General features: G+C 69.7%; 43 protein-coding genes and 2 pseudogenes (1 of these 45 running past the window's edge). 29 read left to right on the top strand and 16 right to left on the bottom strand.

Annotated features, from left to right (window positions below):
* Both D7X99_RS21195 and D7X99_RS21190 read right to left on the bottom strand, forming a co-directional pair.
* On the bottom strand, positions 1–5,226 hold part of the coding region annotated (locus D7X99_RS21195; protein WP_121779358.1) for a non-ribosomal peptide synthetase/type I polyketide synthase (this coding region is incomplete at its 3' end). 12,515 nt of the annotated region lie to the left of the window's left edge; 5,226 of 17,741 annotated nt are visible.
* Positions 5,219–8,542 (bottom strand): non-ribosomal peptide synthetase, encoded by a 3,324-nt coding sequence (locus tag D7X99_RS21190; RefSeq protein ID WP_121779357.1) that lies wholly within the window; start codon positions 8,540–8,542, stop codon positions 5,219–5,221. The genes D7X99_RS21195 and D7X99_RS21190, both read right to left, overlap by 8 nt.
* 293 nt (positions 8,543–8,835) lie before the next feature.
* Between D7X99_RS21190 and selA the strand changes: the two genes are divergently transcribed.
* The 6 genes from selA (at position 8,836) to D7X99_RS21160 (ending at position 15,142) form a co-directional block, all read left to right on the top strand.
* Entirely contained in the window at positions 8,836–10,230 is a 1,395-nt protein-coding gene (gene selA, locus D7X99_RS21185; protein WP_121779356.1) for an L-seryl-tRNA(Sec) selenium transferase, read from the top strand.
* Positions 10,227–10,820, top strand: a complete 594-nt coding sequence (locus D7X99_RS21180) for an HNH endonuclease (protein WP_120568177.1) — start codon at positions 10,227–10,229, stop codon at positions 10,818–10,820. Before selA ends, D7X99_RS21180 begins: the two co-directional genes overlap by 4 nt.
* A 122-nt stretch (positions 10,821–10,942) precedes the next feature.
* Entirely contained in the window at positions 10,943–11,989 is a 1,047-nt protein-coding gene (locus D7X99_RS21175; protein ID WP_368667779.1) for a MinD/ParA family protein, read from the top strand.
* Positions 11,986–13,764 (top strand): helix-turn-helix domain-containing protein, encoded by a 1,779-nt coding sequence (locus tag D7X99_RS21170; RefSeq protein WP_121779355.1) that lies wholly within the window; start codon positions 11,986–11,988, stop codon positions 13,762–13,764. Before D7X99_RS21175 ends, D7X99_RS21170 begins: the two co-directional genes overlap by 4 nt.
* Positions 13,765–13,841: 77 nt before the next feature.
* On the top strand, positions 13,842–14,105 hold the full coding sequence (locus tag D7X99_RS21165) for a hypothetical protein (protein WP_120580122.1): 264 nt from the start codon (positions 13,842–13,844) through the stop codon (positions 14,103–14,105).
* A gap of 11 nt (positions 14,106–14,116) precedes the next feature.
* Positions 14,117–15,142 carry an RluA family pseudouridine synthase gene (locus D7X99_RS21160; protein ID WP_121779354.1) on the top strand — a complete coding sequence of 342 codons (1,026 nt, stop codon included), beginning with the start codon at positions 14,117–14,119 and terminating at the stop codon, positions 15,140–15,142.
* Here D7X99_RS21160 and D7X99_RS21155 read toward each other — a convergent pair.
* Entirely contained in the window at positions 15,123–16,433 is a 1,311-nt protein-coding gene (locus D7X99_RS21155) for an HD-GYP domain-containing protein (RefSeq protein ID WP_121779353.1), read from the bottom strand. The two genes, D7X99_RS21160 and D7X99_RS21155, sit on opposite strands and share 20 nt — an antisense overlap.
* A gap of 4 nt (positions 16,434–16,437) precedes the next feature.
* Positions 16,438–18,204 carry a HEAT repeat domain-containing protein gene (locus D7X99_RS21150; RefSeq protein WP_121779352.1) on the bottom strand — a complete coding sequence of 589 codons (1,767 nt, stop codon included), beginning with the start codon at positions 18,202–18,204 and terminating at the stop codon, positions 16,438–16,440.
* A 201-nt stretch (positions 18,205–18,405) separates the two neighbouring features.
* On the opposite strand from D7X99_RS21150, the gene D7X99_RS21145 reads away from it, so the two are divergent.
* Entirely contained in the window at positions 18,406–18,738 is a 333-nt protein-coding gene (locus D7X99_RS21145) for a hypothetical protein (protein WP_120580126.1), read from the top strand.
* Between the two features lie 45 nt (positions 18,739–18,783).
* Here the strand turns inward: D7X99_RS21145 and D7X99_RS21140 are convergent, their stop codons facing one another.
* The 7 genes from D7X99_RS21140 to D7X99_RS21110 all read right to left on the bottom strand — a co-directional run bounded on the left by D7X99_RS21140 (position 18,784) and on the right by D7X99_RS21110 (position 28,071).
* Positions 18,784–21,249, bottom strand: a complete 2,466-nt coding sequence (locus tag D7X99_RS21140) for an OPT family oligopeptide transporter (protein WP_121779351.1) — start codon at positions 21,247–21,249, stop codon at positions 18,784–18,786.
* Positions 21,250–21,319: 70 nt separating this feature from the next.
* Complete coding sequence (locus tag D7X99_RS21135) at positions 21,320–22,207, bottom strand: RNA polymerase factor sigma-32 (RefSeq protein ID WP_120557449.1); 888 nt, start codon at positions 22,205–22,207, stop codon at positions 21,320–21,322.
* A 418-nt stretch (positions 22,208–22,625) separates the two neighbouring features.
* Complete coding sequence (locus tag D7X99_RS21130) at positions 22,626–24,695, bottom strand: DUF3488 and transglutaminase-like domain-containing protein (protein ID WP_121779350.1); 2,070 nt, start codon at positions 24,693–24,695, stop codon at positions 22,626–22,628.
* On the bottom strand, positions 24,692–25,672 hold the full coding sequence (locus D7X99_RS21125) for a DUF58 domain-containing protein (protein ID WP_121779349.1): 981 nt from the start codon (positions 25,670–25,672) through the stop codon (positions 24,692–24,694). Before D7X99_RS21125 ends, D7X99_RS21130 begins: the two co-directional genes overlap by 4 nt.
* On the bottom strand, positions 25,669–26,649 hold the full coding sequence (locus tag D7X99_RS21120) for a MoxR family ATPase (protein ID WP_120579620.1): 981 nt from the start codon (positions 26,647–26,649) through the stop codon (positions 25,669–25,671). Before D7X99_RS21120 ends, D7X99_RS21125 begins: the two co-directional genes overlap by 4 nt.
* Before the next feature lie 136 nt (positions 26,650–26,785).
* On the bottom strand, positions 26,786–27,112 hold the full coding sequence (locus D7X99_RS21115) for an STAS domain-containing protein (RefSeq protein WP_121779348.1): 327 nt from the start codon (positions 27,110–27,112) through the stop codon (positions 26,786–26,788).
* Positions 27,113–27,333: 221 nt separating this feature from the next.
* On the bottom strand, positions 27,334–28,071 hold the full coding sequence (locus tag D7X99_RS21110; protein WP_120579618.1) for a lytic transglycosylase domain-containing protein: 738 nt from the start codon (positions 28,069–28,071) through the stop codon (positions 27,334–27,336).
* A 292-nt stretch (positions 28,072–28,363) separates the two neighbouring features.
* Between D7X99_RS21110 and D7X99_RS21105 the strand changes: the two genes are divergently transcribed.
* The 15 genes and pseudogenes from D7X99_RS21105 to D7X99_RS44685 all read left to right on the top strand — a co-directional run.
* Positions 28,364–28,522 (top strand): lmo0937 family membrane protein, encoded by a 159-nt coding sequence (locus D7X99_RS21105; protein WP_120525751.1) that lies wholly within the window; start codon positions 28,364–28,366, stop codon positions 28,520–28,522.
* A complete protein-coding gene (locus tag D7X99_RS21100; RefSeq protein ID WP_121779347.1) occupies positions 28,519–29,088 on the top strand; it encodes a hypothetical protein in 570 nt (189 codons plus the stop codon). The genes D7X99_RS21105 and D7X99_RS21100 overlap by 4 nt, the downstream gene beginning before the upstream one ends.
* 40 nt (positions 29,089–29,128) lie before the next feature.
* Positions 29,129–29,782, top strand: a complete 654-nt coding sequence (locus tag D7X99_RS21095) for a HupE/UreJ family protein (RefSeq protein WP_121779346.1) — start codon at positions 29,129–29,131, stop codon at positions 29,780–29,782.
* Positions 29,783–29,897: 115 nt separating this feature from the next.
* Positions 29,898–30,311 (top strand): hypothetical protein, encoded by a 414-nt coding sequence (locus D7X99_RS21090; RefSeq protein WP_223743187.1) that lies wholly within the window; start codon positions 29,898–29,900, stop codon positions 30,309–30,311.
* 79 nt (positions 30,312–30,390) lie between these two features.
* On the top strand, positions 30,391–31,161 hold the full coding sequence (locus tag D7X99_RS21085) for a hypothetical protein (protein WP_121779345.1): 771 nt from the start codon (positions 30,391–30,393) through the stop codon (positions 31,159–31,161).
* 143 nt (positions 31,162–31,304) lie between these two features.
* Positions 31,305–31,973 (top strand): 50S ribosomal protein L3, encoded by a 669-nt coding sequence (gene rplC / locus D7X99_RS21080; RefSeq protein ID WP_120599973.1) that lies wholly within the window; start codon positions 31,305–31,307, stop codon positions 31,971–31,973.
* Between the two features lie 329 nt (positions 31,974–32,302).
* Positions 32,303–33,121 (top strand): outer membrane beta-barrel domain-containing protein, encoded by an 819-nt coding sequence (locus D7X99_RS21075; RefSeq protein WP_121779344.1) that lies wholly within the window; start codon positions 32,303–32,305, stop codon positions 33,119–33,121.
* A gap of 9 nt (positions 33,122–33,130) precedes the next feature.
* Positions 33,131–34,342: an outer membrane beta-barrel domain-containing protein gene (locus D7X99_RS21070; RefSeq protein WP_121779343.1), complete on the top strand. Its 1,212-nt coding sequence runs from the start codon at positions 33,131–33,133 to the stop codon at positions 34,340–34,342.
* A gap of 2 nt (positions 34,343–34,344) precedes the next feature.
* Positions 34,345–35,883 (top strand): tetratricopeptide repeat protein, encoded by a 1,539-nt coding sequence (locus D7X99_RS21065; RefSeq protein ID WP_121779342.1) that lies wholly within the window; start codon positions 34,345–34,347, stop codon positions 35,881–35,883.
* A 260-nt stretch (positions 35,884–36,143) separates the two neighbouring features.
* Positions 36,144–39,812, top strand: a complete 3,669-nt coding sequence (locus D7X99_RS21060) for a tetratricopeptide repeat protein (protein WP_121779341.1) — start codon at positions 36,144–36,146, stop codon at positions 39,810–39,812.
* A complete protein-coding gene (locus tag D7X99_RS21055) occupies positions 39,809–41,248 on the top strand; it encodes a tetratricopeptide repeat protein (RefSeq protein ID WP_121779340.1) in 1,440 nt (479 codons plus the stop codon). The genes D7X99_RS21060 and D7X99_RS21055 overlap by 4 nt, the downstream gene beginning before the upstream one ends.
* Before the next feature lie 158 nt (positions 41,249–41,406).
* Positions 41,407–41,691: a hypothetical protein gene (locus tag D7X99_RS21050; protein WP_120547342.1), complete on the top strand. Its 285-nt coding sequence runs from the start codon at positions 41,407–41,409 to the stop codon at positions 41,689–41,691.
* Between the two features lie 56 nt (positions 41,692–41,747).
* Positions 41,748–43,811 (top strand): TonB family protein, encoded by a 2,064-nt coding sequence (locus tag D7X99_RS21045; RefSeq protein ID WP_121779339.1) that lies wholly within the window; start codon positions 41,748–41,750, stop codon positions 43,809–43,811.
* A 164-nt stretch (positions 43,812–43,975) separates the two neighbouring features.
* Positions 43,976–44,575: an adventurous gliding motility protein CglE gene (gene cglE, locus D7X99_RS21040; protein ID WP_120580183.1), complete on the top strand. Its 600-nt coding sequence runs from the start codon at positions 43,976–43,978 to the stop codon at positions 44,573–44,575.
* Positions 44,576–44,709: 134 nt separating this feature from the next.
* Positions 44,710–45,431 (top strand): annotated as a pseudogene (locus D7X99_RS44685) (IS5 family transposase); the annotation flags it as partial.
* A gap of 9 nt (positions 45,432–45,440) precedes the next feature.
* Here D7X99_RS44685 and D7X99_RS21025 read toward each other — a convergent pair.
* Positions 45,441–46,376 (bottom strand): DUF6597 domain-containing transcriptional factor, encoded by a 936-nt coding sequence (locus D7X99_RS21025; protein ID WP_147476207.1) that lies wholly within the window; start codon positions 46,374–46,376, stop codon positions 45,441–45,443.
* Positions 46,377–46,414: 38 nt separating this feature from the next.
* Between D7X99_RS21025 and D7X99_RS21020 the strand changes: the two genes are divergently transcribed.
* Positions 46,415–47,221 (top strand): hypothetical protein, encoded by an 807-nt coding sequence (locus tag D7X99_RS21020; protein WP_121779337.1) that lies wholly within the window; start codon positions 46,415–46,417, stop codon positions 47,219–47,221.
* Between the two features lie 80 nt (positions 47,222–47,301).
* Here the strand turns inward: D7X99_RS21020 and typA are convergent, their stop codons facing one another.
* The 3 genes from typA to D7X99_RS21005 all read right to left on the bottom strand — a co-directional run bounded on the left by typA (position 47,302) and on the right by D7X99_RS21005 (position 51,828).
* Positions 47,302–49,152, bottom strand: coding sequence for a translational GTPase TypA (gene typA / locus D7X99_RS21015; RefSeq protein WP_121779336.1), 1,851 nt, complete (start codon positions 49,150–49,152; stop codon positions 47,302–47,304).
* Between the two features lie 166 nt (positions 49,153–49,318).
* Positions 49,319–50,242, bottom strand: a complete 924-nt coding sequence (locus D7X99_RS21010; RefSeq protein WP_121779335.1) for an alpha/beta fold hydrolase — start codon at positions 50,240–50,242, stop codon at positions 49,319–49,321.
* Complete coding sequence (locus tag D7X99_RS21005) at positions 50,239–51,828, bottom strand: sigma 54-interacting transcriptional regulator (RefSeq protein WP_120580176.1); 1,590 nt, start codon at positions 51,826–51,828, stop codon at positions 50,239–50,241. Before D7X99_RS21005 ends, D7X99_RS21010 begins: the two co-directional genes overlap by 4 nt.
* Positions 51,829–51,941: 113 nt before the next feature.
* On the opposite strand from D7X99_RS21005, the gene D7X99_RS21000 reads away from it, so the two are divergent.
* The 6 genes from D7X99_RS21000 to D7X99_RS20975 all read left to right on the top strand — a co-directional run bounded on the left by D7X99_RS21000 (position 51,942) and on the right by D7X99_RS20975 (position 57,150).
* Positions 51,942–52,937 carry a cation diffusion facilitator family transporter gene (locus D7X99_RS21000; protein ID WP_121779334.1) on the top strand — a complete coding sequence of 332 codons (996 nt, stop codon included), beginning with the start codon at positions 51,942–51,944 and terminating at the stop codon, positions 52,935–52,937.
* A 47-nt stretch (positions 52,938–52,984) separates the two neighbouring features.
* On the top strand, positions 52,985–54,028 hold the full coding sequence (locus D7X99_RS20995) for a hypothetical protein (RefSeq protein ID WP_121779333.1): 1,044 nt from the start codon (positions 52,985–52,987) through the stop codon (positions 54,026–54,028).
* A gap of 10 nt (positions 54,029–54,038) precedes the next feature.
* Complete coding sequence (gene rsmD, locus D7X99_RS20990; RefSeq protein ID WP_121779332.1) at positions 54,039–54,596, top strand: 16S rRNA (guanine(966)-N(2))-methyltransferase RsmD; 558 nt, start codon at positions 54,039–54,041, stop codon at positions 54,594–54,596.
* Between the two features lie 47 nt (positions 54,597–54,643).
* Positions 54,644–55,126 (top strand): pantetheine-phosphate adenylyltransferase, encoded by a 483-nt coding sequence (gene coaD / locus D7X99_RS20985; protein WP_014396068.1) that lies wholly within the window; start codon positions 54,644–54,646, stop codon positions 55,124–55,126.
* A gap of 69 nt (positions 55,127–55,195) precedes the next feature.
* Positions 55,196–56,389: a pyridoxal phosphate-dependent aminotransferase gene (locus D7X99_RS20980; RefSeq protein WP_120580181.1), complete on the top strand. Its 1,194-nt coding sequence runs from the start codon at positions 55,196–55,198 to the stop codon at positions 56,387–56,389.
* Between the two features lie 143 nt (positions 56,390–56,532).
* A complete protein-coding gene (locus D7X99_RS20975; RefSeq protein ID WP_121779331.1) occupies positions 56,533–57,150 on the top strand; it encodes a carboxypeptidase-like regulatory domain-containing protein in 618 nt (205 codons plus the stop codon).
* Between the two features lie 49 nt (positions 57,151–57,199).
* Here D7X99_RS20975 and D7X99_RS20970 read toward each other — a convergent pair.
* Positions 57,200–57,671, bottom strand: a pseudogene (locus D7X99_RS20970) (hypothetical protein); the annotation flags it as partial.

The following is a 57,671-nucleotide window of genomic DNA, read 5'->3' as shown; positions in this document are numbered from 1 at the left end:
ACGGCGGCCGGCCATCGCGCTGCCGACGCTCACGTCGTCCTGGCCCGAGTAGCGACTGAGCAGGGCCTGGAATCCGGCCAGCAGGGCCATGAACGGGGTGACGCCCTCGGCCTGGCACAACGCCGCCAGGGACTCGGAGATCGCGCGTGGCAGGGCGACGGGCACCGCGTCGCCTCGGAAGGACGCCACCGGCGGACGCGGGAAGTCGGTGGGCAGCGTCAGGAACGCAGGGGCGCCGTCCAACTGCTGACGCCACCAGCGGATCCGCGACTCCAGGGCCTCCCCCCGAAGCCACGCGCGCTGCCACGCGGCATGGTCGGCGTACTGCACCGGCAGCGGGGCCAGCATGGACGGCTGTCCGGACGCGAAGGCCTGGTAGAGGGCCACCATCTCCCGGACGAGCACGCCCAGCGACCAGCCGTCGGAGACGATGTGGTGCATCGTCACCACCAGCACGTGCCGCGCCTCCGCGAGCCGGATCAGCACCGCGCGCAGCAGCGGCCCCGCGGCGAGGTCGAACGGACGCAGCTGCTCCTCCGCCGCGAGCCTGTGTGCATCCGCTTCGGGAGCGCCGTGGGACGACACGTCCATCACCGCCAGCCGGAAGGCCGCTGGCGGGTGGATGCGCTGCAGGGGCGCGCCGCCGTCCGCGTGGAAGGTGGTGCGCAGCGCTTCGTGCCGGCGGACGAGCTCCGTGAAGGCCTGTTCGAGCGCCGCCGTGTTGACGCGGCCCTCCAGCCGGAGGGCGGACGGCATGTTGTAGGCGCCGCCTCCCGGGTGGAGCTGCTCGAGGAACCAGAGGCTCTGCTGGGAGAAGGACAGCGGCAGGGGCCGGCCGTCGCGGGGCACGGGCGTCAGCGGCGGGAGGATGTTCGCGGGAGCGCCAGCAGCGGTCGCGGCGTCCACGCGCTCCGCGAGCTTCGCGGGCGTGGGCGCTTCGAAGAAGGCGCGCAGGGGCAGCTCCACGGCGAAGGCGGACCTCACGCGCGCGAGCACCTGGGTGGCCAGCAGCGAGTGGCCGCCCAGCTCGAAGAAGTCATCGTCCACGCCGAGCGTGTCGATGCCCAGCATCTCCTGCCACAGCTCCACCACGCGGCGCTCGCTGTCGCCACGGGGCGCCACGTACGGGGTCGCCAGCGGCGGGCGGGGATGCCGTCCGGAGTCCCGCGCTCGGGAACCGCTCGCCGGATCCGGCGCCGTCCCGGACGTCCCACCGGCCTCCGGCTCCTCCGCGCGCGGAGGGCCCCGGGAGATCCACCAGCGTCCTCCCTGTCCCGAGGCGGCGAGCAGGCCCAGCCACACGGGGATGACCTCGTCCCGCCACGCATCCAGGTCCACCACGTACCAGCGCGGGCCCGGGCCCCGGTTCTGTTGCGCCGCGAAGGTGTCCATCGCGGCATGCGCGGCGGCCAGCACGCCACGGCCCACGCCGCCCACCACGGCCGTCAGCGAAGAGGTCACCGTCACGAAGTCCGGAGCACGCCCCTGGAGCGCCCCAGCCAGCGCGCCCAGCACGCCCACGCGGGAGCGGAAGACGGGTGCCCACGCCTCGGCGGTGGCGTCCGCCAGGGATTGTCTGCCCGCGCCCGCCGTGCCCTGCGGGAAGAAGAAGACGCCGTGGAGCGCGCCGAAGCGGGCCTCTGCGGCGAGCAGTCCCTGGAGGAGCGGTTCGGGGGCACCCCCGCCCATCGGCGCGAGGAGCAGGCCCTGGGCCCCCGTGCGCTCGAGACCCCCGAGGCGCTCCAGATGGGACGCTTGAGGCACGGTGTCGGTCAACAGCACCAGCCTCGCCCTCGCGGTGGTGGCGAGCGCTTCGGCCAGGGCGAGGCCTCCGGCCTCCAGGTCTCCCATGATCAGGTACACGCCGCCCTGGCGCAGGGGGGATGCCGCCGTGCGCGACGGGACGACTGGCTCGAACGACTCCGTGAAGCGGTGCGGTCCGCGCAGCGCGACCACGGCTGGTGCGCTCGCGCCCAACTCCGCCACCAGCTGCTCCGCCCAGCGTGGACCTTCCTCCGGCCGTGGCGGGCTCACGTCGATGGCGCGGCAGCGCAGGCCCGGGTACTCCTGGGACAGCACCCGGCACACGCCGGACGCGGTGGCCTGCCATGCGCGCAGGGGCTCCTCGCCCGTCACGTCCTGGGCGCCGCATGTGATCACGGCCAGCGTCACGGGCCTCGCGGCCGTGGCCGGCCCCAACCGCCGCGCGAGCTCCAGCAGCCCGTGAAGCACGCGGTCCACCGCGCCCGGGCCCTCCGCCGGAGCCAAGGGCCACAGGAACGCGACGTGATCCGGCCCTTCGCCAGCCGACAGCCGCTCCTCGAGCGGCGCCCACGTCAAATCCAATCCCAGCGCGAGGACGTCAGCGCCCCTCGCTTCCATCCGCCGCGCGATGCTTCCGTCAGGCGCGTTCGCATCCTCCATCACCAGCCAGCGCTGATCATCGAAGCGGGGGACGGGGGCGCCCGCGACGCGCTGCCACGTGGGCACCGCGCACTCGAGCGCGGGGGGGACATCCTCGCGGGGGACCTCGGACACGGCGAAGGCCGGAAGCCGGGCACCCGGAATGGATGCGACCGCGAGCAGGTCGAAGCGCTCCCGTTGGAAGGGGTAGGGCGGCAGCGGAACGCGGCGGCGGGGCTCCTTGCCGTACAGCTTCGCCAGGTCGATGGAGGCGCCGGCCAGCCAGAGCCGGGCGGCGGTCTCCGTCAGGTGCAGGTGGGCGTCCTGTCCGTCGCGCGGGCGCGGCAGCGACGTGAGGGCGGTGGGGGGATTGCCCGGGGGCGCGCACTGCCGGACGAACGTTCCCAGGGCCTGGCCCGGACCGACTTCCAGATAGAGCCGCTCCGTGCTCCCGAGCAGCGTGGTCGCGGCCTGCGCGAAGCGGACGGGTTCGCGCAGGTGGCGCGCCCAGGTTCGTGGATCCGTCGCCTGCGCGGCGGTGATCCACGTCCCGGTCAGGCTGGAGACGTACGGCCGCTTCGGCGGCGACATGCGCACGCGCGAAAGCTCCTGGAGGAAGCCCTCCACCATGGGCGCCACGGCCTCCGAGTGGAACGCGTGCAGGGCGCGGATCCGTCGGGTGCTCACGCCTCTGTCGGTCAGCGTCGCCTCCAGCGCCTCCAATGCCTGGATGGGCCCGGCCACCACCACCAGCGCGGGCGCGTTCACCGCCGCGACGGATACCCCCGGAGGCAGCAGCGGCGCGAGCGCGTCCTCAGGCAGGGACACCGACAGCATGCCGCCGGGTGGCAGCGCATCCATGAGGCGTCCGCGCGCGGCCACCAGCGCCAGCGCGTCCGGGAGCGAGAACACACCCGCGAGGCACGCGGCCACGTACTCGCCCGTGCTGTGGCCGACCATGGCCTCCGGCTCCGCGCCGAACGAACGCCACAGCTGCGCGAGCGCGTACTCCACCGCGAACATCGCGGGCTGCGCGAAGGTCATCCGCTCCAGCAGCGCCTCCGCCTCCTGCGGTGCCTGATCCGGAAACAGCACGGAGCGCAGGTCCTGGCCCAGGTGTGGGGCCAGCGCGTCGTGGCACGCGTCCAGGTGCTTGCGGAAGACGGGCTCCGCTTCGTACAGCGCTCGGCCCATGTCCACGTGGTGGCTGCCGTGGCCCGGGAAGAGGAACACCACGGGGCGGCGCGCGTTCACGCTCGAGCCCCCCAGGTGGCGCCGTGGATCCGCCAGCCCGGCCCGCGCATCCTCCAGGTCCCGGCAGAGCAGCGCGCGCCGGTGCTCGTGCGTGCGGCGGCCCCGCTGGAGCGTGGACGCGACATCCGCCAGCGCCAGGCCCGGAGTGCGCTCCAGGTGCGCGGCGAGCCGGGAGGTGGCCTCCTCCAGCGCCCGGGGCGTGCGCGCGGACAGCGGAAGCACGTGCCACGTGCGGCGGGTTCCGGCGGCCTTCGCGCGCGGCGGCTCCTCCAGCACCACGTGGACGTTGGTGCCCCCCAGGCCGAACGAGCTGACCCCGGCCCGGCGCTTCACCGCACCGTCCCACGGCCTGGGCTCGGCGGTGACGAAGAAGGGGCCGCCGTCGAAGTCGATGGCTGGGTTGGGCTGCTGGAAGTGGGGCGTGGGAGGGATGACCGCGTGCTTCAGGGCCAGCACCGTCTTGAGCAGCCCCGCCACGCCCGCGGCGGAGTCGAGGTGGCCGATGTTCGCCTTCACGGTGCCCAGCACGCAGCGCCGCGTGCCCGAGCGCGCGCCGCCGAAGGCCTGGTTGAGCGCGGCGACCTCCACCGGGTCGCCCAGGGCCGTCGCCGTGCCGTGTCCCTCCACGTACTGCACGTCCTCCGGCTCCACGCCCGCGACGCCCAGCGCCTCCGCGATGGCGGCCGCCTGGCCCTCCACGCTGGGCGCGGTGAAGCCCGCCTTGGCGGAGCCGTCGTTGTTGACGGCCGACCCCAGGATGACCGCGTGGATGGTGTCCCGGTCCCGCACCGCCTCCGACAGGCGCTTGAGCACCACCACGCCCACGCCCGAGCCGAAGATGGTGCCCTGCGAGCGGGCGTCGTACGCGCGGCACAACCCGTCCGGGGAGATGATCATCCCTGGCTGGTACGCGTACCCGGCCGTCTGCGGGAACGCCACGGAGACGCCGCCCGCGAGCGCCATCTCGCACTCGCCCGACAGGAGGCTCTGACAGGCCAGGTGCACCGCGACCAGCGCGCTGGAGCAGCCCGTCTGCACGGTGGCGCTCGGCCCCCGCAGACCCAGCCGGTGCGAGGTGCGCGTGGCGACGAAGTCCTTGTCGTTGGCGAGCGACAGGTTGTACAGGCCCACCGTCTGCAACAGCTCCGGACGCCGCAGGAGCGCCTGGAACAGGTAGGAGCTGGTGCTGGTGCTCGCGAAGGCGGCGATGGCCTCGGGGAAGCGCTCCGGGTCGTAGCCGGCGTCCTCCAGGGCCTCCAGCGCCGTCTCCATGAAGACGCGCTGCTGCGGATCCAGCACCTCCGCCTCGCGCGGGCTGTAGCCGAAGTACCCCGCGTCGAAGTGCGTGGGCCCGTCGAGCGGATACGCGGCGCGCACCCAGTCCGGCCGCTCGCGCTGGGCCCGTGGCACCCCGGCCTGCTCCAGGTCCGCCTCGGTCAGCTCGCGCCGGGAGTGCACGCCGCGCCGGAGGTTGTCCCAGAAGGCGTCGAGCGTGGGAGCGCCCGGAAAGCGTCCCGACATGCCGACGATGGCGATGCGTTCCACCGTGTCCGCCGTCTCCTCAGACATCCGCGTCCTCGTCCAGCTCCGGCTCCAGCTCCACGTCGTCGTCCGAGTCCCGCGCGGGTGCGGCCACCGTCTTGCGAGCGAAGGCCTGTCGCCGGCGAGACCGGTCGCGTCCGGACTTCGCCCCGCTGTCGGATCCGCCGCCCTGCGCCAGGCGCTCCGCCAGGGCCCGGACCGTGGAGTGCTGGAAGAGCACCGTCAGCGGCAGCTCCACGCCCAGCTCCGCGCGCAGCCGCTGGTGCAGCCGCAGCGCGAGCAGCGAGTTGCCGCCCAGCTCGAAGAACGGATCATCCAGGCCCACGCGCTCCACCTGGAGCACGTCGCTCCAGAGCCGGGCCAGTTGCTCCTCCCGCTCCGTGCGCGGCGCCTCGAACGTCCGGCCTGATTCCAGCTGACCCGCCGAGGGCGGCGGCAGTGCGCGCACGTCCAGTTTGCCGTTGGCGGTGAGGGGGAACGCGGTCACGGCGACGAAGGCGGAGGGCACCATGTGTGGCGGGAGCCGCTCCAGGAGGAACGCGTGCAGCGCCGTCGCGGTGGGCGTCTGTCCCGCCGTGGCCGGGACGAGCCACGCGACGAGCCGCTGGCCCCCCGCGGGCGTGTCCTGGATGAGCACGGCGGCCTCCTCCACCGCGACGTGCTGGCGGAGCGCCGCCTCGATCTCCCCCAGCTCGATGCGGAAGCCTCGCAGCTTCACCTGTCCATCCAGCCGGCCCAGGAACTCCAGCTCCCCGTCCTGCCTCCAGCGCGCCCGGTCTCCCGTGCGGTAGAGGCGCGCGCCCGGCTCGGACGCGTACGGATCCGGCACGAAGCGCTCGGCCGTGGTGCCCGGTAGGTTCAGGTAACCGCGCGCGAGGCCCACGCCGCCCACGCACAGCTCGCCGGGGACACCTACCGGCACCGGCGACAGCCGCGCGTCCAGCACGTACACGCGCACATTGGGGATGGGACGGCCCAGCGGCGGCGCGCGGCCCTCCGGCCGGACCTCCGTCGCGGTGGCCGTCACAGTCACCTCCGTGGGCCCGTAACCGTTGATGAAGCGCCGGCCCTCTCCCCAGCGCGCCACCAGCTCCGCGGTGCACGCCTCGCCACCGGAGAAGACGGTGCGCAGCGCGGGCAGGCCCGTGGCGTCGGTGGCCGCGAGCGCCGTGGGCGTGGCGTTGAGCACGGTGATGGCCTGTTGCCTCAGCAACTGGTGCAGCGGCTCGCCGGGCATCAGCCGCTCCACCGGCGCCAGGCACAGGGTGCCGCCAGCGGTGAGGGTGGCGAAGATCTCCTCCACGGACACGTCGAAGCCGGGATTGGAGAACTGGAGCACGCGCGAGCCCGGGCCCAACTCGCTGACGCGAGCCTCGTGCACCACCAGGTTGCAGGCCGCGCGGTGCGTGGCCACGACGCCCTTGGGCTGGCCCGTGGAGCCAGAGGTGTAGATGACGTAGGCGGGGCCGTCCGGCAGGGGCGCTCCAGGGGGCGCCCGCGAGGTGTCCGCGTCCGGCACCCCATCCTCGAAGCACACCGTGCGCGCGCCCGGAGCGGAGGGCAGTCCCGCGAGCAGTGTCCGGTGGGCCAGCAGCACCTTCACGGCGGAGTCCTGGAGCATGAAGGCCAGCCGCGCCGCGGGATAGGTGGGATCCAACGGGACATAGGCGCCGCCCGCCTTGAGCGTCGCGAGCATGCCCACCACCATGTCGAACGAGCGCGCGGCGCACAGCCCCACGTAAGTCTCCGGCCCCACGCCCAGCCCGCGCAGGTGCCATGCCCACTGGTTGGCGCGCGCGTCCAGCTGCCGGTAGCTCAGCGATTCGCCCTCGAAGGTGAGCGCGGGCGCGTCGGGCGTGCGGCGCGCCTGGGCTTCGAAGAGGGTGTGCAGACCGTCCTCTTGGGGGTAGGGCGCGGAAGTGCCGCTCCACACCCCCAGCAACTGCTCGCGCTCGTCCGGGGTGAGCAGGGGCAGCCGCGACAGGCGCTCGTGCGGCGCGGCCAGGGCTCCCTCCAGGAGGCGGATCAGATGCGCCAACATCCGGCGGACGGTGCCGGGCTCGAACAGGTCCGTGGGGTACTCCGCGGTGAGGCGCAGTCCCTGGGGCAGGTCCTCGGCGATGAGTGTCAGGTCGAACTGGGCGGAAGCCGTGTCCACCGGACGCGCCTCCAGTTGGAGGCCAGGCACTTCCAGGGGCGGCAGCGGTGCGTTCTGGAGGACGAACATCGCCTGGAAGAGGGGAGCGCGGCTCGGGTCGCGGCCCGGCTTGAGGGCGTCCACCAGCCGCTCGAAGGGAAGCTCCTCGCGAGCGAAGGCATCGAGCGCCACCGGCTGCAGCCGCGCCAGCAGCTCCCGGAAGGACGGGGCGCCCGACAGGTCCGTCCGCAGGACGACCGTGTTGACGAACAGGCCGATGAGCCCCTCCAGCTCCGCACGGGGGCGGTTGGCCACGGGCGTTCCGACGGCAAGGTCCCCTTGTCCGGTGTAGCGGTGGAGCAGGGTCTGGAACGCCGCCAGCAGGGTGACGAACAGCGTGCGGCCTTCCTTACGGGCGAACGCCTTGAGGTCCGCGGTGAGCGCGGTGGGCAGATCCAGCGCTTCGCGCGCGCCGCGCGTGCCCAGCACCGCCGGACGCGGCTTGTCCGTGGGCAGCTCCAGCAACGCGTGGGGGTCGATGCGCTCGCGCCACCAGGCGAGCCGCACCTCCGCCTCTTCTCCCTGCTGGGCCCGGCGCTGCCAGCTGGCGTAGTCGCTGTACTGCAGCGGCAGCGGCGGCAGCTCGGGAGCCTTGCCCTCCTGGAAGGCCGCGTAGAGCTCCGTCAACTCGCGGACGACGACGCCCATGGACCAGGCGTCGGACACTCCGTGGTGCATGGCGAAGAGCAACAGGTGCTCGCGTGCGGACAGTCGGAAGAGGCGAGCCCGGAACAGCGGCCCCCGTTCCAGGTCGAAGGGCTCACGGGCCACCTCCGCGACGCGCTGGGCGGCACGGGCTTCCCGCTCTGATTGGGGAAGCGCCTGCAGGTCCTCCAAGGGGAGCGCCGCCTCCAGCGTGGGTGCGACGACCTGCACGGGCCGCCCGTCCGCCAGCGCGAACGTGGTGCGGAGCGTCTCATGGCGAATCACCAGTGCTTGGAGCGCGCGCTGGAGCACCGGTGCCTGGAGCTCGCCCACGAGCCGCACGGCCACCGGCATGTTCAGCGCCGAGCCCCCGGGGCTCCACTGTTCGAGGAACCACATCCGTTCCTGCGCGAAGGAGAGCGGAGCGCGCTTGGGGGCCGCGACCTTCTCCTGGAGGAGTTTCGCCAGCAGGGCCCGCTTGTCGTCCGAGGGTGACGTCATGGTTTCCATCATCGCCCCGGAGGGCATGTAAACGTTGAGAACCCCGCGAATGTCTCACGAAACATCCTGGGCTCCGATACACGCCGCCGGCTCCCGTCGCTTCGCGGCTGGTTTTGACCCAGGGGAGGGGGCCCTTGCAGTCGCATCGAAACGGTGTTTCCGGCCGAGTGACCTCCCGCCGGACCCTCTCAGGGTGAAGGGGGGGTGTGTCTGTTATTGATGTATGGCTTTGCGGCGGAGAAAAGTCGCCGGGCACGCGCCCGGGCACGGTGGTCCGGGTAGACTCCAGGACCATGGGTGCCGCGTCGAACTCCCCCGGAGGGAAGAATGCGCTCTTGCGCGGCCTTCCTTCCATTGAGCAACTCCTGCGTCAGCCGTCGTTGGAGTCCCGGCTCGCGAACCTTCCCCATGCCCGCGCGGTCGCGGCACTGCGGCTCGCCGTCGAACGTGTGCGCACAAGGCTGCTCGCGGGGGACCCGCGGCCCTTCGAGGACGCGGACGTGGAGGAGGCGCTCGCGTCCCTGGCCACGCCGAACCTGCGGCCTGTCATCAACGCCACCGGCGTCGTGCTTCACACGAACCTGGGCCGCGCACCCCTCGCCCCCGAAGCCGTGGAACGCGTCGTCGCCGTGGCCCGTGGCTACTCCAACCTCGAATACGACCTGGACGAAGGTGAACGGGGCAGCCGCTACGCCCCTCTCATCGGCCACCTGCGCACGCTCACGGGCGCGGAGGACGCCATCGTCGTCAACAACTGCGCGGGCGCCGTGCTGCTCGTCCTCGCCGCGCTCGCTTCAGGCCGTGAGTGCCTCGTGTCCCGCGGCGAACTCGTCGAAATCGGCGGAGGCTTCCGCATCCCGGACGTCATGCGCCAGTCCGGCGCGAAGCTCGTCGAAGTGGGCACCACCAACCGCACCCGCCGCGCGGACTACGCCAACGCACTGAGTCCAGACACCGGCCTCATCGTGAAGGTCCACCGCTCCAACTTCGCGCTCGTCGGCTTCACGGAAGAGGCGTCTCTCGCGGAGCTCACCGAACTGGGACGCTCCCGTGACGTGCCCGTGTTCCAGGACCTGGGCTCCGGCGCGCTCGTGCCTCTCTCTGGCCCAGGTCTCACCCAGGAACCCACCGTGGGCCAGGCCATCCGGGATGGCGCGGACGTCGTCGCCTTCTCCGGCGACAAGCTCCTCGGGGGGCCCCAAGCCGGCGTCATCGTCGGCCGCGCGGACCTGCTCCAGCGCATCAAATCCCACCCGCTCACACGTGCTCTGCGTGTCGACAAGATGACGGTCGCGGCCCTGGAGGCGACGCTGGAGCTGTACCGGGATGGCCGCGCGGACGCGGTCCCCACCCAAAGCCTGCTCACCCAGCAGCCGGCTTTGTTGCGAGCCCGTGCCGAACGCCTGGCGGCCCTGCTCGCGGCGCACGGCGTCGAGGGCCGGGTCGTGTCCGTGGACGGACAAGTAGGTGGAGGTGCCATGCCTCTGTCCCGGTTGCCTTCCTACGCTTGCAGCCTCACCGTAGAAGCGCCGAAAGTATTCCTGGAACGTCTGCGCGAAGCCGAGGTGCCCGTTATTGGCAGGATTGCGGATGACGAGGTCGTTCTCGACGTCCGGTGTCTCTCAGAGGAGGACCTGGGGCAGGTCGCGCAGGCTGTGGCGGCCGCCCGTTCGGGAAGCCAGCCATGATCAACAGCGCCGTGCTCGTTTTAAACCGGTACTACCAACCGGTTCACGTGACGTCAGTCAAACGGGCCTTTTCCCTGCTGTATCAGGGCGTCGCCAAAGCCATCGACGAACAGTACCGGCTGTATGAGTTCGAGGACTGGGCCGCCCTCAGCGCTACCCAGGACAGCATCACCACCATCGACCGCACCATCCGCGTGCCGCGCGTCCTCGTGCTCGGCGCGTATGACCACCTGCCGCGCGCCAAGGTGCGCTTCTCGCGCCTCAACATCTACGCGCGCGACAACGACACCTGCCAGTACTGCGCGAAGCAGCTGCCCCGCAGCGACCTCAACCTGGACCACGTCAGCCCGCGCACCCAGGGCGGCAAGACGACGTGGGAGAACGTCGTGTGCTCCTGCGTGCCCTGCAACCTGAAGAAGGGCGGGCGCACCCCGGAACAGGCCGGGATGCGGCTGCTCAAGAAGCCCGTGCGCCCGCGCTGGACGCCGCTGTTCCGCGGCGCCATCCGCAAGATCACCTACCGGGAGTGGCTGCCGTTCCTCCACCTCGCGGACGTGTCCTACTGGAACGTCGAGCTGCTCGACGAGTGACAGCGAACGGCTCCCCGGCCGCCTGCTCCCCGAGCCTCCTGGCTCCGGGGCGCGGGCTTCGGGCGCTACAGGGTCGGCCGTGAAATGGCGGGGTGTCGACTCGGGCGGTAGGACGGGCTTTGATGCGAGCCTTCGTGAAGCCCGCCCCCTTGCCTCCATCCGCTCCCGCCCCCCTGGCTGGCACTTCGCCGCGTGCAGGCAATGACGCATCGCCCTCGGGTCCAGCGGGACTCGTGCGGCGCGCCCGCGCGCGACGGATCATCGCGGTGGGCGGCGGCAAGGGCGGCATCGGCAAGTCGATGGTGTCCGCCAACCTGGGCGTCGCGCTCGCGCAGGCAGGCCAGAAGGTGCTGCTCGTGGACGCGGACCTGGGCGGCGCCAACCTGCACACGTGCCTGGGCGTGGGCCCTCCGGAGTCCACGCTGTCGGACTTCCTCCGCCGTGGGAAGGCGAACCTCGAAGAGGTGATGGTCTCCACCGGCGTGCCCGGGCTGTCGCTGATCGCCGGCGCGCAGGACTCGCTGGACGCGGCGAACCTCAAGTACGCGCAGAAACAGAAGCTCTTGCGCACGCTGCTGTCCCAGACGACGGCGGACTACCTCATCCTGGACCTGGGCGCGGGCACCAGCTTCAACACGCTCGACTTCTTCCTCATCGCGGACCACGGCCTGCTCGTCGTGCTGCCGGAGCCCACGTCCGTGGAGAACGCGTACCGCTTCGTCAAGGCGGCCTTCTTCCGCAAGCTCCAGCAGACGGAGGCGCGCTACGGCATCCAGGACATGGTCGAGGGCGCGCTGTCCACCCGCGAGGGCGGCCTGCGGACGCTGCACGACATCGTCGCGCAGGTGCGGCGCAAGGCCCCTTCGGACGCGGAGCGGCTGGAGCGCGAGCTGGCGGCGTTCCACGTGCGGCTCGTCGTGAACCAGGCGCGCACGGACGCGGACGAGAAGGTGGGCGCCGCGATGGTGTCCGCGTGGAAGAAGTTCTTCGGTATCGACATGGATGACCTGGGCGCCCTGCGCCACGACGATGAAGCGTGGCGCGCGGTGCGCAAGCGCAAGCCGGTGCTCCTCGAGCGGCCCGATTCGCCCGTATCCCAGGGACTCCAGCGCATCGCCGCGCGTATCCTGACGCTCGACGGCATTTCCCCCGAGTCCGCCATCCCATGAAGCCCTTCGCGCAGCAGACCTACTACGAGATCCTGGAGGTGCCGCCCACGGCGAGCGACGCGGACATCCGCGCGGCCCACCAGCGCCTGATGGAGCTGTATTCGCCGGATTCCATCGCGGTGTACGCGCTGGGGGATCCGGATCAGGTGGAAGCGCTGCGTGACCGGATGAACGAGGCGATGGAGATGCTCACCGACGCGGACCTGCGCGTCGAGTATGACCGCTCCATCGGGCTGACCACGGAGCGGCTGGCGAAGGCCGCCGCGACGGCGGAGGCCGCGGGCGCGGTGGACTCGGCCGCGCGTGTCGCGGAGGCCCTGGCCACCGCGGCGGCGGCGCTGGCGAAGGCCGCGGGCGCGGTGGATGCCGAAAGGCTGGAGGCGGAGTCGCGACTGAAGGCCGCGACGTCCGTGAACGACGATGAAGGGGAGGCGGCTCGCGCGAGCGGGACGCCTGGAAAGAGCGAGGAGCGGATGCGGGGTGAGGAGTCGAAGCGGCAGGAGTCCTCGGGGATGGACGCGCCAGGCGTGCCCTCCGAGCCGGTGATGGTGGGTGGCGTGGCGGTGGTGGAGGCCTTCCGTGCCTCGTTCACCCGGAGCCTGTCGTTCGTCTACGTCCCCGCGAGTCCGCTGCGCGGCCAGGGCAGGGGAGCCACCGAAGCGCCGGCCCCCGCCGTGGACGCGAAGTCCTCCATCGCCGAGAACGCGCCGGCTGCCTCGGCACCCAAGGACGAGGCACCTGCCCCGGCCGAGACCCCTGCCAATGCGGTCGCGTCCCCTGCGGAAGCCGAGCCTCCGGCTGGCTCCGTTTCCGCGCCCGCGAGCTCCTCCGTCGAGCCCCCGGAAGCCCCGGAGCCTTCCGCAGCGGTCGCACCAGACCGCGTGGAGGCCCTCGATGCGCCTGTTGCCTCCGAGGCAACAGAGGTCCCGGCGCTCCAGCCCGTGCCGGACCCCCATCCCGTGGCCGCGTCGCCCGTGGCCGAAGTCAGCGCCACGCCCGCCGTGCCGCTCACGCCGGAAGAGAGCGCCACGCCCTCCGCGCCGGTTGCCGAGTCTCACGTGCCTGAAGCGGGCGCCGCGCCGGAAGCCAGCGCCACGCCTGTCGCCGCGCCACAGGTCCTGGAGGCCGGATCCATGGCCACCAGCCCCGCGCCCGCCTCGGACGCGGCGGCGGTGACGACCACCCAGGGCGAGTCGGATCCGAACCCCGCCCCGGGCACTCCGACCCTGGACTCCAGTACCACCGCGCTGGCCCGGATCCCGGCCACCGGGGCCTCCCGCGCCGCCGTTCGGCCCCTGACGTCGTCTCGCCCCATCGACTCGCGTTCGCCGCAGAAGGGCCCCACGGGGCCAGGCACGGTGAAGGGCCCCACGGTGAAGGGCCCCACGGTCCGCAAGCTCGGGGACGCCCAGGTCCTGGCGCAGGACTCCGCCATCGCGACCGCTGAGTCCGCGCTGGCCCAGGTGGCCGCCAAGGTCCGCGAGGCCCGCCCCCGGGGCGTGGACATCCCCTCGGACGCCGAGTTCAACGGCGAACTGCTCCGACGCGTCCGCGAGGCCCGCGGCCTCTCCATCCAGCAGCTGGCCGACCGCACCCGCATCTCCGTGCGTCACCTGGAGAACGTGGAGGCGGACCGCTACACCGCGCTCCCCACCACCGTGTACCTGCGCGGCATCCTCATGAACCTCGCCCGGGAGCTGGGCCTGGACCCCCTGCGCGTGTCCAAGAGCTACCTCGCGCTGTTCTCCGACAAACCCGCCAAGTCGGGCCGGTGACCGGGAGTGGGCGGGCCCACCTCCCGTGCGACGGGAAAAGTTGACTCGCACGGGGTGGGTGCCTAAGTAGTGGCACGATGACGGAAGAGGAAAAGGTCAAGGCGATGCGACTCGCTCGCGCGATCGCCTCCGATATCTCGCTCTACAACGAGCAGAAGATCATCAAGGGCATCGAGCAGGACAACCTTTTCGAGGTCCTCAAGGAGGAACTGGAAGAGGGGCGCGCGCTCTACAAGAGCCGCGTGAGCGTGGAAATCAGCACCCAGGCGAACTTCTTCGAGCGCGCCATCAACGACATCGTGTTGCGCTCCAAGGCGCACGTGAAGTCGAAGATCTGGTAGCGCCCTCCGCCGTGGCCGCACCCGACACGCGCGAGCACCGTGCCCTCCCCGAAGCCCGGGGTGAGCGGTTGGATGCGTACCTGGCCCGCGCGTTCCCGGACCTCACGCGCTCCCGCCTCCAGGGCCTCATCGCCGACGGCCACGTGCTGTCGGACGGCAAGCCCGCCAAGGCCGCGCAGCGTCTGCGCGGAGGCGAGCTGCTGGGCCTCCACATCCCCGCACCCGTCGCGGCCATCCCGCAGGCGGAAGCCCTGCCCGTGTCCTTGCTGCACGAGGACCGCGACCTCGTCGTCGTGGACAAGGCCGCCGGCATGGTGGTGCACCCGGGCGCGGGCCACGCGTCCGGCACGCTCGTCAACGCGCTGCTGCACCGCGTGAAGGACCTGGCCGGCGTGGGCGGCGAGCTGCGCCCCGGCATCGTCCACCGGCTGGACAAGGACACCACCGGCTGCCTCGTCGTCGCCAAGCACGAGCAATCCCTGGTGGCGCTCCAGAAGGCCTTCAAGACGCGCGAGGTCCAGAAGACGTACCTGGCCCTGGTGCACGGCGTGCCGCCCGCGGAAGGGCGCATCGAGACGCTCTACGGCCGCCACCCCATCCACCGCCAGAAGTTCACCGGCAAGGTGAAGGAGGGCAAGACCGCCATCACCCTGTTCCGCGTGCGCGAGGCCTTCGACGGCGCCGCGCTGGTGGAGGTGGACCTGCTCACCGGACGCACGCACCAGATCCGCGTCCACCTGGCGGAAGCCGGACACCCGCTCCTGTGCGACGCGCTCTACGGCGCCGGCCGCAAGGCGAAGGGCGCGGTGGCGGATGCGCAGGAGGCGGTGGGCCGCCAGGCGCTGCACGCGTGGCGACTGGCCTTCGAACACCCGCGCACCCACAAGGCGCTGGACCTGGAAGCCCCCCTCCCGGAGGACTTCCAGACGGCGCTCACGCGCTTGCGCGAGGCGAGCGTCCCCGCGGGCCCGCCCACGAAGGCGAAGCCCGCGGCGAAGAAGCCCGCGGCGAAGAAGGCTACAGGCCGGAAACGCTGATCTGCTGCTGGCGGCGGGAGAGGACCTTGATGGGCTGGATGGCCATCACCCGCATGAAGACGGACAGCAGCTCCGGGTCGAACTTCTGGCGCATCTCCGTCCACATCAGCATCAGCGCCACCTCCGGGCCGTACGCGTCCCGGTAGGGCCTGCGGGAGGTGAGCGCGTCGTACGCGTCGCAGATGGCGATGATCTTCGCGTACACCCCCAGGTTCGTCTTGGGGATGATCATCTGGATGTTGCCGCGCGCGTCCCGCACCGCGGTGCCGTAGTCCGTCTTGTGCTCGAACGTCGTCACCACTCGCAGGAGCGTGGAGCGGCTGAAGCCCTTCTCCATCAGGATGTTGCGCACGCTGATGAGCGGGGCGCGGGCCACCGTCGTCTTCTCGTCCGCGGTGAGCGCGCCTCGCTTGGTGGCCAGCTCCTCCGGCAGCGTCGTCATGCCCGCGTCGTGGAAGAGCGCGATGTAGCCCAGGTCGCGCAGCTGCGGCTTGGTGAGGCCCAGCTCCGCGCCGAACACGATGCACATCAGCGCCACGTTCACCTGGTGGTAGACGAGGTAGTCCTCCTCGCGCTTCTGCGTCGTCATGCCCAGGAAGTGGGTGCGCTGATCGTAGGAGATGTCCACGAAGTCCTGCACCAGGCGCAGCGCCCGCGACGAGCCGATGGGCTTCCCCGCGCGCACGGACTCCAGGTACTTCTGCAGGAAGAACACCGCGCGGGCGTACACGGTCATCGCGTACTTCTTGCGGTCGACCTTCTGGTCGCCCGGGTTGTCCATGTCCTTGTTCAGCTTCTCCTTCAGCTTGGAGAACTTCGCCACGCGCATGTTGAGGAGCTTGCGCCCCTGCAGGCCGTCCTCCTCCGCGGCGGTGGACTGCTCCTTGCTGAAGATCCAGACGAAGTTCTTCAGCTCCTGCGTCGTGACGGGCTTGGTCAGCGTGATGCCGCCCACGTCCTTGGCGCGCATCTCCGACAGCAGGTAGCGCTGGTTCTCGATGGAGTTCAGGTCCACCTTCACCAGCATGCCGTTCAGGTAGTACGAGTCCTTGACGCCCGTCAGCTCCAGCCGGCCTTCCTTGCCGATGATCTGGTTGATGATGTCCTGGAGCTGGTGGAGCGGCTTTTCGAAAACGGCGTTCTCCGGGTCATACATCTTCACCGAGCGCACCAGCATGTAGAGGCCGGCGAGCATGGAGCGCGACAGGTTCTGGAGCTTCTCGTTGTGCTCTCGACCGTACTCGCCCAGGTTTTCTTCCTGGGTCTGATTGATCTTCAGATTGTCGGCCATGGTGTCAGCTCGCCTCTTCCGGCAGCGCCGAGTCCCCGAACAGGGCCTTGCGCGTCTGGTACATCGCCTTGCGGGCCGCGGTGAGGACGTCCAAGGGCTGCGCCTTGTCCTCCAACACGCCCTGCAACATCTTGTAGGACTGGATTGAGCCCGCGCCGCCCAGGCCCATGATGGCCAGCAGCTTGTCCTCCAGCACGCGCCGCTTGTTGAGCAGTGACGGCTTCACCGTCAGCAGCTGCTGCATCATGGACAGCGCGGCGGGCAGGTTGGTGGCCCCGATGGCCGCGTAGAAAGCGGCCTTCTCGTCCGTCGTCTTCTTGTCCCAGCTCGACTCGCGCACCTGCCGCACCAGGTCCGTGAAGGCCCGCTCGCGGTCGAACTCCGGCAGCAGCTTCGCGGCCAGCATGCGCACCTGCGCGACGCCGTCGGTGAGCGCATCCAGGATGATGCGCCGGGCCTCCGCCGTGCGGCCCCGCCCGATGATCTGCATGACCTCCAGCTTCACCACCAGGTTGGGGCTCTTCATCACCTGGCCGAACATCTTCACCCGCTCCGGGTGGTTGCTCTTCTCCAGGATGTAGACCATGTCGCGCACCGTCTGCGGCCGGTCCGACAGGAGGCGCGCGACGAAGGGCTCCGGCAGGTCGCGCGCGAACGTGGCCAGCACGTCGCCCACGAGCAGGCGGTTCTCCGGCAGTTCAATCGTCTCCAGCACGCTGAGCAGCGGCAGCACCGAGTCCACGCCCAGCGCCTGCAGGTAGCGCGTCACGTCCTGCGGCTGCCGCGTGCGCGTCGTCTTCAGCGACTCGCCCAGCCGCGTGAGGCGCTGCTCCTCGCCCATCTTGTGGAGGAAGTTGTTGAGCATGCGCCCCAGGTCCTCGCCGCCTTCGCGCTGGGAGAGCGCGCGCAGCTTGAGGACGATCTGGTTCACCGTGGCGAAGTCGTCCTGGAGCAGCAGCATGTCCAGCAGCTGCAGGAAGATCTCCTCCAGCAGCGCCGCGTCATCCACGCCGCCTTCCACCACCTGGAACACCGCGCCCACCAGCTTGGGGAAGAGGCGCGCGCTCTCTTCCTCGGTGATGTCGCGCTGGATGCGGGCCTTCAGGTCGTCCGAGGCGTGCCGGCCGCCCACGACGAGGCCGCGGATCTGCTCCACGCCGTCCAGCTTCGCGTCCAGGTCCTCCGCGGACACGCGCGCGAAGCGCAGGAAGTCATCCGAGTTCGTCGTGAGGCGGGAGTAGAGGTAGCCCACCACCTTGTCCACCTCCACCTGGACCTCGTCCTCGGAGGCGCCCTCCATGGAGAAGCCCTCCACCACCACGTACTCCACCTGCTGCATGCCCGCGCGCCACAGCTGCGCCAGCACGTCGTCCGCGCCGCGCTCCGGCTCCGACAGCGCGATGAGCGTGAGGGTGACCAGCTCCTCCAGCGGCAGCCCCGGCCGGAAGATGAGCTGACGGATGCCGTCGCGGAAGAACTTGTAGGGGAGCGGCGACTCCTCGGAGAAGAGCGGCTCGCCGTGCAGCATGAAGTTCTGCTGCTCCACCTTCAGCGAGAGCGGTCCGAACTTCTCCGTGTACGTGGAGATGGCCTCCAGCGCCTTGGAGAGGAACTCCGGGAAGCGCGCCTCGTTGTGGCGGTACATGCCAATCTGCTTGATGCCCTTGAGCAGGTGGAACGCGAACGTCTTCGCCAGCTCCACCTTCTCGCGGACCTCCGGTGACTGCTCCGGCTCCGCGGTCGCGTCCGTGACTTTCTGGGGCTGTGCCATGAATCCTGGAAGAATCCGGAGGGGGCGGAAGGCCCCGGTGGGGGGGAGCCTGGAGTGTACTCCCGTCCAGGTCCGGCTCCCAATTCGACAACTGCCCAGAATCCAGGGGGTTGGCGTGACACCTGGGCAACATGGGGCGGACTGGCGGTGAAGCCCCGGTGTGTTACGCAAGGAGTCCCTTTACAGCCTGGAGTCCCGTCCATGAAGCGACTGGCCGCGTCCGCCCTGGTCCTGGCGTCCCTCACGGGCTGCTTCCGCATGAGCGTGCGCAGTCCGGCGCCGCGCGACGGCGCACCGGAGGCCCAGACGGGTGTGAGCCTGGTGGAGGGGCTGACGACGTCCAACGTGGCCGCGGCGGAGTGCCGGCATGGCCTGTCCCGGGTGGACGTGTACTGGCCGTGGTGGAGCCCGTTCGTCTACGCCTTCACCTTCGGCATCGTGACGCCGCTGCGAGCGGAGTACGTCTGCGCGAAGGGGTCCGCGGACGCTGCCGGCGGCGACACGGAGGTGCCGCCGTCGGTGCCCGGGCTGTGACGGAACCTCCCCGCGAGCACGAAGCGGGGAGGGTGCTTCAAGCCGTCAGTGCGACGGCGGCGGGGCTTCCGCGCCGCTCTTGCCCTTGACGGCCGAGCGGAACAGGACCGCGGTGAGGACGGCGAAGAACGCCAGGCCCCAGACGTTGGACCACGTCGGGTGCGCCAGCTCGCTCTCGCCCACGGCGTTGAGGAAGGAGCCCACCGCGCCTTCATGCCCGAAGAGTGCAGGCAGGTTGATGGCGCGCGTCCAGGCCCCGTCGCTGGCGATTTCGAGGAACGCGATGAGCACGCCCGCGATGGAGCCGCCCGCGATGTAGCCGGACGACATCAGCGTGCCGGGGGAGAACTCGGACTCCGCCGCGCTCCCACCGCGCAGCTTGTCCACGAAGTGGCGCACCATGCCGCCCACGAAGATGGGGGCGCTGCTGCTGATGGGCAGGTACACGCCCACCGCGAAGGGCAGCGAGGACACGCCGCACAGCTCCAGCATCAGCGCGATGAAGACGCCCAGCAGCACCAGGTCCCACGGCAGCCGCTGCGTGAGGATGCCGTCGATGATGAGCGCGAACAGCTGCGCCTTGGGCGCGGAGTAGCGGGTGAGCGTCTGGCCCTCGTACTCGCTGATGCGGCCGCCGATGCCCGGGTCCACCACGTACTGGATGGCGCCCTGGTCATCCACCAGGTAGCGGCCGGCGGGCACGGGCGTGTCCGCGCCGCGCACGAAGCCTTCCTTGTAGACGCGGTCCGGACCGGCGGTGATGGCGCCCGCGTCCGACAGCTTCAGCGACGGGCCGTTGGCCGGCGTCAGCGTGAGGCCGGACAGCTGCTCGGGCGGCATCGGGCGCCAGCTGCGTAGCTCCAGCCCGCCGTCCATCGGCGCCGCGTCCAGGCGCTCCGCCCACAGCGAGCGCTTGAGCTTTTCGGGCGTCATGCCGCGCTGGGTGAGCGCGTCCTGGGACACCGACCAGCGGTAGGTGTGCTGGGTGCGCGTCTCCTGCGTCAGCTCCGTCACCTGCACGCCCGGGTGCGCCTCCGGGATGACCGCCGTGGCGCCCTGATTGAGCAGCACCAGCACCAGGCCGATGAACATGGCGCTGGTGAGCACGCCGACGAAGAGGGCGATCTGCTGCTTCCTGGGCGTGCCGCCCACGAGGAACGCCGTCTTCAAATCCTGCGCGGTGGTGCCGCCGTTGGACGCGGCGATGCCCACGATGGCCGCCGTGGTGAGCGCCATGAAGCGGTCCGGCGACGACGTCCAGCCGAACAGCAGGTACACGAGGCAGGTGACGAGCAGCGTGGCCACCACCATGCCGGAGATGGGGTTGGACGAGGAGCCGATCTCACCGGTGATGCGCGCGCTCACCGTCACGAAGAAGAAGCCGAAGATGACGATGAGGATGGCGGAGATGAAGTTCACGTGCAGCGGCGGCGCCAGCCAGATGGCCAGGATGAGCAGCGCGCTGCCCACCAGCACCACCGTGATGGGCAGGTCCTGATCCGTGCGCAGCACCGTGGGCACGGGCCCCTGCGTGCTCGACTGGCGCAGCGTCTCCACGCTGCGCTTGAAGGCGCCCACGATGGTGGGCAGGGAGCGGATGAGGCTGATGAGGCCGCCCGTCGCCACCGCGCCCGCGCCGATGTAGAGCACGTACGCGTTGCGGATCTGATCCGGCGACATGTCCTTGATGAGCATCCCGTTGTGCACCAGCAGCGGCGTCTCCATGCCGCTGCCGAAGAAGGAGATCATCGGGATGAGGATGAGGTAGCTGAGCACGCCGCCAGCGAAGGTGATGCCCGCCACGCGCGGCCCGATGATGTAGCCCACGCCCAACAGCTCCGGGGACACCTCCGTGGAGAGCGTCGCGGCCTTGAGCCCCTTGATGGGCGTGCCGATGGCCTCCTTGAAGAGCTTCATCCCGGAGTAGGCGAACTTATAGACGCCGCCGATGATGAAACCCAGGATGACCGTGCGGGCGTTGGTGCCGCCCTGCTCGCCCACGATGAGCACGTCCGCGCTGGCGGTGCCCTCCGGGTAGGTGAGCTTGCCGTGCTCCTGGACGATGAGGCCCTGGCGCAGGGGAATCATCATCAGCACGCCCAGCACGCCGCCCAGCGCGGCGGTGAGGAACGCGTGCGTGAGGCTGATGTCGTAGCCCAGGATGAGCAGCGCGGGCAGCGCCGCCGCCACGCCGAACGCGAGCGACTCACCCGCGGAGCCCGTCGTCTGGACGATGGTGTTCTCCAGGATGCTGGAGCGCCCCAGGGCCCGGAAGATGGCGATGGAGAGCACCGCCACCGGGATGGACGCGGACACCGTGAGGCCGACCTTGATGGCCAGGTACACGGACGATGCCGCGAACACGATGCCCAGCACCGACCCGAGCACTAAGCCACGGATTGTCAGCTCCGTGGGCGACTGCTCGGGGGACACATAGGGTTTGTGCGGGGCACCATGCGCCTCCGCGAGGGGGACGCGATCATCGACGACCGGCGGGGAACCGTGGGACAAGCAGGCACTCCTGACAGGAAATCAGGGGGCCCGTTGTAGCAGGGTCTCCGCCGGGGCGCGAAAACAGCCCTCAGCCCTGGGCGGCGAGCGTCTCCGGATCCACCTCCGCCATCAGGGCGGCCAGCTCCGACTTGAGCTTGTCCTTGGCGCGGATCTCCAGCTGGCGCGCGCGCTCGCGGGAGAAGCCGAAGTGCTCACCCAGCTCCTTGAGCGTCATGGGGCGCTCGTTCATCACGCGCTGCTCGATGATGAAGCGCTCGCGCGGGTCCAGGCGCATCAGGGCGGTGCGGACGCGGTTGTTGATGAGGCCCGCCTCCTCCTTGTCCGCGAACTCATCGTCCTGGGGCGCCGCCGCGCTCACCACGAAGTCCACGTGGCTGTTGCCGCCGTCCTCGCCCATGGGCGCGTCCAGGGACAAGTCCCGGCCACCCATGCGCTGCTCCATCTCACGCACTTCTCCGGGCTTCACGTGGAGCTTGCGGGCAATCTCATCCACGTTCACCACGGTCTCGCCGCTGCCCAGCTTCTCCAGCTCACGGCGGGTGCGCGCCAGACTGAAGAACAGCTTGCGCTGCGCCTGCGTGGTTCCAAGCTTCACCAGGGACCAGCTCTTCAGGATGTAGTTCTGGATGTACGCGCGGATCCACCACACCGCGTACGAGATGAGGCGGATGCCCTTGTCCGGATCGAACTTCTGCACGGCCTTCATCAGGCCGATATTTCCCTCCTGGATGAGGTCCGACATCTTGATGCCGTAGGAGCGGTACTCGTAGGAGACCTTCACCACGAAGCGCAGGTTGCTCGTCACCAGGCGGTGGCCCGCGGCCAGGTCACCCTTGATGAACCGGCGCGCCAGCTCCTGCTCCTCCTCCACCTTCAGGAGCGAGTACTGGTTGATCTCCGAGAGATACATCGCGAGGGAGCCAGAATTGGACGACTGCTCGGTCGAAGCCTGCATGGATGGATTCTCCAAATCGGGCCTCCTGCCGCGGCGGAGGCGCTTGAAAGGTGCTCTGGGTTCAAGTCCTACAACTTGACGTGTCTGCCCTGAGCAACCGGGATGCCAACCAGGGTCGGATGTATTCGCGTGTGTCTCCGAGGGGTTGGAAGGCGCAGGTGGGGGTCCCCTGGCAACGGTCTGTAACCGTTACCCGTGGCCGGTAGGAAAACCGCGGGTCTGCGAGGGGAGAAAATGCACGGCGCGGTGCCCTCGAGCGCACGTCGCCATGACGTTCGCGAATGGGGTTGCGTGAAACGCTTAATGGCGACGGGTGGCGGCTGTGGAGACATTTCTCCACCTCGGCCGGGCGTTCCTGGGGAGGGCGAGCGACCGGCGACGGAAGCCCGCTTCCATCCAGAGGGCACTTCTCTTCCGCTCAGGAGGCGCGGGCGGTAGGGCCCGACTGTCCGGCCGGCTTTACTGCTCGACGGGCGGCTTCCGCATCCAACGCGCGGCGCAAGGTGGCGAGCAGGTGCTCGGCCTCTCCCTCGCGCAGGGCACGGCCGCCGAAGCGGGCCTCCAGGTAGCGGCGGGTGAGGGGCGTCAGCGCCAGCGCCAGCGGATGTCCGTCGCGCGCCAGGCGCGTGGTCAGGTCCTCCAGCGTCTCGTGTTCAAAGCGCGGCACATGGGCCTTCTGGAGCACCACGTCCACCCGGTCGAGGAAGCGCGTGGCCTCCAGCACCGGAGCGCGGCCCGTCCAGCGGGAGACGAAGCGGCCCGCGCGCCAGATGACGAAGGCCACGACGGCGGCCGTCACCCACGCGCGCGGCGGGGGCAGGCGGCTGGGGCCTTCGTTCGCGGGGGCGCCGGGCGCACGGCGCGGCGGGCGGACCAGGGCGCTCGCCAGTTCGAACTGGTCGCGGAAGGAGTAGTCGACGACGGAGTTGCGCCAGCGCGACTCCACCGCTTCATAGAGCGCGAGCACCTTCTCCAGCAGCACGGAGCCCTGGCTCGTGCGGTTCGACGGCGGCGTCGCGTCCACGGTGACGAAGCCCCGCCCTGGGACGAGCACGTGCGTCCAGGCGTGCGCGTCGCCCGCGCGCACCAGGTAGCCGCCGTCCATGCGCGCGCCGCCATAGAAGCCCGTGGCGAGCCGCGCCCCGATGCCCTGTGTGCGCAGCATCAGCGTGAGCGCGGTGGCGAAGTGCTCGCAGTGGCCTGCCTTGCGCACGAAGAGGAACTCCGCCAGCGGATCCTCCGGAGTGCCTGCCTGCTCCAGCGTGTACCCGTAGTCCCGCTGCAGGAAGGTGGCGAGCTTGCGCGCGGCGGCCAGCGGCTCCTTCTCTCCCTGGAGCACCTGCGCCGCGAGCTGCGCGACGCGCGCGTCCAGGTGTTCGGGCAGCGCCAGGAGCTGGTCGCGCTCCGCCGGGACCAGGCCGTCGGACATGCCCTTCTTCGCGTCCGGCGGCAGGCTGTAGGCCTCGTAGGTGTACGAGGGCGCGGTGACGGTGAAGCGCACCTCGCCCCCGCCCTGGAGCTGCACCGGGCTGTTCCGGGTGCCGGTGGGCGTGTGGGCCATGGCGTTGCCCAGGCGCGAGGGCATCTCCAGGGCAATCAGCGTGCGGGCGCCGTACGCGGGCAGCAGCTCGATGCGCTGGTGGAGGAGTGTGTCGCTGGCGGGGCGCAGGGTGATCTGCCGCTCCGTCTGCTGCGCGCCGACGACGTTCGTCCACTCCATGCCGTCGAAGGTGTCGTAGGTGCGGCCCACCCAGTAGGCGTCCAGCGCTTCGCGGCCCGGATCCGGCGTGAGCGTGGCGCGCAGCACCACGCGCGGGTTGCCCTTGATGGTGCCCGCGCCGCCCAGCCGCACGGTGTTGGAGTAGCCCGCGCTGCTCACCGCGCCGAAGCCCGGCGCAGAACGCGGCCCCACCATGGCCCAGTTGAGGCGGGGGAAGAGGACGAAGAAGGCCACCGAGCCGGCCACCGCGAACATCACGCCCACGGACAGCGGCCGCAGCACCGCGCGCACCGGCACGGGCTCGCCGTCCGGCACCGCCGCCTCCACCACGCCCAGCGCCAGCGCCAGGCTGGCCAGCACCCCGAAGGCGATGAGGCACAGCGCGTACGTCATGTCGCCCGACAGCGCCGCGCCACCGGCCACCATCAAGAGGCCCGTCAGGTGCGTCTGTCCCTCCGCCGCGGCGTCCGGCGTGGACAGCATCCGCTGCGCGGCGATGAGGCTCGCGAAGGCGCACGCCGCCACCACCGCGTTCATCGCGCCGGCCGTCAGCTGGAGGCCCAGGAGCACCGCCGCGACCAGCAGCCCCAGCGCGGACAGGCGGGAGAAGCGCGCGACGAGCCGCACGTCGCCCAGCGCCAGCACCAGCGCTCCGATGAAGACGCCCAGCACCCACACGGGGAGCTGGCCGGACATGGCCATCGCGGCGAAGGCGAAGCCCACCGCCAGGTCGCGCAGGGCGAGCCGCAGCCTCAAGGGGCGCTTCACGCCGCCTCCCGGGAGTCCGTCCCTGCGTCCGCGTCCTCGAAGCCCACCCACGCGAGCGCCTGGAGGACGCGCCGCTCCTGCGAAGCCCCCGCCGCCGGCCGCAGCGCGCGCTCCGGCAACTGGAGGCCGACCTCATGTCCCGCGTCCAGGAGCTGGTGCGCCTGGGCGGCGACCTCTTCACAGCGGCGCTCCAGCGCGTCACCCGTGAGGCCCGTCTCCAGCGCGAGCTTCCAGATGCGGCGCTCCTCGCGCTCGCGCTCCACCTTCAGGAGGCGCCCCGCCGCGGCGCTCTTCAGCCAGTGGATGCGGCGCGCGTCCTCGTTCGGGGCAAGCTCGCGCAGGCCCGCCACGTCGCCGGTGCCGTCCAGGTGGCGCGGGCTGCCCGACTCGCCCCGGGGGCCCTTCTCCGCGGGCCCTGGTTCCTTGCAGGCGTAGCCGCGGCGCGGATACACGAGCAGCGTCCCCTCCAGGGAGAACACGCGCGTCTTGGCGAACAGGCCCAGGGGCCACGTGGTGGTGACGCGCACGCCGGACAGGCGCACGGGGCCCCGGTGCGGCGCGGCCAGGTCCGCCCGGACGATGTGCTCCTTGCCCGCGGACAGGTGCCCCAGCTTCCCGGTGCCGGTGAGCGGCGAGAGGTCCTCGGAGAACGTCAGCGCGAAGCCGTGCCCCTTCTTGCGCGACACCGCCCAGCGGTAGGCGAAGGGCTCGCGCGCGAAGGCCGCGTCCGCGCCCACCCGGCGCACCGTCAGGTCGCGCAGGCAGCGCTCCGACAGCACGCCGGACACCACCACCATGCTGAGCAGCAGTCCCAGCAGCAGGTAGAGCAGGTTGTTGCCCGTGTTGAGCGCGCCCAGCCCCACGCCGAACGTCACCACCAGGTACGTGCGGCCCGTCTTCGTCACCGACAGCGTGCGCGGCGGACGAAGGAGGGCGCGCAGCCGCGCCTTGAGTGGGGGGCGGGCAGGGGCCTTCACCGGGGCGCCGCCACCTTGCGGGCGATCTCCTCCACCAGGTGCGCTGCCTCGTCCCGCGCGGACACGCCCTGCACGGCGCTCCTCAAGAGCACGCGGTGCGCCCAGCAGGGCACCATCATGGCGCGCACGTCACCGGGGGTGACGAAGTCGCGCCCTTCCCACAAAGCCTGCGCCCGGGCCGCGGACCCCAGCGCCAGCACCGCGCGGGTGGACGCGCCGCGCTCCAGGTCGCCGTGCTCGCGCGTGGCCCGAGCCAGCCGCACCACGTAGTCCGCCACCGTCGCGTCCAGCTTCACGTCCTGGGTGAACTCACGCAGCGACGCCAGCTCCTCCGGCCCCGTCACCGCCTCCACCGACGGCAGCGGGGACGCCGCGCCGCGCGTGGTGAGCAGGCGCGCCTCCACGTCCGGCGCCGGGTGGCCCAGGGACAGGCGCACGAGGAAGCGATCCAGCTGCGAGTCCGGCAGGGGATAGGTGCCGGAGAAGTCCACCGGGTTCTGGGTGGCCACCACCGTGAAGGGTGAAGGCAGCGCGTGGGTCTGCCCGTCCAGCGACACCTGGCCCTGGGCCATGCCCTCCAGGAGCGCGGACTGGGTGCGCGGGGGCGCGCGGTTGAGCTCGTCCGCCAGCACCAGCTGCCGGAACAGCGGCCCGGGCCGGAAGGAGAAGGTGGCCGTCTGCGCGTGGAACACCTGCGCGCCCAGGATGTCCGCCGGCAGCAGGTCCGCGGTGAACTGGATGCGGGCGAAGGACAGGGCGCACGCTCGGGCCAGGGCCTCCGCCAGCGTCGTCTTGCCCACGCCGGGCATGTCCTCCAGCAGCAGGTGCCCGCCGGCCACCACGCAGGTGACGACGCGCCGCACCTCCTCCGGTTTTCCCTGCACGGCGCGGCCAAGCTGGGCGGCGAGCCGCTCCATCACCGCGCGCGCGGAAGCAGGGGAGGGAACTGGACCGAGGACGCGAGCGGGCTGGGTCATCTGGGCGCGGACTCTAGCCCAGGCAAACGCCCGCCGGCACCCCTCCAGGCCGCCCGTGTTCCACGCCGGATGCCCGCTTGCCTTGGAGGCGCGGGCGCTTGCCGGGGGTGCACGCGGCCCGGAGGGCCCTTCATCCTCAGACGGAGAGGATGTCCTCGGGCGTGTAGTACGCCCGGTGCGTCGTCGGCGAGGCCAGCACGCCGAAGTAGCGGAACATCCGCTCGTGGTGCGTAGCCAGCCCGCGCAGCTGAACGGCGCCGTCCTTCAGGCCGTGGGTCAGGACGCCCACCGCGCTGTCCTTGAACTCACGCAGGTGCGCGAAGTCCAGGACCACCTCACTCTGGCCCAGCGCCTGGAGCGAGTTGCGCAGCTCCTGGGCCGTGCGGCCGTCCAACGTTCCCTCCAGACGCAGCGTGATCCGACCCGCCGCCTCCTCCTGCCGATGAATCTGAAGCCCCGTCATGATCCGCGCTCCCGCTAAGGTGTGCACGTGTGTGCCACCCCGCGATGTGATGGCGGCTGCCGCACGTTTCCGGACCACAGGAGTGGTCCGGGTTCCCACCGTGGGGTGGGGGTGCACAGCCGGAGCCGGACAGTGCGCCTTCACCGGCGATCAGGTCAGTGCCGGGCATGCAACTTCGGTTGGAGTGTTGGCGACCGGGCGGAGTTCATGTCACGCAGCGGTCAACCCTTGCGGTCGGCTGTCGGCTGCTCGGCACGCAGGCTGATGGCGCGCTCCTGCTGGGCCTTCAGCTTGCGGAACTCCTTCACGACCTTGGCGGGGTAGCCTGCCATGAACTTCACCCGGTTTTCCTTCTTGGCCAGGATGCGCTTGGCCAGCCCGGGACCCGCGTTGTAGGCGACGAGCGCGCCCTCCACGGAGCCGAAGCGGCTGATGAGGTCCGCCAGGTACGCGGTGCCCAGGTTCACGTTCGTCTCGAAGTCGAAGAGGTTGGTGTGTCGGCCCAGCCGCCAGCCGGACTTCTCCGCCAGGTACTTGCCCGTGTCCGGCATCACCTGCATGAGGCCCATGGCGCCCACGCCGGACACCGCGTAGTTGTTGAAGGACGACTCGCAGCGGATCAGCGCCACCACCAGCAGCGGATCCAGGTTGTTGCGCTCCGCCTCGCGGACGATGGAGACCGCCAGCCGGCGCTGCTGCCGCTCCGGGAGCCCGGAGGCGCGCACGGCCTCGGCCACGCCCATCTGCTCCGCGCGGAGGTAGTCCGCCTCGTCCTCATAGTGCTGCAGCCGGGCCAGGGCGGCCTTGAGCTGTGCGTCCTTCTCCGCCAGCTGCGCCCTCAGGGCCGCGACGTCCGGCGCTTCCCCCTGCGCACCCACCGGAACCTGCACCGGGAACGCCACCGCGTTCGTCCCCATCAGCACCACCGCCGCCGCCATCGCCACCGTCCAACCCCTCATCACGCCCTCCCCTGGCGCCCAACCACTCGCGCCCGCTGACTCGCCCACACCCAGCGGCTAAGCAGGCAACGTGCCAGCGTACGTAGCGTGCGCCAGCTGCCTTACGGATCCTTTAGAGAGGGGCTGAAACAGGACCGGCATGGCCCACGGCATCCGGAAAAAATGCCCGGCCTGGGAAGGTTGTTTCCCAACCTGACCCTGCAGAAAGCTCCACCTGTTGCCGCGGTGCCTCCGCGTTCCTAGCTTGCGCCCGGTCTGAGTTTTCGAGGCCCTGTGTGGCGGGAGGCGTGGCGTGTACTGGACCATGGGCATCATCTTGATGGTGTTGTGGGTGATGGGGCTGATCACCGGTTCAACGGAGGGGCAGTGGGTGCACCTGCTCCTGGTGTTCTCGCTCATCGCGTTCGTGCTGGCCGTCGCGTCGCTGGGGCGCCGGCGGGGGCTGGCATGAACCTGCCGGAGCTGGACATGGCGTGGCTGGAGCTGCCGCGGGACAAGGCGGGCTTCGTGCGGCGCGAATGTCCCCGCTGCCAGCGCTCCTTCAAGACGCGGCCCAGCCGCCACGACGCGGGGATGCTGCAGCGGCTGCTCGCGGGCTACTTCCCCTTCGAAAACCTCCACGAGGCGTACACGCCCGAGGAGCTGCCTGCGTGGCACTGCCTGTACTGCGGCCACCGCGCGCTGCCGGACGCGTGGCTCACGCCGGATCAGTCCGCGCACGTGGAGCAGATGGCGCGCGCGTGGGCGAACCACGTGCGGTACGAGCAGCTGGCGTACGTGCAGCGCACGCTGTCCCAGAACCCGCGGCCCACCTTCATCTCCGTGGCGCCGGAGCCGCTGCCCCGGCCGCTGCCTCCGGACGAGGAGATGCTGCGCACGCTCCCCATGCTCTGCTGCGGGGACGAGGTGCAGGCCCAGTGGGAATGGGATCAACCCATGGTCTGTCCGCGCTGCGGCGCGCACCACGGCGGGCTTTCGGGCCGCCACCAGGTGCAGCTGGAGTTCGTGCACGAGTAGTGGACGGGCAGGGCGCGCGGAGGGCAGGCTCCTTCGCGCGATGAAGCCGTTTCCCCCGGTCCGGGTGGTGTTGCTGGCCCTGCTCCTGCTGGGACCGGCCGCCGCCCATGCCCACGAAATAGAGGTCGCGCCCGGAGCGGTGGACGGCTTCGCCGGCTGGGTGGGCGAGGGCATCCGCCACATCCTGGCCGGGGCGGATCATCTGCTGTTCCTGCTGGCGGTGCTGCTGGTGGGCGGCTCGTTCCGGCGGATCCTCTTGTTGGTGACGTCCTTCACGCTGGCGCACTCGCTGACGCTGGGGCTCACGGCCCTGGGCGTGGTGACGCTGGGCGCGCGGGGCACGCGGTGGGCCGAGGCCGCCATCGCCGCTTCCATCCTCTACATGGCGCTGGAGAACCTGCTCTTGCGCCGGCACGGGCACCGTGCGGGGCTGACCTTCCTGTTCGGCCTGGTGCATGGGCTGGGCTTCGCGAGCGTGCTCGGCGGCTACGGGCTGGGGACGGACGTGGCGCCAGCGCTCCTGGGCTTCAACCTGGGGGTGGAGGTGGGGCAGGCGGCGGTGGTGGCCTTCCTGGTTCCCGTGCTGCGAATCGTTCAGCGCAGGCCCCGTCTGCACTCGAAGGTTGTGCGCCTGTCGTCCATTGGCCTCGCGGGAGTGGGGCTTTATTGGATGGTTGCTCGCGCGGTCGGTTGAATTGCACCAACAGCGTTCCTAGCTTGCGTCTCACGAGGGTGGGGGAGGGACGCTGATGGGAGCGAGGCATACCCGGCTGGCAGCCGCACTGGCCGCCGCGTGGGAGGCAGAAGTGGTGTCAGCCCGTCGTATGACGGGGCTGGCGGAGCGCATGAACGACGCGCGGGTCCGGGCGCGCCTGATGGTGCTGGCCGCCTTCTGTCGCGCCCATGCATCACGGCTCCTGGCCCGTCTGGCGGCGCTGGGGCGAGGGCCGTTGCCGGTACCTCCAGAGGAAATCGATCTGGATCCGGACACGGTGCTGGAGCTGCGCCGGGAGGGGGCCTTCGCGCGCGCATCGGCCGCGCGCTACGAGACAACCGCGGAGATGGCGCGCCAGCACGCGGACCTGTCATCCGCCTGGGTCTGCGAGCTGAACCGGACCGAGGAGCAGGATCGGGCCCGGGAACTGCTCGCCCTGGCGGAAGGGGCCCTGGCGGCGGTGCGGCGGGGCGAGTCCCAGGCCGTCGCGGCTCCCGCGGATTCCTGAGGAGGCGGAAAGAGGGCCGGGCGCGGGGAATGCGCTCGGCCGGTGACAGTCCTGGCGTCTTGGGCGTATGAATCCGCCCATGGCGAAGGAGAGCTACAACGATCTCATCTTCCAGCTCGGCGACCTGGCCCGGGACGTCCTCCCGGGCAAGCCGAACTGCCCCCGCTCCATGGAACGCGTCTACCGCGCCGAAGAGGTGCTGGAGGCGCGCCGGGACGAGCTGGCGGCGCTGGAAGCGGAGATGAACGACGAGGACGTGGCCTATCAGGACTTCCTGGCGCAGCACGAGGACGAGTGCGGCGCCCAGAAGGAGATCACCGGCAAGTTCCAGAAGGCCGTGACAGCGGTGGAGGGCAAGGTGAAGGGGCTGCGCAAGACACTGGACACGCGCCGCGCCGACCTGCGCTACGCCCTCGCGGGCCTGAAGAAGCTGGAGTCGAAGCTCGCGGACCTGGAGATGACCACCCAGGATCCGGTGAAGCTGGACGCCGCCAAGCAAAATCTAAAGAAGAACCGCATCGCCCAGATGCGCCTGTCGCGCGAGGTGGAGGACTGGGAGTCCCAGCTGGCGACCGCCCTCACGCCCACTCCTGGTCAGCCCGGCGGGGCCGGCATCCTGGCGCACAAGCGCCTGATCGAGCTGGAGGACGCCGCGGAGGAGCAGAAGCAGCAGCACGACGCCCGGATGGCGGAGCTCGACCAGTCCATCGCCGCCAAGGAAGAGGAGATCAAGGGCGCGGAAGATTATCTGGATCAGGCCCTGTTCCTCCTCGGCGAAGAGGTGTATGCCCAGCGCATCGCGGACGGGCAGCTCAACCCCTTCTACAAGCGGTTGGACGTCGCGCAGTGAGGGGTACGCCCACCCTTGGTGCTTGACGTAGGGGACGTGTTTGCTATCTTGCGCCGCTTCCTGGCGGCCGCGGGTACGCGTGTAGGCCAGTTCATTGAATTCATTGGGCTTTCAGCGCCACGGGCGCTCGCTGTGAGGACGACGTGAAGGGTCTGATTGGCAAGAAGATCGGCATGACCCAGGTGTTCAACGACGAGGGCAACCTCGTTCCGGTGACGGTCATCGACGTCAACACCTGTCTGGTTGTCGGCAAGCGCACCCCGGAGAAGGATGAGTACTCCGCGGTGACCGTGGGCTTCGGCGAAATCCGCGAGAAGCTCTTGAACAAGCCGGAGCTCGGCTTCTTCAAGAAGGCCAGCGCCACGCCGCGCCGTCACCTGCGCGAGTTCCGCGTCACGGCCGAGGAGGCCGCCGGCTTCAACGTGGGCGACGCCGTCAAGGCGGACATGTTCACCAAGGGCGAGCTGGTGGACGTCACCGGCGTGACCAAGGGCCGCGGCTTCTCCGGCGTCATGCGCCGCTGGAGCTTCAAGGGTTCGCAGACCAAGACCCACGGTACGCACGAGTATCAGCGTCACCCGGGCGCCATCGGTCAGCGTAAGACGCCGGGTCGTACGTACCCGAACAAGAAGATGCCGGGTCACTACGGCGTCGATCGCGTCACCACGCAGAACCTGACCGTGGTGGACGTGGACGTGGAGAAGGGCCTCGTGCTCGTGAAGGGCGCGGTCGCCGGCCACAACGACGGCATCGTCATCGTGCGTCCCTCCATCAAGGTGGCCATGCGCGCGCAGCACAAGGCCGCGCGCTGATTCGCAGCCACTGACGCCGGGGCGCTTCACCGCGCCCCGTTCGACGCCCCGCTTCCGGCACCTTCGGGTTGCCGGGCGGGGCTTTCGTCGTTTCCGGGCGTGGTGTCCGCGCGTGCGCGCGGGGCGGAGGCCTCGCATCCGCGCGGAAACGTTGAGTGCTGGTCGCCCTGGGGGCAAAGGGCGAAAACTTTACCGACTGCCGCTGGGATCCGCTTGCGGTGAATGAGCGCCGTGCTCACATCGCTGTCCCACGCCGGAGCCTCGCCGTCCAAGCAGACGGGTTGCCATCCGGATCACCCAACGGCCCACCCCCGGGCCGGGCAGGAGATATGAAAGCACGCACGCTTCGCGTCTTCGCCGCGCTGAGCCTCTCGCTGACGGCTCTCGGCGCCGCCGCACAGGAAGACGGCGTCCTGGACTCGGCGGTCGTCCGCAACCGGCTCTACAAGCCCGCGGGCCACCCGGAGCTGTCCCTGTCCGTGGGCTTGCCAGTGCAGACGCACCTGACGGCGCACTACTTCTTCGACGTTGGGATTGCCTACAACCTGTTCGACACGTTCGCGCTGGAGGCGCGCGCGGGCTACGCCGTCAGCCGCCACACGGGCCTGGCGCGCTCCATCTCCGAGTCCTTCCTGGACCGCGAGGACAAGCGCGTCACGGACGAGCTGGAGGACATGTGGCGGATGGGCCTGCACGGCGTCGTTGGCGCGCGGTGGGCTCCCATCTACGGGAAGATCAGCCTCGTCGCGGACATCCCGGTGCACTTCCAGACGTACCTCTGGGCGGGCGGCGGCCTCACCAACCTGAAGCGCCAGTCCGTCATCCAGTGCACCCAGGTGGTGGACCGGGCCGCGGGCGTCTGTGACAACCGCACGGCCGTGGATGACCGGGGCAGCGCCACGGAGAACTACTGGGTGAAGGAGTCGCGCGTGGCGCCGGTGGTGTCCGCCGCGCTGGGGTTCCGCTTCTTCATCAAGGAGCAGCACGGCATCCGGCTGGAGCTGCGCGACTGGATCTTCAAGGACAGCTACCGCGTGAACCTGCTGCGCGACGACTGGGAGGCTGGCCGGACCACCGGTGAGCCCGCCGGCAGTCCGGGCCTCACGCACCTGGTGCAGTTCGACCTCGGCTACACCTTTTCGTTCTGACCCATTCCTATGCGACCCTTCCGTTCCATCGCGCTCCTCGTCGCCGCGGTGCCTGCCCTCGCGTTCGCGCAAGGCGCCTCTCCGGCGCAGCCGCCGGCCGCTCCGGGTCCGGATGCGACCGCGCCGGCCTCTCCTTCACCGGCTGAACCGCCGGAGCGCCAGCGCACCGAGCGCGACGCGCCGGCCGTGCCCCAGTCCCTTCCTGAAGCCGCGCCGGCCACGCCGTCCGCGCCCGCCGTCACCGGTGAGGACGACGCGGACCGCGCGCCGTCCTCCGAGCCCTCCAGTGCGCAGGCTCCAGCGGCCACTCCGACCACGGACGTGCCGGTGCTGGACACCGGTGAAGCGCCGCGCACCACGGACGCGCAGCAGCAGCGGCTGGTGAATGGCGCGCCGCTCTACAACCCGAACGTCAACGTCCACATCGTCCAGAAGAAGCGCTTCGCGGACGAGGGCAAGCACGAGCTGGTGCTGTACCCCGGCGTCGTGCAGGTGAACGGCAAGTTCACCAACCACGTGGGCACCGGGCTGAACTACGTCTACCACCTGCAGGAGAACTTCGCCCTCCAGGTGGGCGGCCAGTACAACTGGTACTCCGACGAGAGCGACTTCAACCTGGAGCTCATCGACAAGGTGCGCGAGCAGGCCCAGGCCGCGTCGTCGCTCCTGCTCCAGTGGGGCGCGTACGCGGGCGTCGAAGTCACGCCGCTCTACGGCAAGTTCGCCTTCTTCAACAACTCGCTGGCGCAGTTCAGCGTGGTGCTCAGTGGCGGCGCGGGCATCGGCAAGACGCGCCACCTCATCCGCCCGGAAGTGGCGAACGAGGTGGAGGGGCAGACGTTCCAGGTGCCCGCGCGCTTCGGCGACACGGGCAACAAGTTCCTGGGTGAGGTGGGCGGCGGCTTCCGCGTGCAGTTCGGTGAGCACTACGCCCTCCGCCTGGAGGTGCGCGACCTCATCTACACCGCGCGCGTGGACAAGGTGGACGGCTGCAACCTGGCGGACTTCGAGGCGCTGGAGGCCGCGCGTGCCGCCAACCAGCCCTTCGACGGTCTCAGCCTGAGCGGCAGCTGCAAGGTGGCGAAGTTCGACGGCGTGGACCCGAAGACGAAGAAGAACTACCGCGAGGACATCATCCTCGGGAGGGACCTCGTCGCCGAGCCTTCGTCGGACGTCCTCAACAACGTCAGCTTCTACGCTGGCTTCTCGGTGCTCTTCTAACCATGTCCCGACTGCTCCGACTCCTCGTCGTCCTCGGGCCCCTCGCCGTGTCCTCGGTGGCCCTCGCCCAGCAGGACGTGGGCACCTACAACCGCGCGCTCTCCGCCTTCAACGAAGGCAAGCTCGACACCGCCGCCCCCCTCTTCGCGCAGCTGGCGGAAGGGGAGGACGCGGACCTCAAGGGCAAGGCCGAGTTCTACCTGGCGCAGACCTTCGCCAAGAAGGACCTGCCCGTCGCGGCCTTCATCTCCTACGCGGCCATCGTCAACGCCGGCCCTGCGCACCCCTCGTACCTCAAGGCCATCGAGGGGCTGGTGGACATGCAGCAGCGGCTGGATGAGCAGAACCTCATCCCCAGCATCCTCAACCAGGCCTACACCGACGAGGTGCGCGACCGCTGGGTCACGCTGCCCAAGGAGGTGCTGGCGCGCATCAACTACCTGGTCGGCACCGCCAGCCAGCGCCGCATGCGCTTCGAGGAGTCCCGTTCGCTCCTGGAGGCCGTGCCCGCGGACAGCCGCGTCTACGCGAAGGCCCGCTACCTGTTGGGCACGGTGCTCGCGGACCCGCGCTTCCCGGGGCGTCCCGGGGAAGGGGAGACGCTGGACAAGGAGGCCATCGCCGCGTTCCAGGCCGTGCTCCACACCAAGGAGCCGCAGGTGGAACTGCCGGAGACGCGCGAGCTGGCGCTGCTGGCGCTGGGCCGCGTGCACTACCGCCGGGGCGAGTACGCGGACGCGGTGAAGGCGTACGAAGGCGTGCCCCGCTACGCGCGCTTCTGGGACCAGTCCCTGTTCGAGAACGGCTTCGCCCGCTTCCAGAACGAGGACTTCGGCGGCGCGCTGGGCAGCCTCCAGGCGCTGCACGCGCCGCAGTTCGAGGGCGCCTTCCAGCCCGAGTCATGGATCCTCAAGGCGACCGTCTATTACTACTCGTGCCTCTACGACGAGGTGAAGACGACGCTCGCCGCGTTCGACGAGCGCTACGGCCCCATGGCCAAGCAGCTGGAGCCCTTCACCGGCGAGGACGTGGCGCCCATCCAGGCCTTCAACCTGGTGGCCTCCGAGAACCGCCGCCTGCCGCGCGCCGTCTACCTGTGGATCCGCAACAACGAGCGCATCCGTGAAGTGATGCGGACCCTGTCGCGCGTGGACCAGGAGAAGCGCGCCATCAGTGAAGGGCCGTGGCGCGGGACGCCGTTCGCCGCGCAGACGGTGGCGTCGCTGGAGGACATCCGCACCACGCTGCTCCAGGTGGGCGGCACGCTGGCGAAGAACCGCATCAAGGAGGCCGCGGACAACCTCCGCACCTTCTCCGACCAGGCGGAGATCATCCGCGTGCAGACCGCGCTGGATGAGAAGGACCTCTTCTCCGAGGGCGTGGACCAGAAGGCGCTGCTCACCCGCCAGACGCTCTACCGCCCGAAGATGCCCGGCGCGGCGTGGAACTACTGGCGCTTCCAGGGCGAGTTCTGGATCGACGAAATTGGCTACTATCAGTACACGCTCAAGCGGGGCTGCCCCGCACGGCAGGAGAAGTAGGCAAGTAGGAGCCGGTCGCACCCGGCCGCCATGAGCAGCACCCCAAGAGGCCCCGCCACCGTGCGTTTGTCACGGGGGACGGGGCCTCTTCGCGTGATGTTGAGTCCTGGAAGGTGGCTCGGCGTGATCGCGTACGCCGGGGCACAAGGCACGTTCCGGGCCACTTCTCAATCTGGGTACCCGCGTCTACTTTCCGTCGTCCCTCCCAATTGGGCAGAAGTTTTCCCAGGCAGGCGAGGCGCGGTTCTCCAGGAGCTCGCATGAAGGTGGTTCTTCGGTTCGGTGCACTGGCGGTGGGCGTCGCGCTCGCGGCCGGTGGGGTGGGGGAGGCGGCGGAGGAGACGGCACCGCCGCGGAAGGTGGCGACGAAGAAGTCCTCTTCGAAGGCAGCGGCCAAGAAGGCCGAGGCCGCGAGCAAGAAGGACAAGGAGGAGGCGAAGAAGGCGGAGCTGCCGCCCGGCGTGGCGCCCCAGGACATGCGCAAGGGACCGGCGCGGGTGAAGCCCGCCACGGCCAAGTTCGCGGACATGCCGCGCATCGCGGACTCCAAGAAGGACGCGCTCGCGGACAAGAAGCGCGACGAGGCCATCGAGGGCTTCAAGCGCCTCATCCCCAAGCTGCAGGAGACCTCCACGCAGAAGGCGGAGATGCAGTACCGCCTGTCGGAGCTCTACTGGGAGAAGTCCAAGTACCTCTACCAGTTGGAGATGGAGAGGTTCCTCACGGCGGAGAAGGCCTACGACGCCGCCGTGGCGCGCGGTGAGAAGGCCACCGCGCCGGAGCAGGACCACCGTGACTCCGAGCGCTACCGCGCGGAGACGATGCGCATCTACGAGGCCATCCTCAGCGAGTACCCGGACTACCCGGCCCGCGACGAGGTCCTCTTCTCCCTGGGCTACAACCTCTACGATCTCAACCGCCGCGCGGACGCGGTGGCGCGCTACGAGGAGCTGATCCGCGACTTCCCGAAGTCGCAGTTCGTCCCGGACGCGTACATCCAGCTGGGCAACCACTACTTCGAGAACAACAAGCTCGCGCCCGCGAAGGAGAACTACGAGAAGGCGCGCGCCTCTGGCGTGCCCAAGATCTACGCCTACGCCACCTACAAGCTGTCCTGGTGTGACTTCAACGCGGGCGACCTGGACGCGGGCCTGAAGAAGCTCCACGAGGTGGTGGACTACGCCAGCCAGCGCGGCGAGGAGCTGGGCGACCTGCGCACGGAGGCCCTCAACGACCTCACCGTCTTCTACGTCCAGTTGGATCAGCCGAAGGAGGCGCTCGCCTACTTCAAGCAGAAGGCTCCGGCCAGGCGCCAGGGCCGGCTGCTCGCGAAGACGGCGGCAGGCCTGGTGGACGCGGGTCACTTCGACAGCGCCATCCTGGTGTATCGCACGCTCATCGACGACTCGCCCATGGGCGCGAACGCGCCGGAGTACCAGCAGGCGGTGGTGCGTGCGTTCGAAGGCCTGCGCCAGCGCCAGCAGGTCCGCAAGGAGATGAAGCGGATGGTGGACCTCTACCGCCCCGGTGGCGAGTGGTGGACCTCCAACGCCAGCAACGCGGGCGTGCTGCGCAACGCCTTCAGCGTCACCGAAGAGGCCATGCGCGTGATGGTCACCGAGTACCACCAGGAGGCGCAGAAGACGCGCCAGGTGGAGACCTACCGGCTCGCGCGCGACATCTACAAGCAGTACGTGGACGCGTTCGCCTCCAGCGACAACCCGGAGTTCGTGGCGGACTCCGCCTTCAACATCCGCTTCTTCTACGCGGAAATCCTCTGGGCCCTGGAGGAGTGGGAGGCCGCCGCCGGTGAGTACGACGCCGTGGTCGCGTTCAAGATTCCGGACCGCGACTCCGCGAAGGAGGTCTCCAACGAGGCCTACCGCAAGAGCGCCTCGTACAACGCGGTGCTCGCGTACGACAAGCTGGTCAAGATCGAGCGCGGCCAGCTCTCCAAGAGCGACCTGAAGGACGGCCAGAAGGTCGACGAGAAGAAGGACAAGGGCGACGTCGCCAAGCAGAAGCTGGTGAAGCGCGACGCCAAGGAGCAGGCCGAGCAGTCGCTCACGAAGTTCGAGGACCGGCTGGTCGCCGCGTGCGACACGTACAACAACCTCTACCCGGGCAACCAGGATGAGATCGACCTGCGCTACCAGGCCGCCGTCATCCTCTACGACCGCGCGCACTTCGTGGACGCGGCCCGCCGCTTCGGGGAGATCATCGAGAAGTTCCCGGAGGAGCGCCGCTCGCGCGACGCCGCGGACCTGACCATGTACGTGCTGGAGAGCCGCGAGGAGTGGCAGGAGCTCAACACCCTCTCGCGCAAGTTCCTGGGCAACAAGAAGCTGTCCAAGCCCGGTTCGGACTTCGCCCTGCGCGTGGCCCGCGTGGTGGAGGGCAGCCAGTACAAGTACGTGGACGAGGTCGTCTACAAGAAGGAGAAGAACCCGGCGAAGGCCGCCGAGGAGTTCCTCACCTTCGTGACGGAGTTCCCCAAGTCGGAGAACGCGGACCGCGCGCTCACCTACGCGATGGTCATCGCGCAGGAGGCGGGTGAGGTCGACAAGGGGATCACCGCCGGCGAGCGCGTCCTCAAGGAGTACCCGAACAGCAGCTTCGAGCTGCAGACCCGTTACATGCTGTCCGGCCTCTACGAGAAGGTCGCTGAGTTCAAGAAGGCCGCGGCGATGTCCGAGTCCTTCGTGGCCGAGTACGACGCGGCCATCAAGGCCCGCGAGACGCAGTCGAAGAAGGACAAGGAGAAGAAGGCCAAGGCCACCACCGTCGCGAAGAAGGACGACACGCCGGGTGCAGTGGAGGATGTGGAGTCCAAGCGCTCGCAGAAGGCCGCCGAGCTCAAGGCGCAGGTGGACGCGGCGGGCGAGTGGGTGGCGGACGCCCTCTTCAACGCGGGCGTCTGGTACGACGGCCTGGGCGAGTCCCAGAAGGCCGTCACCGCGTGGAACAGCTACCTGGCGCGCTTCAAGGACCGCAAGGACGTGCCGCAGGTGGCCTTCTCCATCGGCCTCGTGTGGGAGAAGGAGAAGAAGTGGGGCGACGCGGCCCGCGCCTTCAACCGGTTCGTGGAGGACTACGGCCGCGACTCGCGCACCGCCGCGGGGCAGGCGTACCTGGCGCGGTACCACGAGCTGCTCTCGTACCAGAAGCTGAAGGACGTGCGCGGCCAGGAGAAGGCGCAGGACGAGCTGGTGCGCGGCTGGAACAAGCTCGCGGAGGGCGTGCGCAAGGACACCGCGGTGCTCAACGCGTACGGCCACGCGCGCTTCCTGGCGCTGGAGCCCACGTGGAAGCGCTTCTCGGACATCAAGTTCACGCGCGTCTCCACCATCCGCCGCGACCTGACGAACAAGCAGAAGGAGATGCAGCGCGTGGAGAAGGAGTACGCGGCGGTGCTCGCCACGGGCTCCGGCGAGTGGGGCATCGCGGCGCTGACCCGCATCGGCCTCGCGTACGCGGACTTCGCTCGCAACATCATGGACTCGCCGGATCCGTCCGGTCTGGATGAAGAGCAGCTCAGCATGTATCGCGGCGAGCTGGAGAACCTGGCGCTTCCGCTGGAGGACAAGTCCAGCGACGCCCTGGAGAAGGGCCTCCAGAAGGCCTACGAGCTGGGCATCTACAGCGAGTGGACGCTGGCCGCGCAGGATCAGATCAACCGCCTGCGCCCGGGTGCCTACGCCCAGGTGAAGCCGGTGACGTACCGGGGCAGCAGTGATTCGCGCATCGCCTCGGGCGTGCTGAAGGACCTCAACGGCCCCATCAGCGCCTCCGTGGATCCAAAGCCCGCCGCGCCGCCGCCCGCGCCGGAAGCCGTGCCCGCCGAGGGTGCGAAGCCCTCTGTCTCGCCGGAGGGCTCGGGCGCCTCGAAGTCTGAACCCACCGCGTCGCTCGAGGGGGTGCGGCCGTGAAGACGAACCACAGCATCGACATCAGCAGCCAGTTGAAGGGGATGGGGACGACGGGGATGAACGGCTTTCGCACCAAGCGCATGTTCCTGGCGGGGGCCTTCGCCTTCGCCTTCACCACGGCCTGCGCCACGGGCCCCAGGCCCACGCCCGTCGCGATGAACGCGGTGGAGAAGCCCGCCGTCACGGTCCCCGCCGCCGCGCCCCCTCCCGCTCCGGCGGAGAAGGGCGACGCGGACGGCCAGTTCGCGCAGGCCCTGAAGGCCTACGAGGCCGGTGACCTGGACGCCGCTCGCAAGGGCTTCGAGGCCGTCGTCTCCCACGAGCCCAAGGCGCTCAACGCGCGCTTCAACCTGGGTGTCATCGCGGATAAGCAGGGCCGCCCCGCCGACGCCCGCGTGGCGTACGAGCAGGTGCTCGCCCTGAACCCGGCGCACACGCCGTCCGTGATGAACCTGGGGCTGATGCACCGGCACGCGGGCCAGCTGGACGAGGCCCTCGGGCTGTACACGAAGGCGCTCCAGACGCCGGGCCATGAACACGACGAGCCCGTGCTCAACGCGCTGGCCGCGACGTACCGGCTGGCGGGCAAGCTGGACGAGGCGGAGGCCACGGGCCGGCGCGTGCTCGCGCGCAGCAAGGACAACCCGGAGGCGTACAAGACGCTGGCGCTGGTGGCGTACGACCGCGGCCAGTACCGCCTGGCGGAGCTGCTGGTCATCAACGCGCGCAAGGTGGCGCAGGACGACCCGGCCATCTCCAACACGCTGGGGATGATCTACCTGAAGATGGACGACCGCCCGCGCGCCCTGGCCCAGTTCCAGAAGGCCGTGTCGCTGGATGACAACTTCGCGCCCGGCCACCTCAACCTGGGCGCCCTGGCGCTGAGCTACCGCGACTACGCGGGCGCGGAGAAGGCCTTCACCAAGGCCCTGTCCCTGGAGCCGGACGGCCTGGAGGGCCAGCTGTACCTGGCGTACGCGCTGGACGGGCAGAAGGGCCTGGATCCGAAGAAGGGCGTGGCCGCGGGCGAGGCGTTCGAGAAGGTGCTCGCGCGCTCCGCGGACAAGCCGGAGGCGGTGTGCGGCGCGGGCTGGGCGTACGCGACCGAGCGCGCGGCCTTCGAGAAGGCCATCGCGTTCCTGGACCGCTGCAAGGACCTGTCGTCCACGACGGATCAGGACAAGCAGCTCATCACCGCCAAGGTGAACGGCCTGCAGAACATGCTCAAGAACCCGCCGCCGGCTCCGGCCGCCACCGCGGAGGCCGAGGGCGAGGAGAAGAAGGACGCCGCCGCCACCGGGGGCGCGGGCTCGTCCGTGATGAACCAGCTGCCCCAGGACACCAGCGCGCCCGAGCAGGAGGCTCCGGCCGAACCCGCGGCCGACGATGCGTCTGGCAATGGACAGACGGCTCCGACGCCTGCTCCGACGCCCTGAAGAAACAACAGTCGTCCCGGCGGGAAGGACGAGAACTTTCTTCCCACCTTTAGCCGCCCAGGTGCAAGCGACCGGGCGGCTCCCTTAGAATCCAGGGACTTGGAGTTGGTGCGAGCCCTGCAATGGAATTCGCGAAGCGGGCCTGGCGGAGACATCACATGAAACGACTGCTGGCAGCGATGGTGATGGTGGGGGGGCTGGGGGTGGCGGCTCCCGCCCTGGCGCAGGACGGCAAGGACTCGGTGAAGATCATCCAGGAGGAGGATCGCACCGTGTACCGCAAGAAGACGGTGATTGATTTCACGGATGTGGCGGTGGAGGGCGAGCTCACGAAGCCGGAGGGCTCCTACGTCCTCAACCGCAAGAAGACGGATTTCCAAAGCCTCATCAAGGTCCGGGAGAACTTCGACCCGGAGCTTCAGAAGTCTGCGGACAATCTCTAGACAGCACAGGTGGCGTTGAACGTTTTCGGGACGGGAAGGGAAGAAGGAAGAACTTCATGGCGGCGGCGAGAAAAAACGGTTTGACGCTTCGGATCACCACCCCGGACGGCTCCATCCAGGAGACGGTTTCGGAGGCGGAGAGTGTCATCGTGGGGTCGGGCGCCCAGGCGGCGGTGAAGATTCAGGATCCGCGCGTGTCCAACCTCCACGTGATGCTGAAGGTGGACAACGATGGCTCCGTGACGGCCATCGATCTGGGCAGTGAAGGCGGCACCCAGGTGTCCGGGCAGAAGCTCATCATCCCCACGGCGCTCAAGCCCGGGGACGTGCTCACGGTGGGCACATCAAGGGTGGAGGTGCTCTTCGGTGAGGTGCCCCGGCCGGTAGCTCCGGCGGCGGCGGTGGCGCAGCCCGGCGTGTTCCAGCAGCGCCCGGTGATGCCCCCGGCGGCTCCGGTGGCGCCTCCGGTGGCCCACTCCGCTCCGGTGCCTCCCAACATGCGGCAGGCTCCGCCTCAGCGGCCCGCGATGAGCGCGGCGCCCACGAACGTGGTGGGCACGGTGAGCACGCCGCGCTCCGCTCCGGCGGGCGCGTTGGGCACGCAGGTGTCCCAGAACGTGACGTCCACCCCGGTGTTCGGCCCTCCGCCGCCTCCGGTGGCGGCACGCAAGCCGACGCCTCCCCAGGTGGCCGCGGCCCGCAAGCCGCAGCCTCCGCCGCACCTGCAGGAGCCTCTGCCCCGGGACGCGCAGCCCACGCCGGACGCGAAGGTGCTCCAGGTGTCCATGCTCTGGGGCGACCAGATGCTGGAGGTCCAGCACTTCAAGGACGGCGCGCCGGTCACCATCGGAGAGGGCGCGAAGAACACCTTCACCGTCTTCTCTCCGCAGGTGGGCAAGCGCCACGTGCTCGCGGTGAGCAAGGGCGACAAGGTCGAGCTGCGCGCTCCGGCGGGCTCCGGCGTCTTCGTCACCAACAACGGCGATGTCCGCACGAAGGACGCGCTGCGCGCCGCGGGCCAACTCAACAACGCCACGTCGGAGCAGGAGCAGCTCTTCACGCTGGGCCTGCATGACCGTGCGGAGGTGTCGCTGGGCACGGTGGCGTTCGTGATGCGCTACGTGAAGCCGTCGCCGGCCATCCTGGCGACGTCGCTGTCGGACCGCGACTTCGGCTTCTTCAAGATCGCCGCCATCTGCATCCTCGCGGCGGCGGCGTTCGTCACCGCCATGCTGCTGACGCCGCACACGGAGACGAAGTCGGCGGACGACGTCTTCGAGTCCCAGCAGCGCGTGGCCAAGTTCCTCATCACCCCGGAGAAGAAGGTGGAGGCGAAGAAGCTCCAGCTCTCCGGCGTGGAGGAGGGCGCCAAGGCCAAGGACGAAGAGGGCAAGTTCGGCAAGGAGGAGGCGAAGCAGGAGGAGGCCGCGCCCTCCAAGCCGGGCACCCAGGTGGTGGACAAGTCCAAGAAGGAGAAGGACCGCCAGGTGGTGGGCAAGGTCGGTCTGCTCGGCGCGCTCAAGGGCATGAAGGGTGGCGCTTCCGACGTGTTCGGTCCGGGCGGCATCGGCACCGGCATCAACAACTCGCTGGGCGGCCTCAAGGGCGGCGCGGCCATGGGTGACGCGCACGGCGTGGGCGGCATGGGTTCGCGCGGTACGGGCAACGGCGGCGGCGGCACGGCGCTGGGCATCGGCGGTCTGGGCACCCAGGGCAACGGCCGGGGCACGGGCGGATCCGGCGGCATCGACCTGGGTGGCCGTGGCAAGTCCGTCACCAAGGTCATCCCCGGCAAGACGACGGTGATTGGCGGCCTGGACAAGGACGTCATCGCCAAGGTCATCCGGCGGCACCAGAACGAGATCAAGTACTGCTACGAGTCGGAGCTGAACAAGAACCCGTCGCTGGCCGGCAAGGTCGCGGTGGCCTTCACCATCGACCCGGCGGGCGCGGTGGCGGACGCCAGCGTGTCCGAGTCCACGCTGGGCAGCTCTCCCGCGGAGCAGTGCATGATCTCCCGCATCCGCCGCTGGAAGTTCCCGGAGCCCAAGGGCGGCGGCGTGGTGAACGTGACGTACCCCTGGCTGTTCTCGCCCTCGGGTGCGGACGCCGCTGAGTAGTCCGGGGCGCACTTCGTAGACTGGAAGACCGAAATGGCGTGGACGAAACGGTCCACGCCATTTTCGTTTTTCCCCGCTGCCGTTTCGTGCCGGGCGTCACTACTGTCCGTGCCACTGCTGCCAGGCGTGCGAGGGAGCAGGAGGACAACGTGACGGGAGGAGTCGTGAGGAAGTCGCTGCTGTTGGCCGCGCTCGCGCTGGCGACGCCGGCCCTGGGGGCCACGCCGCCGGAGGGCGTGCCGTTCGAGCCGCGCCGGGGGTTCTTCACCGAGACCGACGTCGGGGTGTTCTTCACGGTGGGCGGCGAGAACAGCTACTCCAACGCGCAGTCGTACGTGCAGTTGGGCATTGGCTATGACTTGACGGAGCGGCTGTCGTTGGGCGCCCACTTCGCGCTGGGCTCCTCCGCGCAGAACTGCTTCGCGGGCTACCTGCCGGACTCCAACGTCTGCGCGCTGTCCGACAACTTCACCGTGGCCTTCGGAGACCTGACGGCCGCGTACCACGTGCGGCTGGCCAACCGCTTCTACCTGACGCCCAAGGTGGCGGCGGGCTACACGCGGTTGGACCCGACGCCGGTGGATCCGGACCAGGGCGACCCGGGCCGCTCCATCAACGCCTTCAACGCGGGCCTGGGCGTGGGCGTGGAGTACGCCACGTCCTTCGACCACTTCTCCGTGGGCGCGGACCTGCTCGGGCGCTACATCTTCGGGCCCAACATCATGACGTTCGCGGTGTTCCCGCGCGTGAAGTACACGTTCTAGGGGGTGTCCCTAATTATCTGAAGAAAGGTGCTGGAGGCCGAGCGGCCGCCAGCCCCGTGGGCAGGGTTGAGCTTGCAGGGAAAGGAAGAGCTGAGCACCCCTGGTGAGTGCACCGACATGAGCTGACGGACGAGCAGTGGAAGCAGCTTGAGCCACTCATCCCTGCCCGACGAGGGCCGCGCACCAAGAAAGGTGACCGGCAGTTCGTCAATGCAGTGCTCTGGCGGGTGAAGACGGGCGCACCCTGGCGTGACTTGCCAGAGCGTTACGGGCCCTGGAAGACGGTCTACAACCGCTTCGGGCGCTGGGCGACCCGAGGCGTATGGGAGGGGCTCTTCAAGTCGCTGCAGTTGCAAGTGGATGATGTCGGCTCGCTGCTGGACGCCACCATCATCCGGGCGCATCAGGACGCCGCGGGCGCAAAAGGGGGGGCCGATGCAATGCTCTGGGCCGTTCTCGAGGAGGCTTTTCTTCCAAGGTCCACGCCCTGTGCACCACCCAGGGCCAACCGCTCGAAGTGACGCTGACGCCTGGGCAGCGCGGCGACGTCACTGAAGCCGAGCACCTCATTCAGTATGCGCACGGCAAGGCGCTCATCGCCGACGCCGGCTATGACGCCGACCACCTCGTGCAGGCCGTCCGGGAGCGCGGAATGAGGCCCGTCATCGCGATGAATCCAACGCGCAAGCACCACCGGCGCCGCAACAGTCGCGCCCTCTACCGGCTGCGCATCCAGGTGGAGTGCATGTTCCACCGCCTCAAGCGCTTCCGCGCCGTGGCCACCCGCTACGAGAAGACCGCCACCAACTACCTGGCGGTCCTCCACCTGGCCTGCATGATGCTTTGGCTTAATTAGGGACACCCCCTAGCGCGCCACCTGCCGGGCGTATCCGGCGGGTGTGCAGCCCACGATGCGCCGGAAGTCGCGGATGAAGTGCGCCTGGTCGAAGTAGCCCAGCTCCTGCGCCAGCCGCGCCAGCTCCGGAGGCGGCGTCTCCCGCAACCGCTCCGCGGCTTCATGCAGGCGATAGCGCTGGATGACCCACTTGGGATTCACGCCCACGTAGCGGTTGAACAGCCGCTGCAGCGTGCGCAGGCCCGGGCCTCCAGGCGTGAGCAGGTCCTCCACCTTCGTCACCGCGCGGTCCTCCAGGATGCGCGTGACGAGCCCCTGCACGAGCGCCACGTTCGGATCCGGCGCGGGCATACGGGCCCGCAGGAAGGCCTCCGCCAGGGCGATGCGTTCGCGGTCCGCGCCTCGCGCGACGTCGGTGGCGAGGATGGCCGCCTCCAGCTCCAGCGCCTCCGGCCCCAGCAACGCACCGGGTGAAGCGGTTCGTCGCGTGAGGGCGGACACGGGCGTCCCCACGAAGGGGAAGAAGCCGCCGGGCCGGAACTTGATGCTGAACACGCCGCCCAGCCCCTCCAGCGTGATGGAGAAGCGGCCCGGGTGCGGGCCTCCCACGCGCGACGTGCCGTCCTGGAAGGCCCAATGCACCGACGGGTGGCTGAGGCTCTGCTGGAGGTAGGGCGGCTGCCCGCGCAGGTCCCACCGCACGGCCCAGAAGTGTTCGACCCACGGGCGCAGGTCCTCCGTGGGCAGGACGCGGACGTGCTCGAAGTGCCGGGGATCCGGGCGGGGATACAGCAGGCCCCGAGGCTTGCCCGCGTTCGACTCCACCCGCCTTGCCGCCTCCTCCAGGACGTCCGTGTCCTGCCGCGCTTCTACTACCGCTTCGACTGACGCCGGACACGCGACACGACTCCGGGGCGGATTCAGGTCCGTCTCTCGTGTGCTCACCCTGAAAGTCACCCTCGCGGTTCTTTCCAGGTAATCACATGACCCCCGTTCTCCGTTCCCATGCGCGTGTGTGGGTGCTGGTGTTGTCGTTGCTGTCCGTCCCCGCGCTCGCGCAGGGCATCCCGAACCTGCCGTCCGCGGAGGAGTGCTGGGGCCAGGTGCCGGACGCGGACCACGACGGCGTGAGCGACAGCTGCGAGCTCCAGGTGGCCGCGGCCTTCATGCCCACGCTGTGGATTGCCCAGGGGGAGAAGGGGGTGGCGCGTCGTCCGTACTTCGCGGCGCGGCCGTTGAACTCCGCCCTGCGCACGCTGCGCATCTTCTACCTGGCCGCGTACTCCGAGGACCACGGCATCCCCAGTCTGGGCATCTTCAACGTCTTCGCCCACGACGGGGACTCCGAGTTCCAGGTGCTGGACGTGCACTACACCGACGGCCGCTGGTACCTGGACCAGGCTTTCCTGTCCGCGCACCTGGAGACGGCGTGCGACGCGTCGGGCTGGTACGGCTACGCGCAGCTCGAGTACGCGGGGGCGTACCGGGGCGCGCCGCGCATCTACGTGGCCGGGAACAAGCACGGCTCCTACAATTCGAAGGCCAGCTGTGACCGGGGCTGCTACTTCACCGACAGCTGCTCCCAGGGCCGGCAGGAGGCGTTGGACCCCGGCAACCGGCTCGCGGGCCGCAACGTGGGTTCCATCCGCCTCCCGTTGATCAACGCCGTCACCGTCAATGGCCAGACGGAGCGGCTCCTGGACGACGTGGAGTTCAAGGGCTGGGACGACCAGGGGAGCCGGAGCAACTCCACGCCGTATCGTGCCCGCTTGGTCCGCTTCGGCTTCTGAAGCCGGAACGAAGAAGGGGCCGCCACCCGCGTGTGCGCAGGTGACGGCCCCTGGAAGCTTCAGGCGCTTCCGCGGAAGGACTACTCCGCGTCGGCGCGCTCTTCGCGCTTGCGCTCGCGCTCGGCGCGGTAGCGGTCGCCCACGGCCAGCGCCTTCTTGCGCATGCGCACGGACTTGGGCGTCACCTCGACGAGCTCGTCGTCGGCGATCCACTCCAGGGCCTTCTCCAGCCCCATCTCGCGCGGCGGGACGAGGATGACGTTCTCGTCGCGGCCGGCGGCGCGGATGTTGGTGAGCTTCTTCTCGCGGCAGCAGTTGACGTTGAGCTCGGACGGGTGCGCGTTCTCGCCGATGATCATCCCCTCGTACACGGTGGTGCCCGCGCCGATGAAGAGCTGGCCGCGCTCCTGGATGCTGAACAGCGCGTAGGGCACCGTGTCGCCCAGGCGGTCGGAGACCATGGCGCCGTTGGCGCGCTTCGGGATGTAGCCGAACCACGGCTCGAAGCCGTCGAACTGGCTGCTCATGATGCCCTCACCGCGCGTGATGGTGAGGAACTCCGAGCGGAACCCGATGAGGCCGCGCGCGGGGATGCGGAACTGGAGGCGGGTGCGGCCCGAGCCCAGCTGCGCCATGTCCGTCATGCGGCCCTTGCGGGGCCCCAGGCGCTCCGTCACCACGCCCACGCTGTTCTCCGGCACGTCGGCGAAGAGCAGCTCCATGGGCTCGTGGAGCTGGCCGTTCACCGTCTTGGTGATGGGCTCCGGGTTGGAGGCCGTGAGCTCGTAGCCCTCGCGGCGCATGTTCTCGATGATGACCGCCAGCGCCAGTTCGCCACGGCCCACCACGCGGAACGCGTCCGGCGTCGCGGTGTCCTCCACGCGCACGGCCACGTTGCGGTAGGCCTCGCGGTACAGGCGCTCGCGCAGGTTGCGGGAGGTGACGTACTTGCCTTCCTTGCCCGCCAGCGGCCCGTCGTTGACCTTGAAGATCATCATCATCGTGGGCTCGTCCACGGTGATGCGCGGCAGCGCCACGGGCTTCTCGAAGTCCGCGATGGTGTCGCCGATGCTGATTTCCTCGATGCCCGCGATGGAGACGATCTCACCCGGGCCCGCGTCCGGAATCTCCGTGCGCTTCAGGCCGGAGAAGCCGAACAGCTTGACGACCTTGCCCTGCTGCACCTTGCCGCCCTCGCGGACGATGGACACGGGCATGTTCGGGGTGATGCGGCCCGCCTGCACGCGGCCCACCGCCAGGCGGCCGACGTAGTCGTCGTAGTCCAGGTTGGCGACGAGCAGCTGCAGCGTCGTCTGCTCCACCGGGGGCGGGGGCGGGGGCGGGATGTGCTTGATGATGGCGTCGTACAACGGCTCCAGCGTCTTGCCCGGCACGTCCAGCGACGTGGAGGCCTGCCCCTGGCGGGCGACGGTGTAGAGGACGGGCATCTCCAGCTGCTCTTCGTTCGCGCCCAGGTCGATGTAGAGCGAGTACACCAGGTCCAGCACTTCCTTGGCCCGGGCGTCCTGACGGTCGATCTTGTTGATGACCAGCACGGTCTTCAGGCCCATGGCCAGCGCCTTGGTGAGCACGAAGCGCGTCTGGGGCAGGGGACCTTCGGCGGCGTCCACCAGCAGGATGACGCCATCGACCAGGCGCAGACCGCGCTCCACCTCGCCACCGAAGTCGGCGTGGCCCGGCGTGTCGATGATGTTGATCTGCATCCCCTTGTAGGAGACGGCAGTGTTCTTCGCGAGGATGGTGATGCCCTTCTCGCGCTCGAGGTCGTTCGAGTCCATGACCCGCTCGGCCACGTGCTCATTGGAGCGGAAGGTCCCCGCCTGCCGGAGCAGGTGGTCGACGAGGGTGGTCTTGCCGTGGTCGACGTGGGCGACAATGGCGACGTTGCGGATGTTTTCGCGAGAGATCATCAGGACCAACTAACGGAAATGAAGGTGCGAGGAGAGACGCCCAGAACGGGGTTTCTCAATCCCACCGGAACCCGGAAGGCGGGGGCTTATATGCCGGGGGCTTCCCACCTGCAATGAAGGCGGGTGTCCAGCAGGCAAACAATCAGCCCCCCTGCCTGCTGGGCGCTTATCCCACCTCCGGGGCGACTTCCGCGGTTTCCACGCCCAGCCGCTCCCTCAGGAAGCGTTCCACCCGCAGCTCCACCAGGCCTGGAACTTCCAGTGGGGCGGTATGGGTGCCCTCGGAAATCATCAGGAGCTCGGAGGAGGGGATGCGCTCGGCCATCTTCCGGGACAGCCAGCCGGGGGTGAAGCGGTCCTTCTCCCCGGCGACCACCAGGGTGGGCACGTCCACGTGGTCCAGGTGGTCCTCGGCGGTGTGGTTCGCCAGGGAATCCAGGGTTCGCACGAAGACGACGGGGTCCATGCGTGCCAGATGCGTGAAGTAGGGGGCCAGGTCGTTGCGGGCGATGAGGTCCGGGTTCATCTCCAGGCGGATGGCCAGCTGCACCACCAATTCCGTGGTGAGCGCCCCGTGCACGATGCGCGCGGTGTGCCGGGGGAAGCGCTCCACCGCGGCCCTCAAGGTGGGGAAGAGGCGCTTGAGCATCGTGGAGTCATGGAAGGTGTCCAGCGGCAGGCCGTAGCTGCCGCACACCAGCACCAGCCCCTCCACGCGCCGGGCGTAGCGGCGATGGAACTCCAGCGCCACCTGCACGCCCATGGAGTGGCCGAAGAGGACGGCCTTGTCCATGCCCGCCGCGTCCATCACCCGCGCCAGGTCGTCGCAGGTGTACGCCATGCCAATGCGCGTGCGGTCCGTGGGGACGGTGCTCTTGCCGTGGCCCCGGTAGTGCCAGCGCAGCACGCGGTGGCGCCGGCCCAGGTAGGGCAGGAGGTACTTCCACGCGAAGCCGTCACAGCCCAGGCCGTCGCACAGGACCATGCCCGGGGAGCCGTCCCCCCGCACCTGGTAGTAGAGGTCCGCGCCGTCCGGCACCCGCAGTGAGTCCTGCCGGAAGGAGACCGCCTGTCCGTGGGGTGCGCTCACGCCTCCACCTCTTCCGTGTCCAGCCCCTCGGGGATGCCCTTGTCCAGCCCGTAGCGGGAGATCTTCAGGAGGAGGTTGGAGCGGCTGATGCCCAGCTCGCGCGACAGCCGGCTCTTGTTGTAGCGGGTGCGCACCAGGCCCTGGTGGATCATCTCCTTCTCCAGGGACTCCACCGCCTCGTGCAGCTTGCCGTGCGCGCGCGGGGCGATGAAGGGTCCGCCGCCGGGGACGACGGCGTCGCGGATGCGGCTGGAGAGCAGGTCCGCGGGGATGACCTCCAGCTCGCCTCCCAGCACCAGCAGCCGCTCGATTTCATTCTCCAGCTCGCGGATGTTCCCTGGCCACGCGTACGCGCCCAGGATGCCCAGGGCCTCCGGCGCCAGGCCCCGCGCGCGCTGGCCTTCGCGGTGGTGCTTGCGCAGGAAGTGGTCGATGAGGACGGGCAGGTCGTCCTTGCGCTCGCGCAGGGGCGGCAGCTGCAGGCGGATGACGTTGATGCGGTAGAAGAGGTCCTCGCGGAACTCGCCGCGCTTCACCATCTCGCCCAGGTCCTTGTGGGTGGCGGCGATGACGCGCACGTCGACCTCGCGGGAATGGGTGCCGCCCACGGGCAGGAAGGTGCCCTCCTGGAGGACTCGCAGGAGCTTCACCTGGAGGGCGGGGGACATGTCGCCCACCTCGTCCAGGAAGAAGGTGCCCTGGTCCGCGACCTCGAAGAGGCCCTTCTTGTCCTTGAGCGCGCCGGTGAAGGAGCCCCGGGTGTGACCGAAGAGGGCGCTCTCCAGCAGGTTGTCGTTGAAGGCGGAGCAGTTCTGCACGACGAACGGCTTGTCCTTGCGCGGGCCGTTGTGGTGGATGGCGCGCGCCACCAGCTCCTTGCCCGTGCCGGACTCGCCGTTGATGAGGACGGTGGAGTCGGAGTGGGCCACCTTCTCCATCAGGCGGAACACCTCGTTCATGGCCCCGGAGCGGCCGATGATCTTCTCGAAGCGGTAGCGGTTGGATAGCTCGGAGGCCATGGACTGGATGGTCTCCTCCTTGCGCGTGAGCTCCACCTCCTGGTTGGCGATCTCCGTGACCGCGAACTCCAAGAGGTCCGACAGCTTGCTCAGCTCCGAGCCGTCCAGCACCGGCACGCGCTCCGCCGCGCCCTCCAGCTCCAGCATGGCCCCGGGCGCGATGTCGCGCATCTTGCCCAGGAGCACCTGTCCGTCTCCGGGCATGAGCGGCTGCCGGGCGAAGCCCTCCACGAAGAGGAAGCCCTCGTACTCGTTGCGGATGTAGAGCGGCGCGCCCACGATGGACAGGCGCAGGTGGCAGTCGTGGAAGAGCGAGCGGCGCAGGTTCTTGGCGGCCTTGAACTTCTCATGCAGCACCCGCACCGACTGGGCACACCGCCGCATCCCCTCCCGCGCCCCCAGCGAGTGGCGGCAGAAGTCGTTGGGCGGCGGGATGAAATCCCCGCGCTGCCAGTCGTGCACCAGGCCGTTGCGATCCGCGAACGAAAGCTCCACCTGCCACCACTTGCGGATGACATCCCTCAACATGACAATGGTGTGCAGATTCTGATGCTTCTCGAAGTCCATCCCCGCGTCCCTCGGCCTGTTGCGGATCAGGACAACGGATCTACGGGGTTGTCCGAAATCAATCCAGCGGCACCTGTCCGAATGACGGCGCCCATGGCGTACCCTGGTTCCCTGTGAGCGCACCCCCACATACACATGGCAGGGCCGGGCACGGTCATTCGCACGACCACGACGATGACCACTCGCACCATGGGCATTCGCACGGCCATTCGCACGGTCCCCGCAAGGGCGGGCTGGCGGAGGAGCGGCGCAAGGACCGGCGGCGGCTGCTGTTCGCGCTGGGGCTGACGGCGACCATCATGGTGGCGGAGGCGGTGGGTGGCTTCCTCACCAATTCGCTGGCGCTGCTCTCCGACGCCGGGCACATGCTGACGGACGTGTCGGCCATGGTCTTGAGCCTGCTGGCGCTCTGGTTCGCCGGGCGGCCCGCGGACCTGAAGAAGACCTACGGCTACTACCGGATGGAGATCTTGAGCGCGCTCCTCAATGGGGTGCTGCTGCTGGTCATCACCATCTTCATCCTGATGGAGGCCTGGCAGCGCGTGCGCACGCCCGCTCCGGTGGAGTTGGGGCCCATGGCGCTGGTGGCGGGCATCGGCCTGGTGGCGAACCTGGCGGCGCTGGGCTTCCTGCACCAGACGCACTCCATGAACGTGCGCGGCGCGTTCCTGCACGTGCTGGGGGACACGCTGTCGTCGGTGGGCGTGCTGATTGGCGCGGGCGTGATGTGGTGGACCGGCTGGTACGTGGTGGACCCCATCATCTCCGTGCTGATTTCGATGATCATCGTCGTGGGCGCGCTGCGGCTGGTGAAGGACGCGGTGGACGTGCTCCTGGAGGCGGTGCCCGCGCACGTGGACCTGGAGCAGGTGCGCGACCTCATGGGAAAGGTGCCGGGCGTGCAGGCGGTGCACGACCTGCACGTGTGGACCATCTCCAGCGGGATGTACGCGCTGTCCGCGCACCTGGTGGTGGCGGACCCCATGGTCTGCAACAACGACGACATCCTGTCCGCGGTGAAGCACGACCTCTTCGACCGGTTCGGCATCGACCACACGACCATCCAGATTGAGAGCCAGTCCTACGCCCACCTGGGCGAGGTGCACTGACTCACGCTTGCGAAAGGCGCGCGGGGAGGGAATCCTCGCGGGCCTCTATGAGCGTGTTGGACAAGGTGTTGTCGCTGCGGCCGGGCAACGTGGTGGCGCGGGTGGGCCCGGGCTCCCGGGTGCCTCTGTTGGATCCACGGGAGCTGCTCGGGGCGCTGGAGTCCACGCCCATGGCGCTGCCGTGCCTGCCGGTGCTGTCCAAGGGCGCGCTGCCGGGCCTGTTGGGCGCGGCCCGCGCGGAGGACTCGGTGCTGGGCCTCTGCTGCCCGCACCCCCTGGCGGACCGGGGCGCGCCGGAGCGCTTCGTGAGGGCGGTGCACGCGGCGGCGCAGGAGGCCGAGCACACCCGGCCCCTGTTCCTCCAGGCCGGCCCCCTCCGGGTGAGCTCCACGGACGCGGACGTGCTGGACGCGCTCCAGGACGGCATCTTCCGGGTGGTGGACGCGGGCTTCGCGCTGGTGTCGTTGGACCTGTCGCGCCTCACCTCCTACGAGGCCGTGGAGGCGGTGAACGCGCTGGTGGGCCCGCTCAAGGAGCGCGAGCTGTCGCTGGAGGTGTCCCCGCCCCAGCTGTCCTCCGGCGGGCTGGTGGACGCGTGCGCGACGCTGCTGGAGGGGCTGGCGCAGTGGCAGGTCCCGCTGCGCTTCCTGCGCGTGTCGGACGCCCAGCTGGGAGAGGGCGAGCTGGACGTGGAGCTCTTGCGGCAGGTGGTGGAGACGGCCGCGGGGAAGGGCGTGTCGGTGTCGGTGGCGGAGGCCTCCACGGGGCCGGCGCGGGGGCTGTCCAGCTACGTGGCCGTGGGTGTGCGCAAGGTGGACCGGGGAGGGCCCTTCGGTCCGCTGGTCCTGCGCGCCTGGCCTCCAGAGGTTCGCGAGGCGGTGGTGGCGCGGGCCCAGGCGGCGGGCATGCCGGCCGGGGAGCTGCTCTCCGTGCTGGAGGAGGGGCTGCCGCCCCTGACGCCCTCGGCCCGGGAGACGCTGGAGGCGCTGTCCTTCGCGGAGGCCACGGAGGCGCTGGTGGCGCTGGGGGCGCACCGGTCCGCGTCGGTGGCCATGGCGTTCCTCGCGAAGCCGGGCGGGGACCTGGGCTAGAAGGGCGCGCATGCGCATCGTGGCAGGCAGCGCGAAGGGTCGGGCCCTGACGGGGCCCAAGCCGTCGTCCGGACACATCCGCCCCACGGCGGACCGGGTCCGGGAAACCATCTTCAACATGCTGGGCCAGTTCCTGGACGGCCAGGCCGTGCTGGACCTGTACGCGGGGACCGGCGCCCTGGGGCTGGAGGCCCTGTCGCGGGGCGCGGGCCGGCTGGTGCTGGTGGACCAGGACCGCGAGGCCCTGGCCCTGTGCCGGAAGAACACCGACGCGCTGGGCTTCGCCGCCCAGGTGTCCATCCTGGCGCAGCCCGTGGTCCGCGCGCTGGAGACGCTGGGCAAGCAGGGGGCGAAGTTCGACCTCGTCTTCGCGGATCCACCCTACGCGGCGCGCGTGGTGGAGACGGTGCTGGAGGCGGTGGTGGCCGCGGGCGTGGTGACGCCGGGCGGCACGGTGATGGTGGAGCACGACAAGCGGGAAGCGGCCCCGGAGGCGCACTCGGGGCTCGCCCTGGAGGACCAGCGCCGCTTCGGGGACACCCTGGTGAGCTTCTACCGGGCCCCGTGACGTGCGCTTGACCGGCCCCGTGGGCCCGCCGAGACTTCAACGCACCCATGCCGGTCGCCATCTATCCTGGTTCGTTCGATCCGCTCACCAACGGGCACCTGAGCCTCATCCAGCGCAGCCTGAAGATGTTCGACCGGCTCATCGTCGCCATCGCGGTGAACCCGAAGAAGACGCCCCTCTTCAGCCAGGAGGAGCGCATCGAGCTCATCCGTGAAGCGGTGAACGACCCCCGCGTGGAGGTGGACGCCTTCCACGGCCTGCTGGTGGACTACGTGCACCAGCGCAACGTGAGCGTCGTCATCCGCGGGCTGCGCGCGGTGTCGGACTTCGAATACGAGTTCCAACTGGCGAACATGAACCGCAAGCTGGCGCCGGACATCGACACCGTCTTCATGATGACGGGTGAGGACTACTTCTACATCTCCTCGCAGCTGGTCCGGGAGGTCGCGACCTTCGGGGGGAACGTGGATGGGCTCGTCCCCCCGAACGTCAACGCGGGGCTGAAGAAGAAGTTCGGCCCGAAACCGTAGCGGCAGGCGGGCGACGCAGGACGTCCGGGAGGCTTGTCCGCTTCGGACGTTCCGCGCTAGGCAGGACGCATGAAACTCGCCCGCCGGCTGCAAGCCATCAAGCCCTCCGCCACCCTGGCCCTCAACGCCCGCGCCAAGGCGCTCGCGGCGAGCGGGAAGGACGTGGTGGTGCTCGCCGCCGGTGAGCCGGACTTCGACACGCCGGAGTTCGTGAAGCAGGCGGCCATCGACGCGCTCCGCACGGGCTTCACCAAGTACACCGCCACCGCGGGCATGCCGGAGCTGCGCGAGGCCGTCTGCCGCAAGCTGGAGAAGGACAACGGCCTGAAGTACGCGGTGGATCAGGTGGTGGTGACGGCGGGCGGCAAGCAGTCGCTCTACAACTGCTTCCAGGCGCTGCTGGACGAAGGCGACGAGGTCATCATCTTCGCGCCGTACTGGGTGAGCTACCCGGACATGGTGCACCTGGCGGGCGGCACGCCGGTCATCGTCCCCACGCGTGAGGAGGACGGCTACGCGCCGGACCCCGCCGCCATCAAGAAGGCGCTCACCCCGCGCACGCGCGCCATCGTGCTCAACAGCCCGGCCAACCCCACGGGCGCGGTGTACTCGCGCGCCACGCTGGAGGGCATCGCGGACGCGGTGCGCGGGCACGACTGCATCATCGTCACCGACGACATGTACGAGAAGCTCCTCTACACGGGGGAGCCGTTCCTCAACCTGGGCAACGTGGCGCCGGACCTGGTGCCCCGGCTGCTGCTGTCCAACGGCCTGTCCAAGTCCCACGCGATGACGGGTTGGCGGCTGGGCTACGCGGCGGGCCCCAAGGCGCTCATCACCGGCATGCAGCTGGTGCAGGACCAGTCCACCTCCAACGCGTCCTCCATCACGCAGAAGGCGGCGCTGGCGGCGCTCAACGGCCCCACGGACACCATCACCGCCATGGTGAACGAGTACCGCGAGCGCCGGGACTTGTTCGTCGCGGGACTCAACGCCATCCCCGGCATCCGCTGCCGGCTGCCGGAAGGCGCCTTCTACGCGATGGCGGATGTGCGGGGCCTGCTGGGCAAGACGTACAAGGGCAAGCCGCTGACGGACTCGCTCCAGCTCTCCGAGGCGCTGCTCAACGACTTCCTCGTGGCGGCGGTGCCGGGAGATCCGTTCGGCGCGCCGGGCTACATCCGCATGAGCTTCGTCACCTCGCGCGAGGTGCTGCAGAAGGGCCTGACGCGCCTGCGGGATTTTGTCGCGGCGCTGGGTTGAGGTGAAGAGGCGGTCTGGGACAGTAAATTCCCAGGCCGCTTCGTCGTCTGGAAAGCCACCGGACGCACCGACGAGCCCCCACGCGGGCCAGGTGCGGAAGGCATCGCGCCGGCCGGAGCGCGCTTTCCCTGAAAAACCCACCCATGATGACCCTGAAGACTCGAAGCAGCGTGCTCTGCGCGCTGTTGATGGCCGTTGTGTTGTCCGCGTGCGATCCCGACGCCGGGTCCTCCAAGGATCCGGCTGACCAGGAGCCCCGGCCCGGGCGGGTGACGGGCGTCGTGTTGACGGAGCAGGGCGAACCGCTCAAGGACTTCGAAGTCACCCTCATGGAGACCGACAAAACGGTCATCTCCGACGCGCAGGGCAAGTTCTCCTTCGAGTCGCTCCCGCCGGGCAACTACACCCTGAGGGCCGCGGGTCCGGGCTACGACCTCGAGCAGCTGGAGGTCGAGGTGGAGGCGGGCATGACCTTCGCCATGTCCTTCAACCTGAAGGCCACCATCATCCGCGTGTCCGGCAAGGTCCAGCAGGCGGACGGGACGGTGCTCGTCGGCGTCTACATCTCCGTCCTGGACTACAAGACGGACGAGGTCCTGGCGCGCGCGACCACGAATACGTCCGGGGAGTTCTCCGTGGACCTGGCGTCCGGCCTCTACATGATTGAAGCCGAGCGCGATGGCTTCAAGACCGCGTCCGAAATCCTGATCGTGGTCCAGGACCCGGATCCCGTGACCATCACCCTGCAGCCGGCGCCTTGACGAAAGCAGCGGGGCGCCCGGGAGTAACGCCGGGCGCTCCTTGGCGTCTTCAGTCCGTGTACGCGAAGGCGTGCCAGCTCAGGTCCGGGCTGCCGCGGAAGAGGAAGATGGCCGCGTGGCCGGAGAGGTTGCCCACCGCGGCCCAGGTGTCCTTGAGCGCGCGCGGATCCAGGCCCAGGCGCGCGGGCGGCTTGCCGTACTTCTTCTCCATCTCCGCGATGGGCAGCACTTCGATGTCGTAGAGGGTGACGAGGTCCGTGCGCCGCGAGCGCAGCTGCTTCACCCACGCCTGCACCAGCTCGTCGGGCGTGTTGAAGCGCTTGTCCTCCAACTGGAACGGGAAGCTCAGCTCCGTGGACGCGTTGCGCACATCCCCCGTCAGCAGGCTCTGGAAGAGGAAGCGCGCCTCGTTGTGGATCACCGAACGGGCGATGCCCTCGGGGGACAGGTCCTCTTCGGTGGGACGCGCGGCTTCACGACCCGGGGCCAGCTGGACGGTGCCCGCGGAGGAGGGGGTGGGC

This window comes from Corallococcus sp. AB032C (assembly GCF_003668935.1).
Classification (GTDB): Bacteria; Myxococcota; Myxococcia; order Myxococcales; family Myxococcaceae; genus Corallococcus; species Corallococcus exiguus.
The sequence above is the reverse complement of the archived record's forward strand: the minus strand, read 5'-3'. Positions and strand labels throughout refer to the sequence as shown.

What these genes read in the sequence shown, in the direction of transcription:
- D7X99_RS21190 (WP_121779357.1), bottom strand. Translation starts at nt 8,542, where the DNA reads ATGACGTCACCCTCGGACGACAAGCGGGCCCTGCTGGCGAAACTCCTC.
- selA (WP_121779356.1), top strand. Translation starts at nt 8,836, where the DNA reads ATGGGTGCCGCGTCGAACTCCCCCGGAGGGAAGAATGCGCTCTTGCGC.
- D7X99_RS21180 (WP_120568177.1), top strand. Translation starts at nt 10,227, where the DNA reads ATGATCAACAGCGCCGTGCTCGTTTTAAACCGGTACTACCAACCGGTT.
- D7X99_RS21175 (WP_368667779.1), top strand. Translation starts at nt 10,943, where the DNA reads ATGCGAGCCTTCGTGAAGCCCGCCCCCTTGCCTCCATCCGCTCCCGCC.
- D7X99_RS21170 (WP_121779355.1), top strand. Translation starts at nt 11,986, where the DNA reads ATGAAGCCCTTCGCGCAGCAGACCTACTACGAGATCCTGGAGGTGCCG.
- D7X99_RS21165 (WP_120580122.1), top strand. Translation starts at nt 13,842, where the DNA reads ATGACGGAAGAGGAAAAGGTCAAGGCGATGCGACTCGCTCGCGCGATC.
- D7X99_RS21155 (WP_121779353.1), bottom strand. Translation starts at nt 16,433, where the DNA reads ATGGCCGACAATCTGAAGATCAATCAGACCCAGGAAGAAAACCTGGGC.
- D7X99_RS21150 (WP_121779352.1), bottom strand. Translation starts at nt 18,204, where the DNA reads ATGGCACAGCCCCAGAAAGTCACGGACGCGACCGCGGAGCCGGAGCAG.
- D7X99_RS21145 (WP_120580126.1), top strand. Translation starts at nt 18,406, where the DNA reads ATGAAGCGACTGGCCGCGTCCGCCCTGGTCCTGGCGTCCCTCACGGGC.
- D7X99_RS21135 (WP_120557449.1), bottom strand. Translation starts at nt 22,207, where the DNA reads ATGCAGGCTTCGACCGAGCAGTCGTCCAATTCTGGCTCCCTCGCGATG.
- D7X99_RS21120 (WP_120579620.1), bottom strand. Translation starts at nt 26,649, where the DNA reads ATGACCCAGCCCGCTCGCGTCCTCGGTCCAGTTCCCTCCCCTGCTTCC.
- D7X99_RS21115 (WP_121779348.1), bottom strand. Translation starts at nt 27,112, where the DNA reads ATGACGGGGCTTCAGATTCATCGGCAGGAGGAGGCGGCGGGTCGGATC.
- D7X99_RS21110 (WP_120579618.1), bottom strand. Translation starts at nt 28,071, where the DNA reads ATGAGGGGTTGGACGGTGGCGATGGCGGCGGCGGTGGTGCTGATGGGG.
- D7X99_RS21100 (WP_121779347.1), top strand. Translation starts at nt 28,519, where the DNA reads ATGAACCTGCCGGAGCTGGACATGGCGTGGCTGGAGCTGCCGCGGGAC.
- D7X99_RS21095 (WP_121779346.1), top strand. Translation starts at nt 29,129, where the DNA reads ATGAAGCCGTTTCCCCCGGTCCGGGTGGTGTTGCTGGCCCTGCTCCTG.
- D7X99_RS21085 (WP_121779345.1), top strand. Translation starts at nt 30,391, where the DNA reads ATGGCGAAGGAGAGCTACAACGATCTCATCTTCCAGCTCGGCGACCTG.
- D7X99_RS21075 (WP_121779344.1), top strand. Translation starts at nt 32,303, where the DNA reads ATGAAAGCACGCACGCTTCGCGTCTTCGCCGCGCTGAGCCTCTCGCTG.
- D7X99_RS21070 (WP_121779343.1), top strand. Translation starts at nt 33,131, where the DNA reads ATGCGACCCTTCCGTTCCATCGCGCTCCTCGTCGCCGCGGTGCCTGCC.
- D7X99_RS21065 (WP_121779342.1), top strand. Translation starts at nt 34,345, where the DNA reads ATGTCCCGACTGCTCCGACTCCTCGTCGTCCTCGGGCCCCTCGCCGTG.
- D7X99_RS21060 (WP_121779341.1), top strand. Translation starts at nt 36,144, where the DNA reads ATGAAGGTGGTTCTTCGGTTCGGTGCACTGGCGGTGGGCGTCGCGCTC.
- D7X99_RS21050 (WP_120547342.1), top strand. Translation starts at nt 41,407, where the DNA reads ATGAAACGACTGCTGGCAGCGATGGTGATGGTGGGGGGGCTGGGGGTG.
- D7X99_RS21045 (WP_121779339.1), top strand. Translation starts at nt 41,748, where the DNA reads ATGGCGGCGGCGAGAAAAAACGGTTTGACGCTTCGGATCACCACCCCG.
- D7X99_RS21020 (WP_121779337.1), top strand. Translation starts at nt 46,415, where the DNA reads ATGACCCCCGTTCTCCGTTCCCATGCGCGTGTGTGGGTGCTGGTGTTG.
- typA (WP_121779336.1), bottom strand. Translation starts at nt 49,152, where the DNA reads ATGATCTCTCGCGAAAACATCCGCAACGTCGCCATTGTCGCCCACGTC.
- D7X99_RS21005 (WP_120580176.1), bottom strand. Translation starts at nt 51,828, where the DNA reads ATGGACTTCGAGAAGCATCAGAATCTGCACACCATTGTCATGTTGAGG.
- D7X99_RS20995 (WP_121779333.1), top strand. Translation starts at nt 52,985, where the DNA reads ATGAGCGTGTTGGACAAGGTGTTGTCGCTGCGGCCGGGCAACGTGGTG.
- rsmD (WP_121779332.1), top strand. Translation starts at nt 54,039, where the DNA reads ATGCGCATCGTGGCAGGCAGCGCGAAGGGTCGGGCCCTGACGGGGCCC.
- coaD (WP_014396068.1), top strand. Translation starts at nt 54,644, where the DNA reads ATGCCGGTCGCCATCTATCCTGGTTCGTTCGATCCGCTCACCAACGGG.
- D7X99_RS20980 (WP_120580181.1), top strand. Translation starts at nt 55,196, where the DNA reads ATGAAACTCGCCCGCCGGCTGCAAGCCATCAAGCCCTCCGCCACCCTG.
- D7X99_RS20975 (WP_121779331.1), top strand. Translation starts at nt 56,533, where the DNA reads ATGATGACCCTGAAGACTCGAAGCAGCGTGCTCTGCGCGCTGTTGATG.